Origin of the sequence: Gordonia alkanivorans NBRC 16433 (assembly GCF_000225505.1) — a bacterium.
Lineage (GTDB): Bacteria > Actinomycetota > Actinomycetes > Mycobacteriales > Mycobacteriaceae > Gordonia > Gordonia alkanivorans.
This window is the reverse complement of the sequence record NZ_BACI01000086.1, coordinates 1-45,049: the sequence shown is the minus strand read 5'-3', so window position 1 is coordinate 45,049 and position 45,049 is coordinate 1. Positions and strand designations below refer to the sequence as shown.

The window sequence follows — 45,049 nt, the reverse complement described above, 5'->3', positions numbered from 1 at the left end:
TCTGGTGAGCAGATGTCGCCAGCCCTTCGTGGCGCTCGCTCCTTGGTTAGCGGGGTGACGGGGGGAGATGTGTTGCAAACTTCCAGTTCTCAGGGTCGCGAACTATCCTGCCGCCACTGACAAATCACCGAAAACTGCTGTGGAATACCTACAGTACTCAAACGGATGTGGCACTCTTGACGGTTCTGTGGGTGCCTCCCGGTGCGCCTGAAGCGCGCAACGCCCTGTCTCACTTAAGGTTTGGTTTGCGAAGACTAAACCGAGGAGCAGGGCGTTGCGCGCTACTAGACTACTGCAGAAGTTGCTGAAGATCGAGAACCTGGTGGTTCTTGATGTCGCCATTGAAGACGACGATGACGGCCAGTTGTTGGTCGTCTCGGTCCGTGCGAAACGCAGGCAGGACTCGCGGTGTCCACACTGCCGACGGCGTCGACCAGGCTATGACCGTCCACACCATCCGCGCCGTTGGCGACACCTCGACCTGGGCGGGATGCGCTGCTACCTGCAAGGACACATTGGACGGGTCGACTGCAGCCTGCACGGCGTCGTCACAGAACATGTGCCGTGGGCACGGCCGGCAGCAAAGATGACGCGCCGATTCGACGACACGGTCGCCTGGCTCGCCGCGCACAGTCCATCATCCGCGGTGTGTGAGTACATGAGGGTGTCGTGGCGAACAGTGCAACGCATCATCGCTCGAGTCGTTGCCGATCACACCGGACAGGCCGACCGAATGGATGGGTTGCGCAGGATTGGTATCGATGAAATCGCCTACCGAAAAGGTCGGCGATATCTGACGGTGATCGTCGACCACGACACCGGCAGGTTGGTGTGGGCGCGTGAGGGTGCAACCAAGAAGACGCTCCGCCAGTTCTTCGACGAGCTCGGCGCCACGCGCAGTGCACAGCTGACCCATGTGAGCGCCGACGCGGGTCAGTACATCGAAACGGTTGTTGCAGAACGTGCTCCGGATGCCATTCGATGCATGGATCCGTTTCATGTCGTCCAGTGGGCCACCCGTGCCGTGGACCGTTGTCGTAGCCGGGTCCTCAACCGGATCCACGGTCTCTCCAACGACGATCGTAGGAATCTGAGGTGGGCACTGTTGAAGAACCCCGAGAACCTCACCCCCGGTCAACAGCGGACCCGTGAGCTGATCGTCAAACGCGCCAATAGTGAACTCGCTCGCGCGTATCAACTGAAAGAGGAACTCCGCCACATCGTTACCGGGGAACATTCCGGCACGTGGCGACGGCTCGAGCACTGGTTACATCGAGCTGATCGTAGTCGAATCATCGAACTCGTCGGTCTCTCCAGATCGGTACGACAGCAACAGATCCAGATCTACAACTCCGTTGTCGTGGGCCTATCGAACGCCCGGGTGGAGGCCACCAACACGCATCTGAGGGCACTGACCAAACGGGCCTACGGATTCCACTCACCAGAAGCACTCATCGCGATGTCGACACTCACGCGAGGAGGGGCGTGTCCTGCTCTGCCACACCAGTAGTGACCCACGAAACCGTCAGGAGGACCACGGATGTTCGATTACCATGGCGTCATGGCACCGCTCGAATCCCTCCTCGACCAGCTCGCGGGAATCACTCCACCCACAGACGATCCCACTGGTCGCACGACAATTTCCGAACTGGAGCTCTGGAGAAAGGTCCGGAATCTGGCTGATCACCGAATCGCCACTTGTGCAGGCGATCTCGATGATCTGCGTGTCGCGGAGAAGGCAGGGTCGACCACCAAGAAGCTGCTGATCGAGATGTGATTCCCGCCGGTGGTCGCCACTCGAGCGATTCGTATCGCCGACAGCATCGGCACCTTGAGCAGGCTCGAGAGTTGCGCGGCCGACGGAAACCTCTCGGGAGAGGTCGCCGACGCCATTGTCCGTGGCATGACAATCATCGAGAAGCGTTCACCCGCCGCGCTTTCCGGCAACGACCGTGGCACCTACGAGAGCGGACTCCTCGCCCAAGCCCTGTCAGGTGCCACACCCGCCGAGATACAAAAGCACGCGCAGACGATCGGCAACACCATCGCCGACGACGAGGGCGGTATCCCCGCGTGCGACGACCGGTCACTGGATACGTTGTCGCACCGGGTGACCGATGACAGCCGCGTGGAGATCAACGCCAACGTCACCCAGGCCGTCGGCGAGAAGTTCATCGCGATGATCGACGAACGCTCGGTGCCGTGCCCCGAACCCGACGGCTCCCCAGACCGACGCTCAGCAACCCAGATCCGTGCCGACGCAATGGAGGTGCTGTTGGATCAAGCCGCAGTCGGCGCTGCGATGGACACCATCGGCACACCACGCGCCCAGATATTGCTGACCATCCCCGCCGACGGTGGTGACCCCGCATCCCTGCCCTGGACCGGCCCGACCACCCACGCCATCGCCCGACAACTGTCCTGCGACGGAACCCTGACCGAGATCGTCATCGACGGTGATACCGTGCCGCTACAGATGGGTCGCGAACGACGACTCTTCCCACCGCACCTACGCAAAGCGATCATCATCCGCGACCAGAGTTGCATCAAATGCGGCGCGCCACCATCGCACACGCAGGTGCACCACATCGAGCACTGGTCCGACGACGGCGACACCGACCTCGACAACGGCTGCCTGCTCTGCCAACGCTGCCACACCCAGGTTCACCACAACGGCTGGGACATCATGATGGGCTTCGACCGACACCCGTGGCTGATCCCACCGGCCGACATCGACCCCCGACGCCGCCCGTTACCCGCCTACAACCGCCGCACCATGCGACTCGACGACGCCGCCTGACACAGCAGACTTTCGCGCAGCACCTTCCGCGCCCCGGCCACCAACCGGGACCGCATCCGTCCCGTGACAAGTCCACAGTGTGAACACCGAATCTCCGATCCGTGGCCATCGGCACGAGCGGGGTCTGGTTCCGTGCGACGACCGGTCGAATGAATCTCGTCGCCGCAGGTGCATCGGGGTTCTGGTCGGCTTACCCTGGCCCGCAGGTCGCGACGACGAGGCGCGATCGTTCGGGGGTGAAGGACGAGGAGTGCACCGTGAATTCAGGCGATCCCAACCAGCAGCAGGGCGTTCAGCGGTCACCGGCCCCACCCGGGCAGCCGCAGACCGGCGGATTCCCCGGCAATCACGGTGAGACCGGGCAGTTCCAGGGCGGACGGCCCACCGGAGGGGTTCCCGGCCAGCAGTGGGGTGAAAATCCACCGGCGTACCAGCACTCGACAGGTGGTTGGGGTCCCGCGTCCGGCATGGGTCCTCAGCGAATGGGGCCGCGGCCCGATCGGTCGGTGATCTTTGCCCTCGGTGCGGCGGTCGCCGGGATCGTCACCTACTGCATGGGCTTCGTCAGCTGGATCACCGCGTTGCCCGGGGCGCAGCAGGGGCTCGATTCGTGGGAACGCGATTTCATGGAAGGGCGGGACAGTATCCCCGGGTTCTTCTCCGACGACATCGTGCTGAACCCCGGCAAGTTCTTCGTCGTGCTCGGCGTCGTCGGGGTCGCGACGACGTTCATGCTGGTTCCCCGATATCGAAAGGCCCTGCCCTTCCTCGCCGTGATCGCGCTCGCCGGGTGGCTGGCACTGTTCGCCTCGGCGTTGATCATGCCGCCGTCCGTCGAACTCGGGGCCGGCGCCATTCTCGGGCTGATCTTCGGATTCGTGCAGGTGGCGCTCCTGATGACCGCATCGTTCTTGTACGGTCTCAAGAAGGATGACGCCGCAATCTCCTGACGTACATGTGCAGCCGGCCGGACTTCTCGGAGACCCGCTGGCGGATGCTCTTCGTCGTGCGGGCTGCGTGTTCGCCGAGGACGAGGCCGAGCTGCTACGCCGGCACGCCGCCGGTGCAGACGAACTCGCCGACCTGTGCGCACGCCGGATCGCGGGCGAACCACTCGAACATCTGCTGGGGTGGGTCCAGTTCGGGAACCTCCGGCTCAGCGTCGGGTTCGGTGTGTTCGTGCCGCGGCAGCGATCCCTGCTGCTGGCGCAGGAAGCCATCGACGCCGCGACGGGGCGGCCCGGAGCCGTTGTCCTCGAGGCGTTCTGCGGAGTGGCGCCGATCGCCTCCGCAGTCGCCGCAACCGTCGATGGTGTGCAGGTGCACGCTGCCGACATCGCCGCCGATGCGCTCGTGCACGCCCGGCGAAACCTGCCCGACGACGCGCAGATCCATCACGGAACCGGCTTCGACGCGGTGCCCGAGTCACTCGCGGGCCGCGTCGACGTGATCGCCGCCGTCCCGCCGTACGTCCCCGATCACGCCTTCGGACTGCTCGCTCCGGAAGCACGCGACCACGAACCCCGACGCGCCCTCACCGGGGGAGTGGACGGACTCGATCACGTCGACACACTCGTCGACGCCGCGCAGACGTGGCTCTCCGACACCGGCACCCTGCTCATCGAGATGAACGTCGCCCAGTTCGACGCCGTCGCGGCCGGTGACGGACGCCGCGCGTTCGACATCGACGCCGTGGCAGGCGACGACGGTCAGACCGTGGTCGCCCGCTTCCGTCGGTGGCTGCCGGGCCGGGGTGTCAGATTCCGAGAGCGCCCCGCAGCCGGCTGACCTCCGCCCGATACTTCTCGACATTGCGCATCTTCACGCTCTCGTAGCCGCGCACCATGTCGGGGAGGCCGACGAGTTCCACCACGGCCGGCATCTCGGCGTCACCGACGCGTCCGCCCTGCACGGCGGCGAGCAGTTGGTCGACGATCTCCCGGTACTCGACGATCAGCGCCCGTTCGGTGCGACGGATCTCGTTGCGGCCGAACGGGTCGAGTGGTGTCCCGCGAAGTCTCTTCATCTTCGCGAGCGCGCCCATCGGACGGTTCGCCCAAGCCCCGAGGGACATCTTCTCCCGCATGCCCATCTGGCGCAGTGTCGGCGGATGCAGCCGGATCGCGACCTCGGCGTCCGCACCGAACTGATCGGCGACCTTCGCCGCGAACGCGGCGTCCTGCGTCAAGCGGGCCACCTCGTACTCGTCCTTGTAGGCCATCAGCTTGTACAGGTTGCGTGCGACCGCGTCGGTCAGCGCGTCGTGGTCCGCGTCACCGTGCACCCGCTCGACGACGTCGAGATACTCACGCGCATAGCGCTCGTCGGCGTAGGCGATCAGTTCGTCGTAGCGAAGGGCCACGGTGCGCGTCAGCTCGTCGCCGAAACCGCTCGTGCGGACCACGCGCATCGCGTGGTCGGACGGCTCCGGTTCCGTGGTCGCGGTGCCGTGCAGCGAGGCGATGGTCGCGGACACGGCATCGGCGTCGGCCACCGCCTGACGTCCTCGCCGGAAGGCCTGCACGTTGGCGTCGACCGCGACGCCGTTCAGTTCGATCGCCCGCTCGATCGACGAGGCCGAGATGGCCAGTGCGCCCGCCTGATACGCGGCGCCGACCATGAGCATGTTGGCGAACTGCTCGTCACCGAAGAGTGCCGTCGACAGCGCCCCCGAGTCGAGGTACAGGCCGCGGGTGACCTTCGCGTCGATCGCCGAGTGGATCGCGGTCTCCGCGGGGAAGCCGACCGAGGTGTCGATGACCATGAGACCGGTGGGCACCTGCATCGTGGACACCACGGCGACGGTCTTCTCCGGCGCTGCGACTTTCAGGTTGACCGGATCGGTGCCGACCAGAGGGTCGCAGACGAGGTAGAGGTCGCAGTCGTCGGAGGCGACCTTGGCGGCCTGTTCGACGTCGTGCGGCGCGACCTTGATGTCGCTGACGACGGCACCGCCCTTCTGCGCCAGGCCCGTCATGTCGACGGTGCGCGCGGCGTGACCGTCGAGGACCGCGGCCGTCGCCAGCACCTGCGACACCGTCACCACACCGGTTCCGCCGATACCGGTGACCCGCAGCGAGAACGTGTCCCGCACGGCGGGCAGCGTCGGTTGCGGCAGCAGTGTCTCGGGGATGTCGGTGGCGCGGGCCCTCGTCCGCGTAGTCCCCGGGGTCACGGTGACGAACGACGGGCAGTCGCCCTTCAGGCACGAGTAGTCGAGGTTGCACGAACTCTGGTCGATCTGCGTCTTGCGCCCGAACTCGGTCTGCACCGGATGCACGGACAGGCAGTTCGACTTCTCGCCGCAGTCGCCGCAGCCCTCACAGATGCGTTCGTTGATCATCACCCGCGTGGTGGGGGTGGACATGGTGCCGCGCTTGCGCTTCCGGCGCTTCTCCGCGGCGCAGTGCTGATCGTGGACGAGGACGGTCACGCCGGACACGCCGGCGAGTTCGGTCTGCACGTCGAGCAGGTCGTCGCGATGGCGAACCTCCACACTCTTCGGGAGGCCCAGCGCGCGAGTGCGTTTCGGATCGTCGGAGGTCACGACGATCTTGCTGACGCCCTCGTCGATCAGAAGGGAGGTCAGCCGCGGCAGGCCCATCTCGCCGACCGGATCCTGGCCGCCGGTCATGGCGACGGTGCCGTTGTAGAGCAACTTGTAGGTGATGTTCTCGCCCGACGCGACCGCGGCCCGCAGCGCCAGCGATCCCGAGTGCATGAACGTGCCGTCGCCGACGTTCTGCACGAAGTGCCCGGCGGAGACGAACGGCGCCATGCCGATCCACTGCGCACCCTCGCCACCCATCTGCGTCACGCCGGCGACATCGCCGACCTGGCGCGGGTCCATCAGGAGAACCATCGCGTGACAACCGATTCCGGCGCCGACGAGGGTGTCCTCGGATACCTTGGTCGAGCTGTTGTGCGGGCATCCGGAGCAGAAGTACGGCGTGCGCACGGCGAGAGGGAGTTCGATGCGGGTACGACGCCGCGACTTCTTGTCGATCCACGCCTGCGCGGCGTCGACGTGATGGCGTGCGAGACGATCCGCGAGGCCGCGGGTGACGGCGTCGACGTCGAGCTCGCCGAAGCGGGAGAACAGTGTCGACCCGTCCTCGTGGACCTTGCCGACGATGCGCGGTGCACGCGGATGACGGAACAGGATGTCGCGCATCATCGTCTCGATGAAGTCGCGCTTCTCCTCGATGACGATGACCTCGTCGAGATCACCGCGCGCAGTGCCGAACATGAAGCGGTCGAGGATGTCCCGCTCGATCGGGTAGACCATCCCCAGCTTGAGGATGCGGATGCCCAGACGGTGCAGGTCGTCGTCGCTGATGTTCAGCAGGCGCAACGCCTCTCGGAGATCGAGGTAGGTCTTGCCCGCGGCGACGATGCCGATTCGATCGTCGGGGGTCGACACCACGATCTTGTTGATCCCGTTGAGCCGCGCATACTCCAGGGCGCGAGGGATGCGCGTGGTGAGCTGATTCTGTTCGAGCTCCATCAGATTGGCGCCCAGAAGCCGTCCGCTCGGTACGTGCGGGCTCCGTCCGAGATCGCCGTAGGTGGGGATGATCCGGTCGGGATCGACGTGGGCGGTCGACGCGCCGTCGGCGACGTGGGCCGAGATCTTCAGCGACGTCCACAGCCCGCTGACGCGGCTCATGACCGCCGCGTGCACGCCGAGGTCGAGGATGTCTTGCGAGTCGGCCGGGTAGAGGATCGGGATGTAGAGGTCGGCCAGGGCCATCTCCGACGCGCACGGCACCGTCGAGGACTTCGCACCGGGGTCGTCGCCGACGAGCGCGACGGCGCCTCCGGACGGATGCGTACCGACGAGGTTGGCGTGCCGGATCGCGTCGGTGGCGCGGTCGAGGCCGGGGGCCTTGCCGTACCAGTAGCCGACGACGCCGTCGCGGGGCGAGCCGTCGGCGGTGGGAGCGAGGTCGGCGACCTGGGCGGCGACCTGCGAGCCCATCACCGAGGTGGCGGCGATCTCCTCGTTCAGGCCGGGACGGTGGGTGATGTCGTAGGGCGCGAGGAGGGCGCGGCGTCGAGCGAGTTCGAGGTCGTAGCCGGCGAGGGGAGAGCCTTCGTAGCCGGAGATGAACGAGGCGGTGTTCAGGTTCTGGCGGCGGTCGACGCGAGCGCGGTCGCGAACCATGCGGACCAGGGCCGCGATGCCGGAGAGGTAGATCGTGCCCGACTCGCGGGCGTACCGGTCGTCGAGCGAGAAGCCGTCCGTACGGGGCTCTGACGTGCGTGTTTCGGTGGACGGCACCTGCTGGAAGCGTGCGCGGTCGTCTGCGAGGGTCATGGGGTTACCTGGCCTTCTATGTGCGGTGGCCTTCTCCGGTCGTGCCGGGGATCGACGCATCGGTTGTGGGGGCCCGGGGGTGGTGGGCCTGCCACCACCCTACGAGATGACGTGACGCGCGTCACGCGGTCCGATTGCGAGGCGCGGGCGTGACACGCGCCACGCGATGGCGTACTATTCCGTTCAGTTAATCCCAACTAACTGAAGGGTCGACGGTGACCAGCACGCTCGACGGCTTCCGGGCCACGCACCAGCAGAATCTCGACCTGCTCCACCAGCGCCTGACGACGGTCGCCGCCGGCGGCGGGGCCAAGGCGCGTGAGCGCCACGTCTCACGCGGCAAGTTGCTGCCGCGCGACCGCGTCGACGGACTCTTGGACGTCGGCTCGCCGATCATCGAGGTCGCCCCGCTCGCCGCGTTCGGGATGTACGACGACAAGGCACCGGCCGCCGGTGTCATCGCCGGCGTCGGCCGCGTGGCCGGCCGGGAGTGCATGATCGTCGCCAACGACGCCACGGTCTCCGGTGGCACCTACTACCCGGTGACGGTGAAGAAGCACCTGCGCGCGCAGGAGATCGCGGCCGCCAACCGGCTGCCCTGCATCTACCTCGTCGACTCCGGCGGCGCGATGCTGCTGCAGCAGGACGAGGTCTTCCCGGACCGCGACCACTTCGGTCGCATCTTCTACAACCAGGCCACGATGAGCGCCGCGGGCATCCCGCAGATCGCCGCCGTCCTCGGTTCCTCGACCGCCGGCGGCGCCTACGTCCCGGCGATGAGCGACGAGACGGTCATCGTCCGCAACCAGGGCACCATCTTCCTGGCAGGTCCGCCGCTGGTGAAAGCCGCGACCGGCGAGGACGTCTCGGCCGAGGACCTCGGCGGCGGCGCGATGCACTCGTCGGTCTCCGGCGTCACCGACCACCTCGTGGACAACGACCAGCAGGCACTCGCGAAGGTCCGTGAGATCGTCGCAACCCTCGGTCCGCGTGAGGCGCCGCAGTGGGAGACCATCCCGTCGCGGGAGCCGCTCCGTCCGCAGACCGACATCTACGACGTGGTGCCCACCGACTCGCGGACCCCGTACGACGTGCGCGAGGTCATCGAGATCATCTGCGACGCCGGTGAATACACCGAGTTCAAGGCCAACTACGGCACGACCCTGGTCACCGCCTTCGCGCACATCCACGGACACCCGGTGGGCATCGTCGCCAACAACGGTGTGCTCTTCAGCGAATCCGCGCTCAAGGGAGCGCATTTCATCGAGCTCTGCGACCAGCGTCGAATCCCGTTGATCTTCCTGCAGAACATCACCGGGTTCATGGTCGGCAAGGCCTACGAGCAGGGTGGCATCGCCAAGAACGGCGCCAAGATGGTCAATGCGGTCGCGTGTGCGCGTGTCCCGAAGTTCACCGTCATGGTCGGCGGCTCGTTCGGCGCCGGCAACTACTCGATGTGCGGCCGGGCCTACTCGCCGCGGTTCCTGTGGATGTGGCCCAACGCCCGCATCTCCGTGATGGGTGGCCCGCAGGCCGCGGACACCCTGGGCACGGTGCGCCGCAACCAGATCGAGCGGTCCGGGGACTCCTGGGCCGCCGAGGACGAAGAGGCCTTCAAGGCGCCCATCCGCGAACAGTTCGAGCGGCAGTCCGACGCCTACTACTCGACGGCCCGACTGTGGGACGACGGGATCGTCGATCCGGCCCAGACCCGCACGCTGCTCGGCCTCGCGCTCGAGACGGCGCGGTACGCCCCGCTGGCCGACCCGCGCTACGGCGTCTTCCGGATGTGAGAGCGGAGACCGACATGCCATCCCCGAGTTCACCCACGACCGAGGAGAAGACCGAGACCGTGAGCACCAGACCCATTCGCAGCGTCCTGGTGGCGAACCGCGGTGAGATCGCCTGCCGGGTGATCGACACGCTGCGCCGCCTGGGAATCCGCAGTATCGCCGTCTACTCCGACGCCGATGCGCAAGCACGCCATGTCCGCGAGGCCGACGTCGCGGTCCGCATCGGACCGGCCGCGGCGGCCCAGAGCTATCTCGACATCGACGCCGTGGTCGACGCGGCCCGCAAGACCGGTGCCGATGCCGTCCACCCCGGTTACGGATTCCTCTCGGAGAACCAGAAATTCGCCGCCGCGCTGGCGGAGGCGGGCATCGTCTTCATCGGTCCGCCGGTCGAGGCCATCGCGACGATGGGCGACAAGATCACCGCGCGTGCCGCGGTCACCGCGCGCGACGTGCCGGTGGTGCCGGGTCTCTCGCGTCCCGGCCTCACCGACGAGGACCTGATCGCGGCCGCCCCCGACATCGGCTTCCCGGTCCTCATCAAGCCGAGCGCCGGCGGCGGCGGCAAGGGCATGCACCGCGTCGCCGACCCGGCCGACCTGCCCGCGGCACTCCAGCGCGCACGACGCGAGGCGGGCGCCGCGTTCGGCGACGACGCACTGTTCCTCGAACACTTCGTGGACACCCCGCGCCACATCGAGGTACAGGTCCTCGCCGACACGCACGGCAACGTGATCCATCTCGGCGAACGCGAATGCTCCCTGCAGCGCCGCCACCAGAAGGTCATCGAGGAGGCGCCGTCGGCGCTGCTCGACGCCGACACCCGTGCCCGGATCGGTGAGGCGGCCTGCGACGCCGCCCGCAGCGTCGGCTACACCGGCGCCGGCACCGTCGAGTTCATCGTCTCGGCCCACAAGCCGGACGAGTTCTTCTTCATGGAGATGAACACCCGCCTGCAGGTCGAGCACCCGGTCACCGAACTGGTCACCGGAATCGACCTGGTGGAGCAGCAGATCCGCGTGGCCCGCGGCGAGGTCCTCGGCTTCGCCCAGGGCGACATCACCCTCACCGGCCACGCCATCGAGGCCCGCGTGTACGCCGAGGATCCCGCCCGCGGTTTCCTCCCCACCGGCGGCACCATCGAACACCTCGTCCACCCGGACACCGCGTCGGGCAGCGGCATCCGCGTCGACTCCGCCATGCTCGAAGGGCTGCGCGTCGGCAGCGACTACGACCCGATGCTCGCCAAGATCATCGCGCACGGCAGCGACCGCGAGGAGGCGCTCGAACGCCTCGACCAGGCGCTGGCGCACACCCGCGTCCTCGGTGTCGTCACCAACATCGACTTCTGCCGCTTCGTCCTCCGGCAGCAGGCCGTCGTCGACGCCGAGCTCGACACCGAACTGCTCGACCGACTCGTCGCCGATTACGCAGTGCCGCAACCATCGCCGGAGGCGCAGGTCCTCGTCGGCCTCGCCCGCATCGGGACCCGGGACCGTGGGGACGTCTGGTCGTCGGCGGTCGGCTGGCGCGTCGGCGAACCGGCGCCGGTGATCACCAGGCTCGTGAGCGGCGGACACCACTCCACCGTGTCGATCCGCGTCGAACACACCGATACGCACTCGATCTCGGGGTCGGCGACCGTGGTCGACGAGGGCGTCGACGGGGCCGAGGGCGAGTCGTGGACCGCCGGCGTCGTCTACCTCCCCGCACAGTCGGGCGACGGTCGTGATTCCGACCGCCTCATCGTCGACGGGGTCAGCCAGTCCTGGTCGTCGACGCTGATCGGCGAATCCTGGTGGGTGTCCGGACCGTCCGGCGCCTGGGTCCTCGATCTCGCCCGTCCGCTGCTCGACGAGGCCGCCGACGATCGCGCAGGCGAGATCGCCAGCCCGATGCCCGGCACCGTGGTCGCCGTCGGGGCCACCTCCGGTGACGAGGTGAGCAGCGGCGCGGCCGTCGTTGTCGTCGAGGCGATGAAGATGGAACACGCGTTGACCGCACCCGTCGACGGAACCGTCGACGTCACGGTGAAGGTGGGTGACAAGGTGGATGCCGGACAGATCCTCGCCGTGGTCACGCCGGCGGAGAGCCGGGAGCCCGTTCCCGCCCCCTGACCACTCGCTCCCTGAGGTGCGAGGAGCGCAAGCGACGAGCCACGAAGGGCTCGGAACAGAACAGATCGAATCGAAGCTACAAGAGTGAACAGGACTCTCATGGAACTCACGCAGGAGTACACCGACCTCATCGAGACGGTGCGCGACTTCGCGCAGACCGTGGTGGCGCCGGTGGCCGCGAAACACGATGCCGACCACACCTTCCCGTACGAGGTCGTCGCCCAGATGGGCAAGATGGGCCTCTTCGGTCTGCCCTTCGACGAGAAGTACGGCGGGATGGGCGGCGACTACTTCGCGCTGGCCCTCGCACTCGAGGAGCTCGGCAAGGTCGACCAGTCGGTCGCCATCACGCTCGAAGCCGGGGTGAGCCTGGGCGCGATGCCGATCTACCGTTTCGGCACCGAGGAGCAGAAGCAGCAGTACCTGCCCGACCTCACCGCCGGTACCGCGCTCGCCGGCTTCGGCCTCACCGAGCCCGGGGCCGGCTCCGACGCCGGTGCCACCGCGACCACCGCCCGCGACGACGGTGACTCGTGGATCATCAACGGCGGCAAGCAGTTCATCACCAACTCGGGCACCGACATCACCTCACTGGTCACCGTCACCGCGGTCACCGGCGTGAAGGAGAACGGCAAGAAGGAGATCTCGACGATCATCGTGCCGTCGGGAACCCCCGGCTTCACCGCCGAACCGGCCTACAACAAGGTCGGCTGGAACGCCTCGGACACCCACCCGCTCACGTTCACCGATGTGCGCGTGCCCAAGGAGAACCTGCTCGGCGAGCGCGGCCGCGGCTACGCCAACTTCCTGTCGATCCTCGACGAGGGCCGCATCGCGATCGCGGCGCTCGCGACCGGTGCCGCGCAGGGTTGCGTCGACGAGAGCGTCAAGTACGCCAAGGAGCGTCAGTCGTTCGGCAAGCCGATCGGGGAGTACCAGTCGGTGTCCTTCGCCATCGCCCGGATGGAGGCGCGAGCCCATGTGGCCCGCACCGCCTACTACGACGCGGCGGCGAAGATGCTGGCGGGCAAGCCCTTCAAGAAGGAAGCGTCGATCGCCAAGCTGGTGGCCAGCGAGGCGGCCATGGACAATGCGCGCATCGCCACCCAGATCCACGGCGGCTACGGTTTCATGAACGACTACCCCGTCGCCCGTCACTACCGCGACTCGAAGATCCTCGAGATCGGTGAGGGCACCACCGAGGTGCAGCTCATGCTCATCGCCCGAGAGCTGGGTTTCGCATGAGCGGCAACGACCAGCCCCCCGTGAACCGCGTCGTCCAGCGCGGCCTGTGGTTCGAGGAGTTCACCGAGGACACCCTCTACGAGCACCGTCCCGGACGCACCGTCACCGAGGCCGACAACGTGCTGTTCACGACGCTCACCATGAACACCCAGGCCCTGCACCTCGACGCCGCCTGGTCGGCGCAGCAGCCCGGCTTCGGTGGGCAGCGCCTGATCAACTCCATGTTCACGCTGTCGACGATCGTGGGCCTCTCGGTCAGCCAGCTGACACAGGGCACACTGGTGGCCAACCTCGGTTTTTCCGAGGTCGCGTTCCCCGCGCCGCTGTTCGCCGGTGACACCCTCTACGCCGAGACCCTGTGCACCGGTAAACGCGAATCCCGGTCGAGGCCGGGGGAGGGCGTGGTGAACTTGACCCACATCGGACGCAATCAGCACGGCGAGGTCGTCGCGCGAGCCGCGCGGGCCACGTTGGTGCGCAAGAAACCTACGGAGTGACGACGATGTTCTTCGACGGACCCGCCGACAACTCGCTCGTGAGCGGCGCGAATCTGGGCGATTCCCAGCTGAACAACGCCTGGCTGCCCGCCGGGCCCGCACTGCTGTTCTGCCCCGCAGACCGGCCCGAGCGCTACCAGAAGGCACTCGACCGTGCCGACGTCGTGATCCTCGACCTCGAGGACGCGGTCTCGCCGGAGAATCGCGCCGCCGCGCGGGAAGCGTTGATCGCCAACCCGATCGATCCGGACCGGACCATCGTGCGGATCAACCCGGCCGGGACCGGCGACTACCGCCGTGACCTGGCCGCGGTCTCCGAGACGAACTACCGCGTCGTCATGCAGGCCAAGTCGGAGGACGTGGCGTCGATCCTGGACACCGCGTTCCAGACGATCGCGCTGATCGAGACGCCGCTCGGTGCGACCCGCGCCAACGACATCGCCGCCACGTCGAACTGCATCGGACTCATGTGGGGTGCCGAGGACCTGGTCGCCGGACTCGGCGGGACGTCGAGCCGCTTCGGGCCCGACGAACCGCGGCCCGGCGAGTACCGGGATGTGGCCGCCTGGGTCCGGTCGATGGTCCGCATCGCGGCCGCGGCGCACGGGAAGTTCGCCGTCGACTCGGTGCATCTCGACATCGACGACGTCGACGGCCTGGTCGCCGAGGTACGCGACGCGGTGGCACTCGGCTACACCGCGACCGCCTGCATCCACCCGTCGCAGGTCGAGCACATCCGCGCCGGCTACCAGCCGTCCGAGGAGTCGATCGCGTGGGCGCGCAAGGTCATCGACGGCTCCGCCGAACACGGTGGCGGGGTCTTCAGCCTCGACGGGCAGATGATCGACGGTCCGGTGCTCCGGCAGGCGGAGGTCGTGCTGTCCCGCGTGGCCGGACGACCCACCGACACCGCCGACGCCTGATCGCCCTGCACTGACACGTTTTTCGACACCCCTCGTTTCGTTTCCCGAGACCACCGAGAGACCGGAGCCCGCTCATGAGCAATGACGCTCACGCCCAGAACCTCGCACACACCCACGGGCCGCAGAGCCCGGCTCTGCTGACGGACACCATCGGCGTGACCCTGGCGCGGACCGTCGAGAAGTATGCCGGCCACGTCGCGCTCATCGACGCCGGTGCCGGTCGGCAGTGGACCTACACCGAATTCCACCGTGACGTGCGGGCATTGGCCGCGGGCCTCCTGCGGCTGGGCGTGAAGCGGGGGGATCGGGTCGGACTGTGGGCGCCCAACCGGTTCGAGTGGGTGCTCGTCCAGTACGCCACCGCCGAGATCGGCGCGATCCTGGTCAACCTCAACCCTGCCTACCGGCAGAACGAGGTCGAGTACGCCCTCAGGCAATCCGGCACGAGCGTCGTCCTCGCGGCCGAACGGTTCAAGGACTCCGGGTATGCGTCGATGCTGGCGGAGGCGCATCCGCACTGCCCGGACCTGCGGGAGGTGGTGACGTTCGAGTCCGCCGCATGGACCGAACTGACCGCCACCCCCACCGACGAGGAGCTGGCACGGGTTGCCGAGATCGCCGCGTCGCTGTCCGCCGACGACCCGATCAACATCCAGTACACCTCGGGCACAACGGGATTCCCCAAGGGCGCGACGCTGTCACATCGCAACATCGGGAACAACGGCTACCTCGTCGGTGAGCTCCTCGACTACACCGCCGACGACCGCATCTGCCTACCGGTGCCGTTCTACCACTGCTTCGGCATGGTGATGGGCAATCTCGCCGCCACCAGTCACGGTGCGGCCATGGTGATCCCGGGCCCAGCCTTCGACCCGAAGGCCACGCTCGACGCGGTCGCCGAGCATCGCTGCACCAGCCTCTACGGCGTGCCGACGATGTTCATCGCCGAACTCGCTCTCCTCGACGCCGCCCCGGACGGTTATGCACCCGACCTGTCGTCGCTGCGCACCGGGATCATGGCCGGCTCGCCGTGTCCGGAGCAGGTGATGCGCCAGGTGGTCGATCGGATGCACATGAGCGAGGTGTCCATCTGCTACGGCATGACCGAGACGTCGCCGGTGTCCACCCAGACCAGGGTCGACGATCCCCTCGAACTCCGTGTCACCACCGTGGGCCAGGTCGGTCCGCATCTCGAGATCAAGATCGTCGCGCCCGGCACGGGGGAGACGCTCGGCCGCAACGAGACCGGCGAGCTGTGCACGCGCGGCTACTCGGTGATGACCGGCTACTGGAACGATCCGGAGAAGACCGCCGAGGCCATCGACGCCGACGGGTGGATGCACACCGGCGACCTCGCCGAGATGGACGAGGCCGGCTACGTCCGCATCACCGGCCGGATCAAGGACATGGTGATCCGGGGCGGCGAGAACATCTACCCGCGCGAGATCGAGGAATTCCTCTACACTCATCCCGACATTCTCGACGCCCAGGTCATCGGTGTCCCCGACGAGAAGTACGGCGAAGAACTGATGGCGTGGGTCCGCCTCCGCGACCACGCCACCGATCTCACGGCCGAGGACGTCCGGGCCTTCGCCGACGGCAAGATCGCCCGGCACAAGATCCCCCGATACGTCCACGTGGTCAAGGAATTCCCGATGACCGTCACCGGAAAGGTGCGCAAGGTCGCGATGCGCGAAGAGGCCACCCACATCCTGGAGGACCTGCGATGACCGGTGCCGCGATCGAGCGGTTCAGTCGGCACGCGGAGAGCCGGTTCGGCGCGGACGCCGCGGATTACGACCGGTTGTGGTCCTGGTCGGTTCAGCAGCCGGCACAGTTCTGGCGCGCGCTGTGGGAGTTCTTCGACCTCGACGCCCTGGCCGCCGAACCCCTCGCGGAGGGCGACGCCGCCGTTCTCGCCGACGCGCGGATGCCCGGCGCCCGATGGTTCCCGGGCGTCCGGCTGAACTACGTCAGCCAGATCCTGCGCCACGCCGACCTGCCGGGTGCCGCCGTCGTCGGAATCGACGAGGCCGGGGAACGCTCCGAGATCGCCTGGTCGGATCTTCCCGGAATGGTTGCCGCCCTGGCCGCGACACTGCGGGCACAGGGGATCGGGACCGGCGATGTCGTGGCCGCCTACCTGCCGGACATCCCCGAGGCGGTCGTCGCCTTCCTCGCCACCGCGAGTCTCGGCGCCATCTGGTCGGGGTGCGGGCAGGACTATGCGCCGCAGGGTGCCGCCAGTCGGCTCGGTCAGCTCCGGCCGAAGATCCTGTTCAGCGCCGCGGGATACCGGTACGGCGGCAAGGACATCGACAAGCGTGCGGACAGCGCCGAACTCGCGAGTCTGCTGCCGGAACTCCTCGCGCACATCACGATCGGCGACGACGCGGGCGGCCCGTCGGGGCAGGGCCCGACCCGGATCGACTACGCCGACGCGCTCACTGCGGAAGCCGGCGACGCGGAACCGGTGCTCGTGGACTTCGACCATCCCCTCTGGGTGTTGTTCAGCTCGGGGACGACCGGCCGCCCGAAGGGCATCGTCCACGGGCACGGCGGCGTCGTCGTCGAACACCTCAAAGCCGGTGCGTTGCACGGTGACCTGTCGTCGGACGATGTCTTCTTCTGGCAGACCGCACTCAGCTGGATGATGTGGAACTACCAGGTCGCCGGTCTCCTCTGCGGGGCGCGGATCGTCTGTTACAGCGGTTCGCCGCTCTACCCCGACGCCGACAAGCTCTGGCAGATCGTCGCCGACGAGAAGGTCACCTACTTCGGCACCTCGCCCGGGCAACTGCAGGCCTCGCGGAAGGCCGGGCTCGAACCGGGCCGCGACCACGACCTCGCTCCGCTTCGCGCCCTGGGCAGTACGGGTTCCTCGCTCGCCGCCGACCTGTTCACCTGGGTCGACGACCACGTGAAGCAGGGACTGCCGATCTCGTCGATCAGCGGCGGCACCGACATCGTGTCGGCCTTCGCCGGCGGATCGGTCGGGGTGCCGGTGGTACCCGGTGAGCTGTCGGTGCGCTATCTCGGTGTCGCGCTGGAGAGTTGGGCGCCGGACGGTACGCCCCTCGTCGGCGAGGTCGGCGAGCTGGTCGTCACCGCGCCGATGCCGTCGATGCCGGTGCACTTCTGGGACGATCGGGACGGCGTGCGTTACCGTTCCGCCTACTTCGACCACGAGTGGGAAGGGCCGACAGCGCATCCCGACGGGCCGGTGTGGCGTCACGGCGACTGGGTGACCGTGACCGAACGCGGTTCCCTGGTCATCCACGGCCGCAGCGATGCGACGTTGAACCGTCACGGAATCCGCATGGGATCAGCCGACATCTACGAGGTCGTGGAGGCGCTCGACGAGATCGCGGAGGCCTTCGTCCTCGGCGTGGACGGACCCGACGGCGCCTACTGGATGCCGCTGTTCGTCACCCTCGTCCCCGGTGCCGTCCTCGACGACGCCCTCACCGCGCGGATCGCCGCAGCGGTCCGCGACCGGTTGTCGAAACGCCATGTGCCCGATGAGGTGATCGAGGCCCCGGGTATCCCGCACACGCGCACCGGGAAGAAGCTCGAGGTTCCGGTCACGGCGATTCTGGCCGGCCGGTCGGAGGTCAACATCGATCCGAAGTCGGTGGACGATTATTCGCTCGTCGACTGGTACGCCGAACAGGGCCGAGCTCATCGCTGGTGACGGCTGTGCACGGCCGCACCACGGCATCGTCGCGCATGACCTAGCGTGGACGGTGTCGTCGACGGCAGGCGCCGAACGGTCCATGTGACCCGCCGGTCACATGTACTACCGTGGGCCGGGTGTTGTGCCCGTCGGGGCGGTGACGGCCGATGCTGTCATCACCGGCGCGCGACCTGAGCCAGATAACCCAGACGAGCCGACCAGGAGATCGCCAATGACGTATCCAACGGGGGGCTACGGGCAGCAGCCCGAGTCCGGACAGTCCCACGGCCAGTACGGCCAGCAGTACCCGCAGAGCGGTCAGCAGAGTTACGGGCAGGGCCCCCAGCAGGGCTACGGACAGCAGTACGGTCAGAATCCGCAGCAGGGTTACGGCCAGCAGTACGGACAGCAGCAGGGCTACGGCCAGCAGCAGTACGGCCAGAATCCGCAGCAGGGCTACGGACAGTACGGCTACGGCCAGCAGCAGCCGGTGAAACCGCCGAGCCAGGGTCTGCCCGCGATCACCCCGACGATCCTGGCCGGTGTCATCGGTCTGTTCGGTCTCGTCGTGCTGTTCTCCGGGTTCCTCGCCGCCGCACGGGCCTATGACTTCTCGGTGGAGCTGTTCCAGACGCCGTTCAACGCCCCGTACGCGCTCGTCGCCGTCGCCGGTGTCCTGGCGCTCATCTCGTTGATCCCGGGCGTCAAGGTCGCGGCGGCTCCGATCGTCGCAGCGCTGACCATTCCGGCCTTCCTGATCACGCTGTTCCTGTTCCTCAGCGTGGACAACAACGCCTCCGGCGCCATCGTCCTGCTGATCTTCTCGCTGCTGTCGGCGCTCCTCGCGATCGTGTGGCTGCTCGTCGAAGCCGACGTCGTCAAGGTGGCGCCCGCGCTCGCGGCCCCGTCATCGGCCACGGGACCGATCACGGCCGCGACGTCGGGCACCGAGGCCTCGGCGGGCCAGCAGGCCGCCGGACAGGGCCAGGCCCACGGCGACGCCCAGGCCACCGCCTATGGCGCAGGCAGCGGACAGTCGCAGTACGGCCAGCAGTCCTCGGCGAACTACGACCCGTCCGCGTACTCGCAGACGTCCGGCACCGGTCAGAGCTACTCGAGCGCCCAGTCCGGCCAGGCATCGGCACCGGGTGAGTCCGGCTACGGCGGTTACACCCCGGGGCAGTACTCGGCAGGCGCCTCCGGTGCGTCGTCCGGTGCTGCGCAGTCGGGTGGCGCCTCCGCGAGTGAGTCCGAGGCCGGCCCGGCCGCCGATCACTCGACCACGGTCTTCCAGAAGCCCGAACCGCCCACCAGCAGCGGTAGCTGATCCAGACACCGACAGGGCCCCGTCGACACGCGTCGGCGGGGCCCTGTCGTCTCTGGGGCAATGCGTGTCCCCGGTGACGTGAGACGCTTTCCGTCTCATCGCGGCGCGTCTCCGACGGCCCGGCGGCCGACCATGCCACGCTCATGACGATGCCCACCTTCAGGCCCGACTCGACCGCGGAGAACCTGGCGTCGCAGCTGCGTGCACTGCGACGATCCCGTCGTGCCCAGCGCAACGACGTCGAGGGGTCGGCCCGGCAGCTGGCCGTGGTCGCGTTCACCGTCCCCGCTCTCGCCCTGGTCACGCTCATCGTCGTGATGCTGACGGTGCTGCTGCTCGCGGGCAGCGGACTCACCGGCCTGCCCAGTGCGATCGCCTCGAGCTGGCTGGCGATCCACCAGGTGCCGGTCACCATCAGCGGGGTCACGATCGGTGTCCTGCCGCTGCTGCCGACCCTGGTCGTCGCGATCGGCACCGCCCGCCTCACGGCCCGCGCGATCGGCGGCAGCGGCCCCACGCAACGATCCGCGCACGATCTGTTCGACGTCGGGGCGGTGGTGTGCTCGGCGATCGTGGGCCCACTCCTGATCACCGCGATGTCGCTGGCCATCGTGATGGACGGCGGATCGGTGCTGCCGGTGCAGACACCCAATGCGCTGATCGCCTTCGCCTACACGATCGGCATCCACGGCGGTGCCGCGCTGGCCGGTGTCACGTGGGTCCGACGACACGACTTCGCGGCCCGGTGGGGGATGTCCTACGCCGACCGCCGCGGCTTCCGCTACGGCCTCGTCGCCGTGCTGGCCCTGGTGGTCGCCGGCGCGGTCCTGGTGTGCCTGCGCATGCTGATGCGGCACACCGAGATCGGTGAGCTGATCGACACCGGTTACGACTTCGACGGCTTCCTCGGGCTCAGCCTGCTGTCCCTGATGTATCTGCCGAACCTGATGATCGGCGCGACCGCGATCCTCGTCGGGTCCGATGTCCAGATCGGTGCGATGACCGTCGACCTGTTCACCGTCCGCGGTGGAGCGGTCCCGCCCGTACCCGCCCTCGCGGTCCTGCCCGAGGGAACCGGTGCGGGCAGCTGGGGCTTCCTCGGCCTGATCGCCCCCGCCGCCGTCGCGGCCTTCGTGGGCTGGCGCTGTCGCGACCTGAATCCGGTCGCGCACGTGCGCTCGATCGGCGTTGCCGCCGCCGTCGCCGCCTCGGCCATGGCGATCCTGACCGCGGCCGTCGGCGGCACGCTGGGCGAGTTCGGCGACGTCGCGGTCACCGTATCCGCCGCCGGCGTGTTCACGCTCGGCTGGATCGCGATCATCGGCATCCTCCTCGCGATCGTCTACGCCTTCCTGCCGTCGACTCGGGCCGCCCGCGCCGCGGTGGGGGATGAGTACTTCGACGACCCCGACGACCTCGGCTTCGAGGACGAGTACGTCATCGTCGCCGACCTCGACGAGGACGACGAGTACGTCGAGTACACCGACGCGGAGGGTGAATACGAGGGCGCGTACGACGACGCGGTCTACGAGGACGGCGAGTACGAAGAGGCCGTCTACGAGGAAGCCGACCACGAAGACTCGGGGTACGAAGACGCGGGGTACGAGGCCGACGGGTTCGTGCCCGCCGCCGGCGACGACACCGTGCCCTCCGCCAACCGGATCCCGGCCGACGACCTCGACGACAGCGATCTCGTCGACGACGCCGACTACGACCTCTACCCGGGAACACCCGGTGCCGGCCGTCGGCGCTGAGACCCGCCGATTCCTGCTCGACGTGCTGCTATTAGGCTCCCAAGCGTGACATCGGAGACCGCGCCCGTACGAACACCCGTCGTGGTGATGGCGTCGGGTACCGGTTCTCTGCTCGAGTCACTGCTCGCCCGCGCCGCCGCCGACGACGCCCCGTTCGCGGTCGCGGCCATCGTGGTCGATCGCGTCTGCCGGGCCCAGGAGATCGCGCATCGCAACGAGATCCCGCTGATCACCTGCCGCGTCGCCGACCACGCCGATCGTGCCGCGTGGGACTCCGCGCTCACCGAGGCGGTCGCCGCCGTCGATCCCGGCTGGGTGGTCACCGCGGGCTTCATGAAGATCCTGGGTCCCGCATTCCTCGAACGCTTCGGTGGACGGATCGTCAACAGCCACCCCGCGCTGCTGCCGGCATTCCCCGGCGCGCACGGTGTGCCCGAGGCACTCGACTACGGCGTCAAGGTCACCGGTGCGACCGTCCACCTCGTGGACGAAGGCGTCGACACCGGGCCGATCCTGGCGCAGCAGGTGGTCACGGTCGACGACGACGACACCGTCGACACCTTGCACGAACGCATCAAGACGGTCGAGCGCGTGTTGCTCGCCGAAGTGGTGACCGCACTGGTCACCCGTGGAGTAGTCATCGATGGACGAAAGGCCCGCATCCCGTGAACGCACAGCCCGCTGACAGTGCCCGCCGACCCATCCGGCGCGCGCTGGTGAGTGTCTACGACAAGAGCGGCCTGGCCGATCTCGCGACCGCACTCCAGGCCGCCGGTGTGGAGATCGTCTCGACGGGATCGACCGCCAAGACCATCGCCGACGCCGGTGTCCCGGTCGTGGAGGTGTCGGCGCTGACCGGCTTCCCCGAGTGCCTCGACGGCCGGGTCAAGACCCTGCATCCCAAGGTGCACGCCGGCATCCTCGCCGACACCCGCAAGGACGACCATGTCGCCCAGCTCGCCGAATTGGGCGTCGCCGCATTCGATCTCGTCGTCGTGAACCTCTACCCGTTCACCGCGACCGTCGCCTCGGGCGCGACCCCCGACGAGTGCATCGAGCAGATCGACATCGGTGGCCCGTCGATGGTGCGCGGCGCGGCGAAGAACCACCCGTCGGTGGCCGTCGTGACGAGCCCCGGTGACTACGGACACGTGACCGAGGCGATCTCGGCCGGCGGGTTCACCCTCGCCGACCGGAAGAAGCTGGCCGCCAAGGCATTCCGCCACACCGCCGACTACGACGTGGCCGTCGCCTCGTGGATGTCGAGTGTCGTCGCACCCGAGGACGATTCGCAGTTCCCGATCTGGGCCGGTGCCACCTGGAACCGTTCGGCCGTCCTGCGTTACGGCGAGAACCCGCACCAGGCCGCCGCTCTCTACGTCGGCAACGCCGGGGAAGGTGGCCTCGCCACCGCCGAGCAGTTGCACGGCAAGGAGATGAGCTACAACAACTACACCGATGCCGACGCCGCCTGGCGCGCCGCCTACGACTTCGAGGCCCCGGCGGTCGCGATCATCAAGCACGCCAACCCGTGTGGCATCGCGGTCGGCGCCGACATCGCCGAGGCGCACCGCAAGGCCCACGCCTGCGACCCGGTCAGCGCCTACGGTGGCGTGATCGCCGCGAACCGCGAGATCACCGTCGAGATGGCCGAGCAGGTCGCCGAGATCTTCACCGAGGTCGTCGTCGCGCCGGGCTTCGCCGACGGCGCCCTCTCGGTCCTCACCCGCAAGAAGAACATCCGCGTGCTGGTCGCGACACCGCCGTCGGCCACCGGGGTCGAGACCAAGCCGGTCTCGGGTGGTCTGCTGATCCAGCAGCGCGACGTCATCGACGCCGAGGGCGACAACCCGGACAACTGGAATCTCGTCGCCGGCCCGCCGGCCGACGCCCAGACCCTCGCGGACCTCGAATTCGCTTGGCGCGCCTGCCGTTCGGTGAAGTCGAACGCCATCCTGCTCGCCTCCGACGGCGCCTCGGTCGGCGTCGGCATGGGCCAGGTCAACCGTGTCGACTCCGCTCACCTCGCCGTCCAGCGTGCCGGCGATCGCGCGGCCGGGTCCGTCGGGGCGTCGGATGCCTTCTTCCCGTTCCCGGACGGTCTGCAGGTGCTGCTGTCCGCGGGCGTCAAGGCGGTCGTGCAGCCGGGCGGTTCGATCCGTGACAACGAGGTCATCGAGGCGGCCGACGAGGCGGGCGTGACGCTCTACCTCACCGGGGCACGCCATTTCGCTCACTGATCTCGCACTACTGGTCGTCGCCGGTTTCGGCGCGGGCCTGATCGGATACATCACCGGGCTGGCGTCCATCGTCAGCTATCCCGCACTTCTCGCGGTCGGTCTCACCCCGATCGCGGCGAACGTGACCAACACGGTCGCACTCGTCGCGGTCGGGGTGGGCAGCACCGCCCAGTCGGGAAAGGCCTTGCTCGACGGCGACCGTCGTCGCCTCGTCATCGGGCTGATCGCCGCCCTGATCGGCGGGACCCTCGGTGCGGTACTGCTTCTCCTGACGCCGGCCGAGGCCTTCGAGGCGTTGGTCCCGTTCCTGGTGGCCATCGCGGCCATAGCGCTTCTCGTACAACCGGTTCTGCGACGATGGGCGACCTCGCATGCCGAGCGTCCCTGGATCTTCGTCGTCGGCCTGACGCTGATCTGCATCTACGGCGGCTATTTCGGCGCCGGCGCAGGCATCATGATCCTGGCTCTGATGCTGGTGGTCACCAGCGAGCCGCTCTGGCGCGCTGCACTGTCGAAGTCGGTGTTCCTCGGAGTCGCCAACGCGGTCGCCGCGGTCGGCTTCATGATCTTCGGCCCGGTCGACTGGTGGGCGGCCCTCGCGATGGCGATCGGGTGCCTGCTCGGCGGCTGGTGCGGCCCGCCGGTGGTCAAACGCCTGCCCGCCGGCCCGCTGCGGATCGTCGTCGGGTTGTGTGGTCTCGGCCTCGCGGTGTGGCTCGCGGTCGGCTGAGGATCGTGTCGGTGCCGCGGGGTGTTTTCCTCACCCTGGGCCGAACCCTGTCCGAGCGGGTGACGGGGGATTAGAAAGTACGGGTGTCCGTTGTCGAACCGTCCGCCCCGCACCACGACTGCTCGTCGAGCATGTCGTGTACCGGGCTGGCGGACGGAACGGAGTCGATGCGTCTGATGACGGTCCACTCGATGAACTGGTCCGACGGATCCCACCACGGATCCCCGCCGGCGGCTGTTGCCCCTCGCGACCACCAGTCATCTTCGAGAAGGAACCGTCATGACCATCTCCCATCCCGCTTCTGGCGTCCGCCGCACCACTGCTCCCGCTGCCGGCATCGTCTCCCGGGGCGTCGAACTCGACGTCGACGAGTTCGGGCCCAGCTTCGGTGCCGAGATCCGCGGTCTCGACGTCGCCACCGCGTCGGACGACGAGGTGCGGGCCGTCCGTCAGGCGCTGATCGACTACAAGGTCATCGTGCTGCGGAATCAGCAGCTCGACGACGCGTCGCACATCGAGTTCGGAAATCGGCTGGGCGACCTCACCTTCGGGCATCCGGTGTGGGACAGCGGGGACGTGCCGGACGAGGTCTATGAACTCGACAGTGCCGACAACGGATTCGCCGATGTGTGGCACACCGACGTGACGTTCATGCCGCGTCCGCCGATGGGTTCGATCCTGCGCCCGGTCGTGTTGCCGCGCAACGGCGGTGACACCAACTGGGCCGACGCCGAACTCGCGTATCAGTCGCTGTCCGAGCCGATCCGACGCCTCGTCGACGGGCTGACCGCTGTGCACGACGGCAGCCGCGAGTTCGGCTACTACCTCAAGCAGCGTCGCAACGGACGCGGAAACAACTGGGACGGCAGGGAAGTCACCGAACTCGTGCCGGTCAGCCATCCGGTGGTGCGGGTGCATCCCGAAACCGGCCGCAAGTCGCTGTTCGTCAACCCGGGCTTCACCTCGCACATCGAGGGAGTGTCGGAGGCCGAGAGCCGCGGCATCCTCGACCTGCTCTACGCGCACATCACCAAGCCCGAGCACATCGTCCGGCACCGCTGGCGCCTCGGCGACCTGGTGCTGTGGGACAACCGCAACACCCTGCACTACGCCAACCGCGACTATGGCGACAACCGCCGGGTCATGCACCGCATCACGCTGCGCGGTGACGCGCCGGTCGGGCCTGCCTGAGCCGACACGACCCGAGATCCGTATGACGTTGTGCCCGGTAGCCGGGCGCAACGTCATACGGATCTTCTTCAGCCGTGTATTCAACCAAGTGGTTGACAAAGCGCGCGGCCAGGCGTATCGTCGTATTCAACCAAACGGTTTAGGAGGGTGCGGAATGGCCGACGAGCTGTCCAAGGTGTTCGCCGCACTCGCGGACCCCACCCGACGCGACATGGTCGCGCGACTGGCGGTGTCCGACGCGACGGTCTCCCAGCTCGCGGAGCCGTACGACGTCAGCATCCAGGCGGTCTCCAAGCATCTGAAGGTGCTCGAGGACGCCGGTCTGGTGTCCCGAACCCGGGAGGCCCAGACACGTCCGGTCCATCTGGAAGCAGAGGTGTTCGACCTCATGACCAAGTGGATCGAGCGATACCGGCAGCGGGCGGAGGAGCGTTACCAGCGCCTCGACGCACTGCTCGCGGAGATGAACGACGGCCCCGAGGCGGAACGTCCCCGAGTCGAGAACGACAACACCACAAGGAGAGGAAAGGCATCATGAGCACCACCGCAACCCGTTATCCCGAAGCCGCCATCGAGGCCGACAGGGAAGTCCCGGCCATCCGGATCACCCGAGACTTCCGTGGCACGCCCGCCCAACTCATGAAAGCGCACACCGATCCCGAACTGTTCGTCCGCTGGAACGGTCCGGACTCTGTCGCCAACCGCATCGTCGAATGGGACGTCCGCGACGGCGGCAGCTGGCACTACATCTCCACGCATGAGGGGCAGGAGCATGGATTCCGCGGCTGCTTCCACACCGTGGGCGAGGACAAGATCGTGCAGACCTTCACCTGGCTGGGAATGCCCGACCAGGTGTCGCTGGAGACACTCTGGTTCGAGGACCTGGGTGACGGAACGACGCGCCTGCACGCCGAATCCCTATGCAACAGCTTCGAAGCACGCGACGGCTGGTTGTCGTCGGGCATGGAGGTCGGCGTCAACGAGGGGTACGCCGGCATCGACAAGCTGCTCGCATCCGGGGAGCTGTAGGCCGATGAGCCTCACCGAACTCGACCCCGCCGCCCGGCATCGGGAGGTCGCGGCCGGATTCGCCGACGCGATCGCCGTCGTCGCCGACTGGGACGCCCCCACACCGGTCGACGGGTGGGCCGCACGTGATGTCGTCGCCCACCTCGTCGACTGGTTCACCGGATTCCTCGACGCCGGCGGCGTGCGGTTGCCGGGTGGGCCCGGAGTTGCGGACGATCCTGCGAGAGCGTGGTCGGCGCATGCGGCAGCCGTGCAGGACCTGCTCGACGGCCCGTCGGCGCAGGAGACCTTCACCCATCCGATGGCGGGGGAGCACCGCCTCGCCGACGCGGTCGACCGGTTCTACACCGCGGACGTGTACATGCACTCCTGGGATCTCGCCCGGTCGCAGGGCGTCACCCCGGGCCTCGATCCCGACTACGCCAGGGTGTTGCTCGAGGGGATGATCCCCATCGACGAGCTGCTGCGGAGCTCGGGACAGTACGGGCCCGCGGTCGAGGTGCCGGCCGACGCCGACGCCGTCAGCCGCCTGATGGGCTTTGTCGGCCGCGACCCGGCCTGGTCGCCGGGTACTGCCTGAACCCCTACGGCACGCACGCACATCACAACTCGGAGTAGCGTGGATCACGTGCCAGAGGACAATTTCACCACCCATGGTTCTCAGTCGACCGAAACCCGCCACCCGTCACCCCGCACCCTGGGTGAACTGCGTGCCAGCGGCCACGTGCAGCGCAGCGTGCGCGACGAGATCCGCAACAACCTGCTGACCGCCCTCCGCGAGGGCCGCGACCCCTGGCCGGGGATCGTCGGCTTCGAGGCCACCGTCATCCCGCAGCTCGAACGCGCACTCATCGCCGGCCACGACGTCGTGATGCTCGGCGAGCGCGGCCAGGGCAAGACCCGCATCCTGCGCACCCTCGTCGGACTCCTCGACGAGTGGACGCCGGTGATCGCCGGATCGGAACTGGGGGAGCACCCGTACGAGCCGATCACCCCGGCGTCGATCCGCAAGGCCGCCAACCTGCTCGACGATCTGCCCATCGAGTGGCGTCACCGTTCGCAGCGGTACAGCGAGAAGCTGGCCACCCCCGACACATCGGTGGCCGACCTCGTCGGCGACATCGATCCGATGAAGGTGGCCGAGGGGCGCAGCCTCGGCGATCCGGAAACCATCCACTTCGGACTCATCCCGCGCGCGCATCGCGGCATCGTCGCGATCAACGAGCTCCCGGATCTCGCCGAGCGCATTCAGGTGTCGATGCTCAACGTCATGGAGGAGCGTGACATCCAGGTCCGCGGTTACACGCTGCGGCTGCCGCTCGACGTGCTCGTGATGGCGAGCGCGAACCCGGAGGACTACACCAACCGCGGTCGCATCATCACCCCGCTGAAGGACCGCTTCGGCGCCGAGATCCGCACGCACTACCCGCTCGAACTCGACGACGAGGTTGCCGTCATCGAGCAGGAGGCCGACCTCACCGCGAGTGTCCCGACCTTCATCACCGAGATCCTGGCACGCTTCACCCGCTACGCCCGCGACCATCCGTCCATCGACCAGCGGTCGGGCGTCTCCGCACGCTTCTCGATCGCCGCCGCCGAAACCGTTGCCGCCGCGGCACTTCACCGCGCCGCGGTCACCGGTGAGGACCAGGCGGTCGCGCGGGTCGTCGATCTCGAGTCGGTGGTCGAGGTGTTGCGCGGCAAGATCGAGTTCGAGTCCGGCGAGGAGGGACGCGAGCTGGAGATCCTCGAGCACCTCATGCGCAAGTCCGTCGCCGACACCGTGCGGGCACATCTCGGCGGGATCGACCTGGCAGCGCTCGTCGAGGCGCTGGAAAACGGTGAACCGGTCGTGACCGGCGACCGTGTCCGGGCCGGCGACTTCCTGGACTCGATCCCGTCGCCGGAGACCACCGGCGCCGTGCTCGACGCGATCGCGGAGCGTCTCGACGCAGACATCGAGGGCGAGCGGGCGAGTGCCGTCGAACTGGCACTCGAGGGTCTGTTCCTGGCGCGTCGGATCGGCAAGGAAGCCGACGAGGCCGGCCAGACCATCTACGGCTGAGGGAGAACACATTGGCGCGCAAGAGCTTCCATCGTTCGCGCTACCAGCGGTACACCGGCGGTCCCGATCCGCTCGCCCCGCCGGTGGATCTGCGTGAGGCGCTGGAGACGATCGGCGACGACGTCATGGCCGGTGCGTCGCCGCAGCGTGCCCTCCGGGAGTTGCTGCGTCGTGGCACCCCGAACATGCGCGGCCTCGACAAGCTCCGGGAACAGGTCAACCGGCGTCGGCAGGAACTGCTGAAGAAGCGCAACCTCGACGGCACGTTCGCCGAGATCCGCGAACTGCTCGACCGCGCCGTCCTCGAAGAGCGCAAGCAACTCGCCCGCGACCTCGACGACGACGCGCGCTTCGCGGAGATGCAGATCGGCAGCCTGCCGCCGTCGACCGCGCAGGCCGTCGAAGAGCTGTCGGAGTACAACTGGCGCAGCCCGCAGGCCCGCGAGGACTACGAGAAGATCAAAGACCTCCTCGGCCGCGAGCTGTTGGACCAGCGGTTCGCCGGCATGAAGGAGGCCCTCGAAGGTGCCACCGAGGCCGACCGGCAACGGGTCTCGGACATGCTCAAAGACCTCAACGAGTTGCTCGAGGCGCACAACCGTGGCGAGGACACCTCGGACAAGTTCGACGAGTTCATGGACTCCCACGGTGACTTCTTCCCGGAGAACCCGCGCAACACCGAGGAACTCATCGACTCACTGGCGCAACGCGCCGCGGCCGCCCAGCAGTTCTACAACTCGCTGACCCCGGAGCAGCGGGCCGAACTGGATCAGCTGGCGCAGCAGGCCTTCGGTTCGCCGGACCTGATGAGTCAACTCGCGCAGATGGATTCGCAATTGCGTGCGGCGCGACCGGGGCTCGACTGGGACGACGCGCAGTCGTTCTCGGGTGACCAGCCGATGGGACTCGGGGAGGGCGCCGCGGCGCTCCGCGACATCTCGGAACTCGAAGCGTTGTCCGAGCAGTTGTCCCAGCAGTACGCCGGGGCCCAGATGGACGACATCGACCTCGATGCACTTGCCCGCCAACTCGGCGACGAGGCGGCCGTCGACGCCCGGATGCTCGCCGAGCTCGAGAAAGCGTTGTCGGAGCAGGGGTTCTTCGATCGCACGGCCGACGGTCAGCTCCGGTTGAGTCCCAAAGCGATGCGTCAGCTCGGGCAGTCGATCTTCCGCGACATCGCCGAGCAACTGTCCGGGCGTCGTGGCGACCGCCAGACCCGGCAGACCGGGCTCCTCGGCGAACCCACCGGGGCCAGCCGCGAATGGGAGTTCGGCGACACCGACCCGTGGGACGTCACCCGCACGGTGTCGAATGCGGTGTTGCGCACCGTCTCCGAGACCACCGAACCGTCGCTGGCGACGTCGGAGATGGCGCGCTCAGGTGTGCGGATCGATGTGCGCGACGTCGAGGTGGCCGAGACGGAGAGCCGCACCCAGGCGGCGGTCGTACTCCTCGTCGACACGTCGTTCTCCATGGAGATGGAGGGTCGCTGGACGCCGATGAAACGCACTGCGATCGCGTTGAACCACCTGATCTCCACCCGGTTCCGCAGCGACGAACTCCATCTCATCGCCTTCGGTCGCTACGCGCGGTCCATCGACATCGCCGAACTGACCGGACTGCAACCGCGCATGGAGCAGGGCACCAACCTGCACCACGCGCTGCTGCTCGCACAGCGACACCTGCGTCGCTTCCCGAACGCACAGCCGGTGGTCTTGGTGGTCACCGACGGCGAACCCACCGCCCACCTCGACCCCAGCGGCGAACCGTTCTTCTTCTATCCGCCGCACCCGCAGACGATCGCATTGACGGTGCGCGAACTCGACCATGTGGCCCGGCTCGGCGCACAGGTCACCTTCTTCCGTCTCGGTGAGGACCCCGGCCTGGCCCACTTCATGGATCAGATCGCCCGCCGGATCGGTGGTCGCGTGGTCGCCCCCGATGTCGACGGCCTCGGTGCCGCGGTGGTCGGTGACTACCTGAAGTCGCGGAAGGGTCGTCGACGCGGCTGAAGAGTCGAGCGCCGGATCAGACGGTGCGCGGCTTCCGTCCGGCGATGGCCCACAACACGATTCCGATCAACAGCAGGACTGCGCCGAAGCCGCCGCCGAAGACGGCGAGGAGAACTCCGCCTACGCCGCTGAAGATCCCGCCGAGGTCGATGGATGCGACCACCACGCGGTCGCTGCAGGTGAAGGAGTATGTCCCGGACTCCTTCACCCCGAAGGACTCGAAGGACCTCACCTGGGTGCCGTCGTAGGTGAACTCGGTGGTCACCCCCGATTCGCGCTCCAGGGCCGCGGGACCGGTGATCTCGCAGGAGGGGTCGCCGGCCGACGACTCCGGGGTGAAGAGCGCGAAGGTGTCTCCGGCGGCGTAGTTCTGCTCGCCGGTCGGGTCGACGACGAAGGCCTGTTCCGCCTGGTCGACCACCTGGCTGATCCCGCCGACGGCGAGTGCGATGCCGATCGCCAGCGAGGCCACGAGGACGACGATGCCGACGGCGGTGAGGATCTTGCCCCAGAGCCGCATTCCGCTGCGGTCCTTGGGCGGTGTGGGCGGTGGATAGCCGCCGGGCGCGCCGTATGGGCCCGACTGATAGGGGTTGCCAGGGCCGTACTGGCCGGGATCGTAGGGCTGGCCCATGGGTCGCCTCCAGGGGGTAGGGGTGAATGGATTATGCCCCTCCGCGCGTCGGTCGGTGGGCTGATCGTCGGGGTCGACTCAGGGTGGAAATCAGGGTGGTCGGACTGCGGAGTGGCCACTAGGGTTTCCAGATGTGACCTCCTCCGGCGATCTGCCCGTACCCGACGATCGACGGGCGCGTCTGCGTGCCGCCGACGCCGATCGGGAACTGGTACACGAAATCCTGTCCGCAGCCATGGCCCACGGCAGCCTCTCGCTCGTCGAGTACGAGGAGCGTGCGGGAAAAGCGGTGAGGGCCAAGACTTTCGGTGACCTGGACGAGTTGACCGACGACCTCCCGGTCGCGCAGCTCGGCGTGGCGATGCCGGCGGCGACGATGTCACCCGGCCCGCGGGTGACCGGCGGGAGCTCCGACGCCGCGGTGCGACATCGACTGGCGATCATGTCCGGCAGCGAGCTGTCGGGGACGGCGGTGGTCGCCGACGCCCTCACCGCCACCGCGATCATGGGCGGTGTCGAGATCGACCTGCGCGAGGTCGAGTTCACCGCACCCGTTCTCACTGTCGAGTGCGTCGTGATCATGGGTGGCGTCGAGATCAAGGTGCCCGAGGGGGTGACCGTCGAGGTCGGCGGACTGGGGATCATGGGCGGTTTCGGCGGCAAGTCGCAGAAGTCGCCGCGCCCGGGCGCACCTGTCGTGCGCGTGACCGGGTTCGCACTGATGGGCGGCGTCGAGGTGAAGGTCGTTCCGCGCGAGCACCCGGACGAGTGACGGTGCCCGGCCGGCGCGCCGCCGGGCTCAGGCCAGCAGCAGTGCGATGACGGCGATCGTCGGGATCGAGGCGAGCGTGGTGATCAGAGCGGTGTCCCGGGCGATGATCTGTCCCCGCCGGTAGCGGGTGGCGTAGACGAGGACGTTCTGGGCCGTGGGAAGCGCGGCGATCACGACCTGGGCGAACAGCGCCTGACCGGTCTGACCGAACCCCCAGCGCGCGATCACGTACACGGTCAGCGGCATCGCGACCATCTTCAACACCGCGGCGAGCGCGATGTCGCGGCGCGGACTCTCGCCCTTCTTGAACACCTGGACGCCGGTGAGCGACATACCGAAGGCCAGCAGCGCCGCCGGCACCGACGCGTCGCCGAGCATCTTCAGCGGCGACATCACGGCCGCCGGTGGCATCAGCCCGAGCACCGACACGATCAGTCCGGCGATCCCGCCGACGACGATCGGGTTGGTCATCGGAGCGATCAGGGAATTGCGGACGAGGGAACGGCCGGCAGTGGGCTCGAGGGCGGTGAGGTCGAGTGTCACCAATGCGATCGGCGACAGGATGAGGATCTGGAACATCAGCAGCGGCGCGATGAACGACGCGTCGTCGAGGACGAAGATCGCGATCGGCAGGCCGAGGTTGACGCTGTTCACATACGACGCCGCGAGCGACCCGATGACGAGTTCTGGCACGGGGCGTCGTAGCCACAGTTTGGCGATGACGAGATAGACGCCCGCCATGAGAAACGCGCTGCCGCCGGCGATGACCAGCGTCGAGGAGAAGATCACCGACAGGTCCGAGGTGACCAGCGAATGGAACAGCAGCGCCGGGGTGAAGACGAAGAACACCAAGCGGGACAGGACTTCATGTGCGTGATCGCCGATCACATGCGTCCGCCCGAGGAGATAGCCGACCCCGACTACTATGAAGATCACCGTGAAGCCGGAGATGACGCCAGACACCGCTCGAGTCTATTCATTAGGGTGATGAACGGATTTATCGGATCGAACGAGGGGGTTACGGGTGTCATATCCACCAGGACAGGGATCGGGCCAGGGCCAGGACGACTGGGGGACGGTGCCGAGCTCCGGTTCCTCGGGAGGACCGCAGTCCGGGGGATCGGGTCCGAACCTCAGCAAGGGTGATCAGGGGCAGAGCTCCCCGGACTATGCGCCGACCGAGTTCGCGCAGACCTACCAGCCGGGACCCTCATCTGATCCCCAGGGGCAGAATCCTTACGGACAGAACCCCTATGGTCAGAACCCGTATGAGCAGAACCCGTACGGCCAGCCCCAGGGGCAGGACCCGTACAACCCGAATCCGTACGGTCAGCCGCCGGGCGCGAACTACGGCCAGTACGGCGATCCGTACCAGGCCGGCCAGGCACCCGCTTACGGGTCGGCCGCCTACGGCACCCAGAATCCTTATGGCGCTGCGCCTTACGGCGGGTACGGCTACGGGGCTCCGCAGACGTCCACCAACGGCAAGGCGATCGGCGCGCTGATCTGCGGCATCGTCGCTCTGGTGATGCTCGCCGCCTGCTTCCCGCTGGCGTTGCCGCTCGGCATTGCCGGCGTCGTCCTCGGGTTCATGGCTCGACGCGAGGTCGAGCAGTCGGCAGGTAACCAGACCGGCACGGGCATGGGTCTGGCCGGGATCATCACCGGCGGGTTGGGAATCCTGGGTGCGGTCATCGCCACCGTGCTGATCATCATCCTGATCGCAGCCGGCAACTCGATGGACTCGGTCTACTACTACTGAACGAATTTCGGGCCGATCTGAGCCTGCGATCGTCGACTTCTGGCCAGTTCGAGGCTCTTTCTCACTACTCTGTGACCTGCGCAGGCATGGCGCCGCGCACGAACGATCCTCGCGCCGCGACGACGCACGGCTTGTGAAAGGCATCTGATGTCGAACCCGACCGGAGGCGGGGATCCACAGGATCCGTCCTCCACACCCCAGTCCCAGTCGGATCAGGTGCCGCCGGGTTCGGCACCCGATCCGAACCAGTCTCCGTACGAGCCGACGCAGAAGGTGTCGCGGGCGGAACTCCTCGGTCAGGCCGACGACGACACCGGTTCGGGGGAGACCACCGAGCCGGTGCAGTCGACCCCGGGCACGACCACGCCGTTGACCTCCACCCCGGGCGCCGGTCCGGAGGGCACCGAGGTCGCGCAGTCGCACAGCCCGGCCGACGGTGTCACCCGCGTCATCAGTACCGCGGGGGCACCGGGCCAGACGCCTCCGCCCGTGCCTCCGGCTCCGCCCGCGTCCAACTCGCCGCAGGCCCCGCCCGGCCCGGCGCCGTCGGGGTACGACTCGACGCGCGTCATCTCGACGCGGCCGCCGGGTGGGCCTGTCGGGCCCGGTGGTGGACCTGCCGGACCAGGTGGCCCCCCGCAGCCGGGGTACGGCCCACCGCCGGGATATGCCCAGCAGGGTCACGGACAACCCGGCCCGCCGCCCGGGTACGGCGGGCCTGGTCCGTCGGGGTATGGGCAGCCGGGCTTCGGACAGCCGGGGCAGCCGGCACCCGGACCGCAGGGCCGGCCTGGATACGGTCCGCCGCCGGGTTACCAGTCGTACGGGCAGCAATCACACGCCCAGCAGGCACACGGGCAGTCGCCGGCGGGCGACCAGCACGCCGTCGACAATTTCCACGGTGAGAGTCAGGCCGACGAGACCCCGAAGACCAACACCCTCGCGGTGGCGGCGCTGGTCGCCTCACTGCTCGGTCTGGTGTGCATCGGCATCGGCGGCCTGATCGGACTCGTACTCGGCCTGGTGGCGCGCAAGCAGATCGCGGCGTCGGGCGGCAAGCAGACCGGCGACGGACTCGCGCTGACGGCCATCATCATCGGCCTGTTCATCATCGTCGTCTGGGTGGCGTACTGGCTGGTGGTGCTGCTCACCGGCGTCGAAAGTCCCTGGTCATACTTCTGACGCGGACCTGCGAGCTGTTGGCGTCGACCACCATTTTGGAGCTGGGCGGTCTCGCCAGGTAGTCTGGTCGGGTTGTGTGCCGCGCCCGCGGGGGCCGATTGGCGCACTGACTCGGGTCGATCGGTGACGCTCTGCGTTGCCAGCGGCCACGCAGACCACAGTAGGAGAAGGGCTCAACCATGGCTGTACCGAAGCGCCGGATGTCGCGGGCGAACACCCGTAGCCGTCGTTCGCAGTGGAAGGCGGAAAACCCGGCACTGCAGGAAGAAAAGGTCAACGGCGTCCCCGTGCGGATTCCGCGTCGACTCGTGAAGGCCGCTCGCGCGGGCATCATCGATCTGGATCGTCGCTAGCCTTTCCGGTTGCCGCCTCGGCACCGCGAATTTCACATGGACGGCCGTCCCCGTTTACCGGGGGCGGCCATTCGTGTGTGTGGTCCGGCCGCCCTGGTCGTCCCCGTCGTGACAGGAGTGGAAGGTGCTTCTCGACATCTTGAACTTCGCGGGTGTCGCGGTGTTCGCGGCCTCGGGTGCGATGGTCGGTGTCCGCAAGGACTTCGACATGTGGGGCATCGTGACCGTCGGGGTGCTCACCGGCGCCGGAGGCGGCGTTCTGCGGGACGTGCTGCTCGGCATCACCCCACCCTCGTCGATCGAGAACTTCGGCAATGTGCTGACCGGCACGATCGCCAGCCTGCTCGTCTTCGCCTTTCATCCCGCCTTCACCAAGCTCCGCCGGTCGATCCTCGTCCTCGACGCCTTCGGCATGGGTCTGTTCGCCGCGACCGGGGCGTCGATCGCCGTCGAAGTGGGTGCCAGTGCGTTCGCCGCCACCGCAGTCGGGCTGCTGACCGCGGTCGGCGGAGGCGTCCTACGTGATGTGATCTCCAACGAGATCCCGCTCCTCCTCCAGCCCGCCGACCTCTACGCGGTTCCCGCACTGTTGGGTGCCACGGTGGTCGCCGTCGGGTCGTACCACACTCCGGTCCCGGACTGGGTCTGGCTGATCGTCGGATCGATCCTCGCCACCGGGTTGCGTCTGCTCGGCCTGAAGTTCGGCTGGCGACTCCCGACCGCGCGCCGCTGACCCCGCCCGCAAACCCACCCCTTTTCCGTAAACGCGCCCGATCCGCGACGGGTGGGTTTACGGAATAGGGGTGGGGCTGTCAGCGTCAGGCGAGGGCAGTGCCTTCTTGAGCATCGCGTGGAAACGGGATTTGTCGGCCAGATCCTGCCACGTCCACCGAATGACGGTGTAACCCTCTGCACGCAAACGGTCCTCACGGATCTTCTCGTCGACGACCGTCTTCCACGCGGGCTTGTCGCCGATCGTGCCGTTGTACTTGACCATGCCGTCGAACTCGCCGACGACCCTGTCGGCCAGCAGGAAGTCGACGCGCGCGATCAACGTGCCGCGGTCGTCGAAGAGTTCGACCTGCTGCCGCGGCACAGGTAGGTCGGGTGACTCGAGCATCACTGCGCGACTGAGGGACTCGCCGACACTCTCGGACAGTGCGTTCGCATGCGGCAACATGCGGCGCAACATCTCGACGCCCTTGAACCCTCGACACGAATCGAGGATTCGGTGCATCCGTTCGACGTCGGCGTCACGTCGCAGTGCGGCGTCGAGGACGACGAGCGCCTGGCGGCTGGTTCCGAGTCTGGCGACGTCGCACGCTGTGCGCTCGATGCTCGTCACGGTGGCCCCGTCGACGACCCCGACGTCCTGCGGCTCGACGTCGGCCTGATGCTTGACGATGCTCTTGGTTCGTTTCCCGACCTTCGGCGACGTCACATGAACCTGCGACAGATCCGGCCAGAGCATCGGCAACCTGTGCATGGCAGCGGCGGAGACGTGGCTGAACAGACGGCCCGGGCGTCCCGCGTTCGCGGCGGCGATGACGGTCAGCCGGTGCTTCTCGACGGCGTCGAGATCGTCGACCGTTGCGAAGTCGGCCATCGCACCCGGCCAGAGGCGATAGAGGGCTTTGCCTTCGACCCTGCGCTGCAACTGTTCGTCGGTGATGTGGGTGCCGACGGTTTCTCTGCGAAGGATCAGGCCGTGTCGATCGGTGGGCAGGTCCATACCAATCAGACGCACGAGCGCACGCTGCGGACCCACCCTCCGACAAAGCCACCCCTTTTCCGTAAACGCGCCCAGACCGCGCCGGGTGGGTTTACGGAAAAGGGGTGGGTTTGCAGGGTGGCTACTGCGCGATGAACTTGTTGACGGTTCGGTTCAGGAAGTTCGGGATGAACTTCGCTGCGTTGCCGAGGAAGAGGGTCTGCGCGCCGACGGAGTAGCTGGTGCGGTGCAGGAGCTTGTCCTGGCGGGTGGGGTGCACGGACTCCCAGACCTTGTCGGCGACCTGCTCGGGGGTGATACGGATGCCAAGGGTTTGTTGGACTTGGAGCCGCCGGTGGCCAGGGCGGTCTTGGCCCACAGAGGCCAGATGCTGACGGCGCGGATGTCGTCGTGCTCCCACTCGAGTTCCAGGGCCTCGGTGAATCCGCCGACGAAGAACTTGGTGGCCGAGTAGACGGCGATGCCCGGCTGGCCGTAGATCGCCGACGCCGATGCGATGTTCACCAGGTGTGCACCCGGGGTCTTCTTCAGGTACGGGTAGGCGGCCTGCGCGCCGAGGCGACGCCGAGTGCGTCGATGTCGATCTGGCGCTTGATCTGCTCGGGCGTGATGGCGTCGATCTTGCCCTCGTGCAGGATTCCGGCGTTGTTGTCGAGGACGTCGAGCTTGCCACCGGTGTGGGAGGTGAACTCAGCGAGAGCGTCGGCCCACTGTTCCGGTTCGCGGACGTCGAGGGTGCCGGTGATCCAGTCGGGGTGGTCGGCCTTCACCTTCGCGAGGGCGTCGACATCGACGTCGTATACGCCGACCGTCCAGCCCTCGCGGTCGAAGCGTTCGGCGGTGGCGAGGCCGATCCCGGCCGCCCCGCCGGTGATGAAGATGGATGACATGCGAACCCCCATGGTTGATCGTGACGGCATCGACGGCGCTGACCTGCGACAACCGTTTCAGGCGCCGAACTTACTCGTCAGTATATTCATCGATTCGTTTACTGGGTCACGCCGCGGTGCTATCTTGACAACACACATTGTCATTACATCGATCATTGTCATGGTCGACGACCGGAAGGCGAGTTCGCATGACTGCCGCGATGGAACGAACCGAGAACGTCATCAGCATGCGTGACCAGGGCACCGAGGAGGTTTCCGCACGTCTCCTGGCGTCGGCTGCCCGTCTGTCCCGGAATGCGATGACCGAGATCGACTGGTCCCAGCCGATGGACCCGACGAAGTACGGGTGCAGCCCCGAGTGGTCGTCGCTGTACGGCACCGACTACTGGGACGAACTGACCGAGGAGCAGCGGATCTCGGTCACCCGCCACGAGTTCGCCTCGATCATGAACATCGGGATCTGGTTCGAGATGATCCTGCAGGAAATGGTCATCCGCGATCAGTACCTCGGCGACTACCACGGCTCCGAGTTCCAGTTCGCACTCACCGAGGTCGCCGACGAATGCCGGCACTCGCTGATGTTCGCCAAGGCCTCGGAGAAGATGGTCGGTACCTCCTACCGGCCGTCGAAGAAGGTCGCCCGCCTCGGCAAGATCTTCATGCAGACCGCGAAGAACGAGGTCTCCTACGCCGGAATCCTTGTCGCCGAAGAAGTCCTGGACGTCTTCCAGCGCGGCTGCATGCGCGACGACCGCGTGCTCGACTTCATCCGCACGGTCAACGAGATCCACGTCCTCGAGGAATCGCGCCACATGAAGTTCGCGCGTGAAGAGGTGAGGGACTCGCTGGAGGGCGTGAGCTGGGCACGACGCCAGTTCAGCGCTCTGGCGGTCTCCATCGGCGCGTACTACATCGTCACGAGTCTGGTTCAGCGCAAGGCCTTTGCCGACGCCGGCCTCGACGCCGACCGTGCGGTCCGCGAGATGCGCTCGAACTCGCACTTCCACTCGATGATCCGCTCGAGCTGCGTCCACCTCATGGAGTTCCTCGACGAGGTCGGACTGCTCACCAAGCCCGCCATGCGGTACTACCGGAAAGCGCACATGCTCTGATGTTCGTCATCACCCAATCATGTTGCAGCGACGCGGCATGCGTGTCCGTGTGCCCGGTGAACTGCATCCACCCCACCCCTGAGGAACGCGGCTTCGGCAGCTCCGACATCCTGCACATCGATCCGGAGGCCTGCGTCGACTGCGGCGCCTGCGCCGATGCGTGTCCTGTCGACGCGATCTATCCCGCGGACAAGCTCGGCACGCGCGACAAGGTGTTCATCGACATCAACGCCGACTACTACAAGCGCAACCCCGACGTCCGGTCCGGATGGGTCCCACCGACCGACGACGAGTCGGCGGGCGTCACCTACCCGCACATCCCGAAACTGCCTGCCGGCCTACGGGTTGCGCTGGTCGGGACCGGGCCGTCGGGCGGATACGCGCTGCGGACCCTGCTCGACCGCACCGAGGCGACTGTCACCGTCATCGACAAGCTGCCGACGCCGGGCGGACTGGTCCGCGCGGGTGTGGCACCTGATCATCCCGGCACCAAGGGAGTGCTCCGCGGCTTCGACCTGCTCTACCGCGACCCCCGCGTCACCATGATGACCAATGTGTCGGTCGGCGACGGGCCGGACGAGATCACCCCGGCCGAACTGGCCGAGCATTTCGACGCCGTGTTCTACGCCGTGGGAGCCAGTGAGTCACGGCGCCTGGGTATTCCGGGAGAGGATCTGCCGGGTTCGACGTCGGCGACCGACCTGGTGGCCTGGTACAACGGCGTGCCCGGTGTCGACGAGGGGCCGCCGCTGCGTCGGGGAACCGCCGACGATCCGGCGACGGGCCGCGCGGTCGTCGTCGGCACGGGCAACGTCGCGCTCGACGTCGCACGCATCCTCGTGTCGCCGCCGGAGTTGTTGGCCACCACCGACATCGCCGATCGAGCGCTCGAGATCCTGCGCGAACAGAACGTCCACGAAGTGGTTCTGCTGGGTCGTCGTGACCAGGCCGCAGCTGCCTACACGGCAGCGGAATACCGTGCGCTGTCGGAGATCCCGGGTGTCGAGGTCGAGGTGTTCGACGGGGCCGACGGGCAGGTGCCGTCGCTGAATGCACCCGCCGACCCGTCGCGGCGTCGAATCGTGTTCCTGTTCCACAGCACACCGGAAGAGATCGTCGGCGATCCGCAGGTGCAGGCGGTCACCGTCCGAACCGGCGAGGGCCGGCACCACGTCGCCGCCGACCTCGTCGTGCGCTCCATCGGATACCGCTCGACCCCGATCCCGGGTCTGGCGTTCGACGACGACCGCGGCATCTTTCGGAACGTCGACGGCCGGCTCGTCGACGAGTCGGGCGAGATCGTTCCCGGCGGTTACGTGCTGGGCTGGGCCAAGCGCGGACCCAGCGGCGGGATCGGCGCGAACAAGAAGTGCGCTATCGAGACGGTTGAGGACTTCATCGCCGACGCCGCGTCGGGTCGCTTGCAGCGCACCCAGCACGACACGGGCGAGTTCGCCACTCTGGTGCGCAAACGGGTGCGGACCGTCATCGGCTACCGCGGTATGCGCGCCATCGACCGGCATGAACGCCGACGCGGCGTCGAGCAGGGCCGTCCGCGAGTAAAGTTCACGCAGGTCGCCGAGATGGTCGGTGCCGCGGGGTGGCGGAGGAGCTAGACGCGATGACGCAGGGGGAATCAACCCAGAAGTGGCGGGAGCGTTCGCTGTTCGCCGTGTTCGTGACCGCGCTGGTCACCCAGAACGCCATCGCGATCCCGTATGTGCGGCGCAACGGGCCGGAGTCGGTGAAGGACTTCTTCGTCGGCGACATCATGAAGACCACTCCGGGTCGCTTCGCGATGGTCGATCTTCTCTTCGTCGTGATCGCCTTTCATCTGTGGGCGTTCGGCGAGGCCCGGCGCCTGCGGATCATGCCCTGGTGGTTCGCGTCGGTGATCCTCACGTTCGGTGTCGGAATCGCAACGGCGATCCCGTTCGTCTTCCTCGCCCGCGAACGCGCGCTGAGGCGGTGACCCGACTTCCGGGGCTGCTCTCCGCGTCCCGGATCCGCCGTGAGAACCAGACAACGCTGCCGTAACACCGGGGCAAGTCGCATTTCACGCGGCACGCGGATAGTGGCGGCATGTCGAGTACTCCGCACTTCCTGCAGGGTGTCTTCCCGTTCACCGGATCGGGCCTGACCAAGTCCGGGCCCATCGACCCGGCGCTGACGTTCGTGGTGCCGCCGGGAATGACGGCCCAGCCGTTGTATTTCCGTGGTGGCAACAGCTCCGACGAGCTGATCTGCGTGACGCTGACGCGTGACGGGACACCGATGCGGATGTTCCCGATGGGGGCGCGGGCATCGGTCAACGTGCCGTTGCGGGTGGTCGAGGACGTCGACCCCGACGCGACGCTCGAACTCGTGATCGCGGCCCCCGAGGGCACCAGCGGCGAGGTCGTGGTCGACTTCGGGATGGTCGTCTTCTGATGGCGGACCCCTCGGATCGGCAACGACGACGTCTGGTGGTCGTCGGAAACGGTATGGCCGGTGCGCGCACGGTCGAGGAGATCCTTGCCCGTGGTGGCGGCGACCAGTTCGACGTCACGATGATCGGCGACGAACCGTACGGCAACTACAACCGCATCATGCTCAGTCACGTCCTGGCCGGCGAGGCCACCGTCGACGACGACGATCTGATGCTCAACCCGATGGCCTGGTACCGCGAGCACGGGGTCACTCTCTACGCCGGTGACCGCGCCGAATCCATCGACCGTTTCGCCAAGACCGTGACCTGCGCGTCGGGACGGGCCATCGACTTCGACATCCTCATCATCGCGACCGGTTCCCATACGTTCTTCCCGAACATGGACGGTCTCCGCGAACCCGACGGCAAGCTCGCGCGAGGTGTGTTCGGCTTCCGGACCATCGAGGACACCAACGGCATGCTGCAGATGGCGACCTCGCGCGACCATATGCGGGCCATCGTGATCGGCGGTGGCCTGCTCGGCCTCGAGGCCGCCTACGGCCTGCAGACGCAGGGCGTGGCCGTCGACGTCGTGCACTCGCCCGGACATCTGATGAACCAGCAGCTCGACGAGCGCGGTGGTCGCGTGTTGCGCAACAAGATCGAGTCTCTCGGCGTCGGCGTGCACACCGGCAAACGCACGACGTCGGTCCTGCGCAACGACGACGGGACGGTCGCGGGAGTCGGCTTCACCGACGGGGATTCGCTGCCCGCCGACATGATCGTGGTGACCGCCGGCATCCGGCCGAACGTCGAGATCGCGCGCGGGGCCGGGCTGGTCGTCGAACGGGGGATCGTCGTCGACGATCAGATGCGTTGTGAGGACGAGGCATTCATCTATGCGGTGGGGGAGTGTGCCCAACATCGCAGCGAGGTGTACGGACTCGTTGCGCCGCTGTGGGAGCAGGCAGTGGTCCTCGCCGACGTGCTGACCGGCGCGAATCCTCGAGCCGAGTACCACGGTTCGCGGTTGACCACGAAGCTCAAGGTCGCCGGGGTCGACGTCGCGGCGATGGGCGTCAAGGGTCCGGAGCGCGACGACGACGAGTTCGTCCAGTTCTACGAACCGCGTAGCGGCATCTACAAGAGCGTGGTGGTCCGCGACAACAAGCTGATCGGCGCGATGCTGCTCGGCGACATCTCCAAGGCCAACTTCCTCACCCAGGCCTTCGACGAGAAGGTGCCGTTGCCGGACGAGCGCATCTCGATGCTGTTCGACATGGGGACGCCGAGCGCGGAGACCGGTGCGGCCGAACTCGCCGACGACGTCCAGGTCTGCAACTGCAACGGAGTCACCAAGGGCGACATCATGAGTTGCGTGGCGTCGGGCTGCACGAGCGTCGGCGAGGTGTGCGCGAAGACCCGGGCGGGAAGGGGATGTGGGTCGTGCAAGGGTCTCGTCGCCGACATCGTCGAGTACGCCGCCGGCGATGCACTGACTTCTGACGCCTCGACCGACTGGTACGTTCCGGCGATCCCGCTCACCAAACCCGAACTCATCGACGCGATCCGGCGACAGAACCTGCGGTCGGTCAGCGAGGTCTTCGAAAAGCTGGCCCCAGAAGGGGAGGACGCGACCGCGAAGATGCCGCTGGCCTCGCTGCTGCGGATCATCTGGGGATCGGACTGGAGGCGTGAGCCCGGTGCGTTGTTCGTCAACGACCGTGTGCACGCTAACATCCAGCGCGACGGCACGTTCTCGGTGGTGCCGCAGATGAAGGGCGGGGTGACCTCACCGGAGCAGTTGCGCAAGATCGCCGACGTCGCGGAGAAGTACTCGATCCCGATGATCAAGGCGACCGGCGGCCAGCGACTCGACCTCCTCGGCGTCAAGAAGGAAGACCTCCCCAAGGTGTGGGAGGACCTCGGCATGCCGTCGGGGTACGCCTACGGCAAGTCCTTCCGCACCGTGAAAACCTGCGTCGGAACCGATTACTGCCGTTTCGGTCTCGGCGACTCGACGCAGCTCGGTATCGACATCGAGACCCGTTACCAGGGTTTGGAGTCGCCGGCGAAACTCAAACTCGCCGTGACCGGTTGCCCGCGCAACTGTGCCGAGGCGCTGTGCAAGGATTTCGGCGTGGTCGCGATCGGCGACGGCAAGTGGGAGATCTACGTCGGCGGTGCCGCCGGTGCCCACGTCCGCAAGGGCGACCTGCTCGCGACCGTCGACTCGCCCGACGAGGTGATCCGGTTGTGCGGCATCTTCATCCAGTACTACCGCGAGCAGGGCAAGTGGCTCGAGCGGACGTATGCGTTCGTCCCGCGCATCGGCATCGAAGAGTTGCGCGCGATCATTGTCGCCGACCGTGACGGCTTGGTGGCGGGGCTGCAGGAGCGCATCGACGAGGCGGTCGCCGCGTACGTCGACCCCTGGCTCGATCGGACCGAACCCAAGTCGCCTGCTCAGTTCACCCCTGCTCTGCCTCTGTTGCCGCTCCCTCAGGTGCCGGTCCGATGACCAGCGTCGCCGAACCGGGTGTGGTCGTGGGGTCGGTGGGCGACCTCGAGTTCGGGGAGAGTCGGGCATATGCGGTGCACGGCAGGCAGATCGCGGTGTTCCGCATGACCGACGGCACACTACGCGCCACCGAAGCGGTGTGCCCGCATCGGGGAGGGCCGTTGGCCGACGGTCAGTTCGACGCAGCCAAGATCGTCTGTCCGTTGCACCAGTACGCCTTCACGTTCGCTGATGGTGGGTGTACGTCGGAGGGGATCGGCTCGATTGCCGTGTACCGCGTCGAAGAGCGCGACGGGGACATCATCGTCTGGCTGTAGTCGCTTACGAGCTACCTGATGCGAAAGAAGTGGTGCGATCCTTCGCTGCGTGAGGTGTGAGGAGCGTTGGTGCCTACCGTCTGCTGCCCGAGGTGTGGGGAGCGTTGGTGCCTACCGTCTGCTGCCCGAGGTGTGGGGAGCGGTGGTGCCTACCGTCTGCTGCCTGAGGTGTGAGGAGCGGTAGCGACGAGCCACGAAGGACTGGACCTGATTCCTCAACGTGTGCACCACCACACTGCGTCGTCACTGACGGGGTCGCGGGTCTTTCGCAGCGCTTGGTCGCTTCGCCAGCATCTTCAGGTGATCGATCTCTCCGTCGATCAACGCCTTCTTCTTGGCTCTGGACCAGCCGTGAATCCGCCGCTCGACTCGGTAGGCGTCGGCGAGATCGAGTTCCGCGGACCACGCCAGACGAACCGGTCGTCGTTGGGACGTGTATCCGGTCTGAGTGGTGCTGTGCTCGCGAAGTCGCTTCGCGAGATCGCGGGTGCTGCCCACGTAGTACGAGCCGTCAGAGCACTCGAGGAGGTAGACCCATGCCATGGGGCGATCATGCGGTACCGAACTGTTCCGATCGGCGCGCTGAACGGACGCTGTGGACGGTTGTCGCGACGGTGTTGTCACTGTGCATTCTTGGGTTGCGAG

At 67.5% G+C, this 45,049-nt stretch carries 37 protein-coding genes and 2 pseudogenes; 33 read left to right on the top strand and 6 right to left on the bottom strand.

All coding sequences use genetic code 11. The features are described from left to right. Nucleotides 1–274: 274 nt before the first annotated feature. The 4 genes and pseudogenes from GOALK_RS23550 (at nt 275) to GOALK_RS15100 (ending at nt 4,588) form a co-directional block, all read left to right on the top strand. Nucleotides 275–1,510, top strand: coding sequence for an ISL3 family transposase (locus GOALK_RS23550; RefSeq protein WP_040004243.1), 1,236 nt, complete (start codon nt 275–277; stop codon nt 1,508–1,510). A gap of 51 nt (nt 1,511–1,561) precedes the next feature. After that, nucleotides 1,562–2,800 (top strand): annotated as a pseudogene (locus tag GOALK_RS15110) (HNH endonuclease). A 257-nt stretch (nt 2,801–3,057) separates the two neighbouring features. After that, nucleotides 3,058–3,750, top strand: a complete 693-nt coding sequence (locus tag GOALK_RS15105; RefSeq protein WP_035755663.1) for a DUF5336 domain-containing protein — start codon at nt 3,058–3,060, stop codon at nt 3,748–3,750. Beyond that, nucleotides 3,731–4,588: a N5-glutamine methyltransferase family protein gene (locus tag GOALK_RS15100; protein WP_050918730.1), complete on the top strand. Its 858-nt coding sequence runs from the start codon at nt 3,731–3,733 to the stop codon at nt 4,586–4,588. The genes GOALK_RS15105 and GOALK_RS15100 overlap by 20 nt, the downstream gene beginning before the upstream one ends. On the opposite strand, the gene GOALK_RS15095 is transcribed toward GOALK_RS15100, so the two are convergent. Then, the gene (locus GOALK_RS15095) at nt 4,557–8,120 is read right to left on the bottom strand and encodes an indolepyruvate ferredoxin oxidoreductase family protein (protein WP_006359695.1); all 3,564 of its coding nucleotides are present in this window, start codon (nt 8,118–8,120) and stop codon (nt 4,557–4,559) included. The two genes, GOALK_RS15100 and GOALK_RS15095, sit on opposite strands and share 32 nt — an antisense overlap. 215 nt (nt 8,121–8,335) lie before the next feature. On the opposite strand from GOALK_RS15095, the gene GOALK_RS15090 reads away from it, so the two are divergent. The 18 genes from GOALK_RS15090 (at nt 8,336) to GOALK_RS15005 (ending at nt 30,722) form a co-directional block, all read left to right on the top strand. Next, the gene (locus GOALK_RS15090) at nt 8,336–9,913 is read left to right on the top strand and encodes a carboxyl transferase domain-containing protein (RefSeq protein WP_006359694.1); all 1,578 of its coding nucleotides are present in this window, start codon (nt 8,336–8,338) and stop codon (nt 9,911–9,913) included. Between the two features lie 59 nt (nt 9,914–9,972). Continuing rightward, entirely contained in the window at nt 9,973–12,030 is a 2,058-nt protein-coding gene (locus GOALK_RS15085) for an acetyl/propionyl/methylcrotonyl-CoA carboxylase subunit alpha (RefSeq protein ID WP_040004244.1), read from the top strand. A 99-nt stretch (nt 12,031–12,129) separates the two neighbouring features. Continuing rightward, entirely contained in the window at nt 12,130–13,275 is a 1,146-nt protein-coding gene (locus GOALK_RS15080) for an acyl-CoA dehydrogenase family protein (RefSeq protein ID WP_006359692.1), read from the top strand. Further along, nucleotides 13,272–13,772 carry a MaoC family dehydratase gene (locus GOALK_RS15075; RefSeq protein WP_006359691.1) on the top strand — a complete coding sequence of 167 codons (501 nt, stop codon included), beginning with the start codon at nt 13,272–13,274 and terminating at the stop codon, nt 13,770–13,772. The genes GOALK_RS15080 and GOALK_RS15075 overlap by 4 nt, the downstream gene beginning before the upstream one ends. A 5-nt stretch (nt 13,773–13,777) precedes the next feature. Next, nucleotides 13,778–14,695, top strand: a complete 918-nt coding sequence (locus GOALK_RS15070) for an HpcH/HpaI aldolase/citrate lyase family protein (protein ID WP_006359690.1) — start codon at nt 13,778–13,780, stop codon at nt 14,693–14,695. Nucleotides 14,696–14,769: 74 nt separating this feature from the next. Further along, nucleotides 14,770–16,425, top strand: a complete 1,656-nt coding sequence (locus tag GOALK_RS15065) for an AMP-binding protein (RefSeq protein ID WP_006359689.1) — start codon at nt 14,770–14,772, stop codon at nt 16,423–16,425. Beyond that, complete coding sequence (locus GOALK_RS15060; RefSeq protein WP_006359688.1) at nt 16,422–18,389, top strand: acetoacetate--CoA ligase; 1,968 nt, start codon at nt 16,422–16,424, stop codon at nt 18,387–18,389. The genes GOALK_RS15065 and GOALK_RS15060 overlap by 4 nt, the downstream gene beginning before the upstream one ends. 214 nt (nt 18,390–18,603) lie before the next feature. Beyond that, the gene (locus tag GOALK_RS15055) at nt 18,604–19,698 is read left to right on the top strand and encodes a DUF5336 domain-containing protein (protein WP_006359687.1); all 1,095 of its coding nucleotides are present in this window, start codon (nt 18,604–18,606) and stop codon (nt 19,696–19,698) included. A 149-nt stretch (nt 19,699–19,847) separates the two neighbouring features. Then, nucleotides 19,848–21,452: a cell division protein PerM gene (locus GOALK_RS15050; RefSeq protein ID WP_050918732.1), complete on the top strand. Its 1,605-nt coding sequence runs from the start codon at nt 19,848–19,850 to the stop codon at nt 21,450–21,452. Between the two features lie 45 nt (nt 21,453–21,497). Continuing rightward, nucleotides 21,498–22,121 (top strand): phosphoribosylglycinamide formyltransferase, encoded by a 624-nt coding sequence (gene purN, locus GOALK_RS15045; RefSeq protein WP_040004242.1) that lies wholly within the window; start codon nt 21,498–21,500, stop codon nt 22,119–22,121. Then, complete coding sequence (gene purH / locus GOALK_RS15040) at nt 22,118–23,692, top strand: bifunctional phosphoribosylaminoimidazolecarboxamide formyltransferase/IMP cyclohydrolase (protein ID WP_006359684.1); 1,575 nt, start codon at nt 22,118–22,120, stop codon at nt 23,690–23,692. Before purN ends, purH begins: the two co-directional genes overlap by 4 nt. Next, nucleotides 23,679–24,422: a sulfite exporter TauE/SafE family protein gene (locus GOALK_RS15035; protein WP_081474351.1), complete on the top strand. Its 744-nt coding sequence runs from the start codon at nt 23,679–23,681 to the stop codon at nt 24,420–24,422. The genes purH and GOALK_RS15035 overlap by 14 nt, the downstream gene beginning before the upstream one ends. A gap of 279 nt (nt 24,423–24,701) precedes the next feature. Next, nucleotides 24,702–25,613: a TauD/TfdA dioxygenase family protein gene (locus tag GOALK_RS15030; RefSeq protein WP_006359682.1), complete on the top strand. Its 912-nt coding sequence runs from the start codon at nt 24,702–24,704 to the stop codon at nt 25,611–25,613. 154 nt (nt 25,614–25,767) lie between these two features. Next, nucleotides 25,768–26,151, top strand: a complete 384-nt coding sequence (locus GOALK_RS15025; protein WP_006359681.1) for an ArsR/SmtB family transcription factor — start codon at nt 25,768–25,770, stop codon at nt 26,149–26,151. After that, complete coding sequence (locus GOALK_RS15020) at nt 26,148–26,642, top strand: SRPBCC domain-containing protein (RefSeq protein ID WP_006359680.1); 495 nt, start codon at nt 26,148–26,150, stop codon at nt 26,640–26,642. The genes GOALK_RS15025 and GOALK_RS15020 overlap by 4 nt, the downstream gene beginning before the upstream one ends. A gap of 4 nt (nt 26,643–26,646) precedes the next feature. Beyond that, nucleotides 26,647–27,222: a maleylpyruvate isomerase N-terminal domain-containing protein gene (locus GOALK_RS15015; protein WP_006359679.1), complete on the top strand. Its 576-nt coding sequence runs from the start codon at nt 26,647–26,649 to the stop codon at nt 27,220–27,222. Nucleotides 27,223–27,261: 39 nt separating this feature from the next. Next, nucleotides 27,262–28,707: a sigma 54-interacting transcriptional regulator gene (locus GOALK_RS15010; protein WP_006359678.1), complete on the top strand. Its 1,446-nt coding sequence runs from the start codon at nt 27,262–27,264 to the stop codon at nt 28,705–28,707. Between the two features lie 11 nt (nt 28,708–28,718). Beyond that, on the top strand, nt 28,719–30,722 hold the full coding sequence (locus GOALK_RS15005; RefSeq protein ID WP_006359677.1) for a vWA domain-containing protein: 2,004 nt from the start codon (nt 28,719–28,721) through the stop codon (nt 30,720–30,722). A 16-nt stretch (nt 30,723–30,738) separates the two neighbouring features. Here the strand turns inward: GOALK_RS15005 and GOALK_RS15000 are convergent, their stop codons facing one another. Beyond that, nucleotides 30,739–31,356 carry a hypothetical protein gene (locus GOALK_RS15000; protein ID WP_006359676.1) on the bottom strand — a complete coding sequence of 206 codons (618 nt, stop codon included), beginning with the start codon at nt 31,354–31,356 and terminating at the stop codon, nt 30,739–30,741. Nucleotides 31,357–31,489: 133 nt separating this feature from the next. Here GOALK_RS15000 and GOALK_RS14995 point away from each other — a divergent pair, with 133 nt between their 5' ends. Next, nucleotides 31,490–32,128 (top strand): DUF1707 SHOCT-like domain-containing protein, encoded by a 639-nt coding sequence (locus GOALK_RS14995; protein WP_006359675.1) that lies wholly within the window; start codon nt 31,490–31,492, stop codon nt 32,126–32,128. Nucleotides 32,129–32,155: 27 nt separating this feature from the next. Here the strand turns inward: GOALK_RS14995 and GOALK_RS14990 are convergent, their stop codons facing one another. Further along, complete coding sequence (locus tag GOALK_RS14990) at nt 32,156–33,091, bottom strand: AEC family transporter (RefSeq protein WP_006359674.1); 936 nt, start codon at nt 33,089–33,091, stop codon at nt 32,156–32,158. Nucleotides 33,092–33,152: 61 nt separating this feature from the next. Between GOALK_RS14990 and GOALK_RS14985 the strand changes: the two genes are divergently transcribed. The 4 genes from GOALK_RS14985 (at nt 33,153) to GOALK_RS14970 (ending at nt 36,158) form a co-directional block, all read left to right on the top strand. Then, on the top strand, nt 33,153–33,890 hold the full coding sequence (locus GOALK_RS14985; protein WP_035755621.1) for a DUF4190 domain-containing protein: 738 nt from the start codon (nt 33,153–33,155) through the stop codon (nt 33,888–33,890). Nucleotides 33,891–34,037: 147 nt separating this feature from the next. Beyond that, nucleotides 34,038–35,072, top strand: coding sequence for a DUF4190 domain-containing protein (locus GOALK_RS24280; RefSeq protein ID WP_006359672.1), 1,035 nt, complete (start codon nt 34,038–34,040; stop codon nt 35,070–35,072). Between the two features lie 179 nt (nt 35,073–35,251). Then, nucleotides 35,252–35,425 (top strand): 50S ribosomal protein L32, encoded by a 174-nt coding sequence (gene rpmF, locus GOALK_RS14975; protein ID WP_005193867.1) that lies wholly within the window; start codon nt 35,252–35,254, stop codon nt 35,423–35,425. A gap of 124 nt (nt 35,426–35,549) precedes the next feature. Beyond that, nucleotides 35,550–36,158 carry a trimeric intracellular cation channel family protein gene (locus GOALK_RS14970; RefSeq protein ID WP_040004240.1) on the top strand — a complete coding sequence of 203 codons (609 nt, stop codon included), beginning with the start codon at nt 35,550–35,552 and terminating at the stop codon, nt 36,156–36,158. A gap of 57 nt (nt 36,159–36,215) precedes the next feature. On the opposite strand, the gene GOALK_RS14965 is transcribed toward GOALK_RS14970, so the two are convergent. After that, the gene (locus GOALK_RS14965; RefSeq protein WP_040004239.1) at nt 36,216–37,157 is read right to left on the bottom strand and encodes a type IV toxin-antitoxin system AbiEi family antitoxin; all 942 of its coding nucleotides are present in this window, start codon (nt 37,155–37,157) and stop codon (nt 36,216–36,218) included. A 121-nt stretch (nt 37,158–37,278) separates the two neighbouring features. After that, nucleotides 37,279–38,047 (bottom strand): annotated as a pseudogene (locus GOALK_RS14960) (SDR family oxidoreductase). A 188-nt stretch (nt 38,048–38,235) separates the two neighbouring features. Here GOALK_RS14960 and GOALK_RS14955 point away from each other — a divergent pair. From GOALK_RS14955 to GOALK_RS14930, 6 genes are all read left to right on the top strand, one after another. After that, nucleotides 38,236–39,159 carry an AurF N-oxygenase family protein gene (locus GOALK_RS14955; protein WP_005193878.1) on the top strand — a complete coding sequence of 308 codons (924 nt, stop codon included), beginning with the start codon at nt 38,236–38,238 and terminating at the stop codon, nt 39,157–39,159. Next, nucleotides 39,159–40,775 (top strand): FAD-dependent oxidoreductase, encoded by a 1,617-nt coding sequence (locus GOALK_RS14950; protein WP_006359666.1) that lies wholly within the window; start codon nt 39,159–39,161, stop codon nt 40,773–40,775. The genes GOALK_RS14955 and GOALK_RS14950 overlap by 1 nt, the downstream gene beginning before the upstream one ends. 5 nt (nt 40,776–40,780) lie before the next feature. Further along, nucleotides 40,781–41,131 carry a DUF2834 domain-containing protein gene (locus GOALK_RS14945; protein WP_040004238.1) on the top strand — a complete coding sequence of 117 codons (351 nt, stop codon included), beginning with the start codon at nt 40,781–40,783 and terminating at the stop codon, nt 41,129–41,131. Between the two features lie 110 nt (nt 41,132–41,241). After that, nucleotides 41,242–41,589 carry a hypothetical protein gene (locus tag GOALK_RS14940; RefSeq protein ID WP_006359664.1) on the top strand — a complete coding sequence of 116 codons (348 nt, stop codon included), beginning with the start codon at nt 41,242–41,244 and terminating at the stop codon, nt 41,587–41,589. Beyond that, nucleotides 41,589–44,087 carry a nitrite reductase large subunit NirB gene (gene nirB / locus GOALK_RS14935; RefSeq protein ID WP_040004237.1) on the top strand — a complete coding sequence of 833 codons (2,499 nt, stop codon included), beginning with the start codon at nt 41,589–41,591 and terminating at the stop codon, nt 44,085–44,087. The genes GOALK_RS14940 and nirB overlap by 1 nt, the downstream gene beginning before the upstream one ends. Next, complete coding sequence (locus tag GOALK_RS14930) at nt 44,084–44,404, top strand: Rieske (2Fe-2S) protein (protein ID WP_006359662.1); 321 nt, start codon at nt 44,084–44,086, stop codon at nt 44,402–44,404. Before nirB ends, GOALK_RS14930 begins: the two co-directional genes overlap by 4 nt. 243 nt (nt 44,405–44,647) lie before the next feature. Here the strand turns inward: GOALK_RS14930 and GOALK_RS14925 are convergent, their stop codons facing one another. After that, nucleotides 44,648–44,947, bottom strand: a complete 300-nt coding sequence (locus GOALK_RS14925; protein ID WP_006359661.1) for a GIY-YIG nuclease family protein — start codon at nt 44,945–44,947, stop codon at nt 44,648–44,650. Between the last annotated feature and the right edge of the window lie 102 nt (nt 44,948–45,049).

Bases quoted from the DNA above. Each gene is read 5' to 3' on its own strand.
- GOALK_RS15100 (WP_050918730.1), top strand. From the start codon at position 3,731: ATGACGCCGCAATCTCCTGACGTACATGTGCAGCCGGCCGGACTTCTC.
- GOALK_RS15095 (WP_006359695.1), bottom strand. From the start codon at position 8,120: ATGACCCTCGCAGACGACCGCGCACGCTTCCAGCAGGTGCCGTCCACC.
- GOALK_RS15080 (WP_006359692.1), top strand. From the start codon at position 12,130: ATGGAACTCACGCAGGAGTACACCGACCTCATCGAGACGGTGCGCGAC.
- GOALK_RS15075 (WP_006359691.1), top strand. From the start codon at position 13,272: ATGAGCGGCAACGACCAGCCCCCCGTGAACCGCGTCGTCCAGCGCGGC.
- GOALK_RS15070 (WP_006359690.1), top strand. From the start codon at position 13,778: ATGTTCTTCGACGGACCCGCCGACAACTCGCTCGTGAGCGGCGCGAAT.
- GOALK_RS15065 (WP_006359689.1), top strand. From the start codon at position 14,770: ATGAGCAATGACGCTCACGCCCAGAACCTCGCACACACCCACGGGCCG.
- GOALK_RS15060 (WP_006359688.1), top strand. From the start codon at position 16,422: ATGACCGGTGCCGCGATCGAGCGGTTCAGTCGGCACGCGGAGAGCCGG.
- GOALK_RS15055 (WP_006359687.1), top strand. From the start codon at position 18,604: ATGACGTATCCAACGGGGGGCTACGGGCAGCAGCCCGAGTCCGGACAG.
- GOALK_RS15050 (WP_050918732.1), top strand. From the start codon at position 19,848: ATGCCCACCTTCAGGCCCGACTCGACCGCGGAGAACCTGGCGTCGCAG.
- GOALK_RS15030 (WP_006359682.1), top strand. From the start codon at position 24,702: ATGACCATCTCCCATCCCGCTTCTGGCGTCCGCCGCACCACTGCTCCC.
- GOALK_RS15025 (WP_006359681.1), top strand. From the start codon at position 25,768: ATGGCCGACGAGCTGTCCAAGGTGTTCGCCGCACTCGCGGACCCCACC.
- GOALK_RS15020 (WP_006359680.1), top strand. From the start codon at position 26,148: ATGAGCACCACCGCAACCCGTTATCCCGAAGCCGCCATCGAGGCCGAC.
- GOALK_RS15015 (WP_006359679.1), top strand. From the start codon at position 26,647: ATGAGCCTCACCGAACTCGACCCCGCCGCCCGGCATCGGGAGGTCGCG.
- GOALK_RS15000 (WP_006359676.1), bottom strand. From the start codon at position 31,356: ATGGGCCAGCCCTACGATCCCGGCCAGTACGGCCCTGGCAACCCCTAT.
- GOALK_RS24280 (WP_006359672.1), top strand. From the start codon at position 34,038: ATGTCGAACCCGACCGGAGGCGGGGATCCACAGGATCCGTCCTCCACA.
- rpmF (WP_005193867.1), top strand. From the start codon at position 35,252: ATGGCTGTACCGAAGCGCCGGATGTCGCGGGCGAACACCCGTAGCCGT.
- GOALK_RS14965 (WP_040004239.1), bottom strand. From the start codon at position 37,157: ATGGACCTGCCCACCGATCGACACGGCCTGATCCTTCGCAGAGAAACC.
- GOALK_RS14955 (WP_005193878.1), top strand. From the start codon at position 38,236: ATGACTGCCGCGATGGAACGAACCGAGAACGTCATCAGCATGCGTGAC.
- GOALK_RS14950 (WP_006359666.1), top strand. From the start codon at position 39,159: ATGTTCGTCATCACCCAATCATGTTGCAGCGACGCGGCATGCGTGTCC.
- GOALK_RS14945 (WP_040004238.1), top strand. From the start codon at position 40,781: ATGACGCAGGGGGAATCAACCCAGAAGTGGCGGGAGCGTTCGCTGTTC.
- GOALK_RS14940 (WP_006359664.1), top strand. From the start codon at position 41,242: ATGTCGAGTACTCCGCACTTCCTGCAGGGTGTCTTCCCGTTCACCGGA.
- nirB (WP_040004237.1), top strand. From the start codon at position 41,589: ATGGCGGACCCCTCGGATCGGCAACGACGACGTCTGGTGGTCGTCGGA.
- GOALK_RS14930 (WP_006359662.1), top strand. From the start codon at position 44,084: ATGACCAGCGTCGCCGAACCGGGTGTGGTCGTGGGGTCGGTGGGCGAC.
- GOALK_RS14925 (WP_006359661.1), bottom strand. From the start codon at position 44,947: ATGGCATGGGTCTACCTCCTCGAGTGCTCTGACGGCTCGTACTACGTG.